The sequence below is a fragment of the Billgrantia sulfidoxydans genome (genome assembly GCF_017868775.1).
GTDB classification, from domain to species: Bacteria; Pseudomonadota; Gammaproteobacteria; order Pseudomonadales; family Halomonadaceae; genus Halomonas; species Halomonas sulfidoxydans.
Genome location: NZ_CP053381.1, coordinates 4,123,559 through 4,178,397 on the forward strand (window position 1 = coordinate 4,123,559; position 54,839 = coordinate 4,178,397).

Here is a 54,839-nt window from a genome sequence, read left to right on the forward strand (position 1 = left end):
TCTCTCAGCCTCGGTGCGTCGCCAAGCATTTCCTCTTCGTTGGCCCAATCCAGGGTGTAGGCGGCATTGAAGTCGGCGACGCTGAGCCGGTCGCCGACGAGGTACTCGCGCTCCTGCATGTGGCGTTCGAGCACCGTCAGCATCCCCCTGCATTCCTGCCTGGCCAGGTCGACATCCTGAGGCAGCCGCTTCTCTTCCGGGTAGAGGAAGGTGTGGCGAGCAATCCTCCATAGTGGCTGCTCGATCTCGGTCACCAGGAAGAAATTCCAGCGATGCATTTGGGCGCGTTCTTCCACAGCGCTGGGAATGAAACCCGCCTGTGGATATTTTTCGGCCAAATAGAGCGGTATCGCGGCCGATTCGGTGATGACCTGGTCGCCGTCGACCAGTACGGGCACCTTGGCGGCGGGGTTGAGCGCGAGGAAATCTGGCTGGTAGTGCTCTCCTTGCATGAGGTCCACTGGGATCAGCTCGTACTCCAGGCCCAGTTCGTTGAGTAACCAGATGACGCGCAGGACTCGGGTCGGCGGCGTTCCGTAGAGTTTCAGCATGTTCGGCTCCATTGATTGGCAGGCATCTGCTGTTTCGCCTGTCTCAGGAACCCATCGAACGGGGGCGCACGCTATCGACATCCCATAACGAGAAGAGCCAGCGCGGTGCGCTGGCTCTTCTCGTCGTGTCTCGCTGCCGGCCGCTCGGCCTCAGCCGTTAGAGGTAGTAGTTGTTGCGCAGGCGGGGCGCATGCTGACGGTAGGCAGCTTCGCTCATCCGCTCGAGCAGACGGTACGCGGCAGCGCCGATGCGCTTGATCAGGGGAGCGCTGGTTTGGGTGGCGACTGCACTGTGGGAAAGCGTCTGGATGGTCATGGCTGGGTATCTCGGTTACTTCGTGAGGATGCTAACAGAATAACCGAGACATAGACTTTGGTCTAATTTATTCGCCTTTAGTCGCATGACCTGCGTCATGCCGATGGCCAAAAAACCGAGAGCCGGCACGTGTGCCGGCTCTCGGTGTCTTGCGGCCCTCGCCGGCCAGATTCGCTGCGTTGATGGCGAATCAGAAATCGAAGAACACCGTCTCACCTTCACCCTGCAGCCTGATGTCGAGGCGGTAGCGCACCTTGCCGTCGGCCTCTTCGCGCTTGGCGATGAGGGTCTGGCGGCGGGTCGGCGATTCGATGCGGGAGAGCACCGGGCAGGCGGCGTTGGCCTCGGCTTCGTCCTCGAAGTAGAGGCGGGTCTGCAGCTGGATGTTGATGCCGCGGGCGAAGATCGCCAGGTTGATGTGCGGCGCCATGAGCTGGCCGCTGGGGTGCGCCACCGGGCCGGGCTTGACGGTCTTGAGCGACCATTCGCTGCCGTGGTCGAAGGTGGTGGCGGTGCGCCCGAAGCTGTTGAACGGCTTCTTCAGGTCGAACTCGGGCTGGTAGACGCCGTTGGCGTCGGCCTGCCAGGCCTCGAGGAAGGCGTCGCGCACCAGGTCGCCGTTGCCGTCGATCACGGTGCCGACGACTTCGATCAGTTCGCCCTCGGCACCGGGCTTGGCCATCTCGTTCCAGATCTCTTCGTCGCGGGTCGGGTTGCCCGCGGCGGCCAGGGCCAGGCCGATGTGCACGTAGGGCCCGGCGGTCTGGGAGGCGGTCTCGCGCAGCATCAGCTCGCTGGTGGGAACGCTGTTTGGCTGTTTCATCTCTGTTCCCTCCTCACTGATTTTCGAAAAAGGTCTGCAGCTCGCCGCGCACCACCAGGTCGAAGCGGTAGGCCAGGCAGTCCATGGGCTTGCTGCGCGCCATGTCGAGGCGTCCGATCATGGTCTCGACCGCGGCCGGGTCCTTGATGGTGTTGACGATGGGGCACAGCGGAATCAGCGGATCGCCCTCGAAGTACATCTGAGTGATCAGGCGGGTGGAGATCGAGGGGCCCATCACCGAGACGTGGATGTGCGAGGGGCGCCAGCTGTTGGGGTCGTTGGGCCAGGGGTACGGGCCGGGCTTGATGGTGCGGAAGCGGTACCAGCCCTGCTCGTCGGTGAGGGTACGGCCCACGCCGCCGAAGCCGGGATCGAGCGGGGCGAGGTAGCGGTCGTTCCTGTGGCGGTAACGCCCGCCGGCGTTGGCCTGCCACATCTCGACCAGGGTGTGCGGCACCGGCTTGCCGAACTGGTCGATCACGCGGCCGAACATGATGATGCGCTCGCCGACCGGCAGGCCGGCCGCGCCCGAAAGCGACGGGTCTTCGCGGAAGTTGAGCAGCAGGTCGTTGTCGTGGGGGCCCATGCGCAGGTGGCGGAAGTCCGGGCCGGTGAGTTCGGAAGCGGTGGCTTGCTGCATGCTGGCCAGCGCCTGCTGCGGCGAGCGGGGCACGCTGGTCTTGTAGCCGGGGGCGTAGGCCGGGGGATGCCAGTTACGGTCGCGCTCCACGAAGCGCTTGTTGTGATCTTGCATGGCGTGTCGTCTCTTGGGGAGAGTGGTCTTATCCCGCCCAGTGTGGCCTCTCGCCAAAGGCCCGCCAATTGACGACTCGGGCACCCCTCATAACCAATGGGTTATGCTGCACCGCAATTATAGCGGCTGCTTTCAGCTACTCCCGGCGCCACGCTCCGCGCTCACTTCGCGCAGCACTTCGCAGAAGGCCTCCAGCGCCAGCGAGGGCTGCATGCTGGCGTTGTAGCACAGCCCGACGGAGCCGCCGCGGGGCTCCAGCTCGATGCCGAGGCGACTCAGCCGCCCCGCCGCCAGGTCTTCGACCACGGCCTCTTCGGGCACGACCCAGATCGCGTCGCTCTCCAAGGTGTAGTGGCGGCTGATGGGCAGCGAGAGCGTCTCCAGCCGCTGGCTCATCAGTGTCAGCGAGTGGCGCACGCAGAAGCTGTCGACCTGCTGGCGCAGGGTGGTCTGCAGGGGCGGCAGCACCCAGGGGAATTCACCCAGCCGGGCGGCGTCGAGCGGTGCGATGCCGGCCAGCGGGTGGCCGCGGCGCACGCACAGCAGCAGCGGCTCGTAGTAGAGGTGCTCGAAGGCCAGGTCGCGGATCTCGCGGGCCTCGGTCATGCGCCCCACCACGAGGTCCAGTTCGCCGCGGCGCAGGCGCGAGAGCAGGAAGGCACTGGCGCCGACTACCACGTTGACGCCCACCGCGTTCTGCCCGCCGGGTGCGGCGTGCCAACGGCGGATGGCCTCTGGCAGCAGCCGGCTCTCCACCGTGGAGAGCGCCCCCACGCGCAGGTCGTGGGCGCCCAAGTGCACGTCGCCCACCGCGGCCACGCCCTCTTCCAGCGCGCGCATGGCCGGCCCGGCATGACGCAGCAGGGTCAGGCCCGCCTGGGTCAGCGCCACGCCCTGGGGCGTGCGTTCGAACAGCGAAGCACCGAGGCTCTCCTCCAGCTCGCGAATGGTCTTGGAGATGCCCGGCTGGGTGATCGCCAGCCGCTCGGCGGCCCGGGCGAAGCTGCGCTGGCGGGCCACCTCGAGGAAGGCCTGCAGATGGCGCAGCTTGATACGGGCATTGAGCATGGGGTTTTCCTACTGGCGTGAGGCGAGCAGCCGCGGGGTGACGGCCATGGCGACCAGGCTGATCAGCAGGGTCGGCAGGAAGGCCAACGCCACGGTTCCCGAGAGATCGTTGAGCCAGCCGCCGACCACGGTGATGCCGAATACCAGAAGGTACCCGAAGAACAGCATGCCGGCCATCAGCCGCGGCAGCGCCTCGAGGCGAACCAGCCAGGCCGGCAGCGCCAGCACGAAGATGAACAGCGCACTGGTGAAGAAGCCGAACACGCCCGCCGCCCACACCACGTGGCCGCCCGGCAGCCACAGCATCAACGGCAGGGCCAGCAGTGCCAGGGCGGTGATGCCGATCAGCGGCCGGGACCGGCCCATCAGCCGGTCGGCGTAGAAGATCAGCAGCGCCGAGGAGAGCATTTGAGCACCGTTGAGGGCGGTGAGGCTGGGCGCCAGCAGGTCGAGGCGCGCACTCGCCTCGAGCAGCGGCGGCAGGAAGACGTTGCCGGTGAAGTAGAGCGCCGCCGCCGCACCGAGCAGTGCCACCAGGCGCCACGTGCGCCCGTCGCGCACGTTGGGCAGGGTCAGGCTGGCGCTACGGGAGCCGTTCGCCATGGCCGGAAGCTGCCGGCAGCCGACGATCAGCGCCAGCATCAGCAGCGGCACCGGCGCCACCCACAGGGCGAACGCCCACTGCCAGTGGGCGCCAAGCCAGGCCGCGGCCAGGGGGCCGGTGGCGCCCGCCGCCAGCAGCTCGCCCACCAGCAGGCCGTTGGTGTACACCGCCGAGGCGCGGCCGATGCGACCGGGCGCCCAGAGCTTGGCGAGTACCGGCATCGCCGTCTGCATGAAGGCGATGCCCACCCCCATCAGCACGGTGGCCAGCATGAAGGCGGTAAAGCCCTCGGGCAGGCTGCGCAGCGCACTGCCCAGCGCCATGACGGCGAGCCCCAGGAGCATGCTGGGCAGCGTACCGACCCGCGCCAGCAGCCAGCCGGCCAGCAGGGCGCCGAAGGCCAGGGTGACCAGCGGCAGGCTGGTGGCGATCGCCACCTCGCTGCTGGTAAAGCCCAGCACCGCCTTGAGCTGGGGAATCAGCGGCGGCACCACCAGCACCGTGAGGCGCAGGTAGAGCCCCAGGCACCACAGCAGGCCGTAGGCCAGCAGGGCCTGGCGCAGCTCGCTCGGCGGCGGGGTGGTGGTGTCCTGGGTCATGCCCTGCTCTCCTGGTCGCGAATGCCCTGCCCATAAAGCCGAAACCGGCCAAAGGCCGGTTCGGATCATGCCATGCGGCACAGCTTATTAGCACTCTAACGAAAGTCTAGGGCGTCTCACGCCGAGTCAATTCAACTCCTCGCCCCAGCCCAGCTCCTTGGCCAACGCAAACGCATGGTTCGCCGCCGGTACGCCGGCGTAGATCGCCACGTGCATCAGTACCTGGCGCAGCTCCGCTTCGGAGAGGCCGATGCGCTTGGCGGTCTTGAGGTGCAGCACCAGTTCCTCGCGGCCCAGGGCGGCGAGAATGCCGGTGGTGATCAGGCTGCGCTCGCGGCGGGTGAGGTCGTCGTTGCTCCACAGCTCGCCCCAGGCCAGCCGGGTGATCATCTGCTGGAAGGGGGCGTCGAGGCTGTTGGCGTTCCGGCTGGCGCGGGCGACGTGCTCCTCGCCGAGCACCTGCTTGCGGGTCTCGAGCCCCTCGGCGTAGCTCACGCCATGCTCGCCGACGTCCTCACGCTCGCTGGCCATCCACAGTAGCAGCCGCTTGGCCATGGCGGCGGGCGCCTCCACCGAGGGCACGTGGGCGATGCCTTCGAGGATCTCCAGCGGCGCCCCGCCACACTCGGCGGCCAGGGCCTGCAGGGTCTCCGGCGGGGTGGCCACGTCGGCGCTACCGCCGAGCAGGTGCACGCCGATGCCCGGATGCTCGCCGAGCGGCCCTTTCAGCTTGCCGCGGAAGTCGGTGCGGCCGAGCATCTCGCATAGGCGGGCGTAGGATTCGTCGTCGCCGCGGCCCATCTGGGTGCACCAGCCGGCCTGGAGTGCCGGTTCGGCCTCGAAGCAGGCCGGCGCGAACCAGCGCGGCACGATCTCCTCGGCCATGGCCGCCAGGCCTTCCTGACGAATGCGGCCGGCTCGGGTGGTCCACAGCTCCTGGTTGCCGATCACCGCGCCGGTGTTGGTCAGGGTGACGGAGTAGAGCCGCTCGGCGTGCTCACTGATCAGCTGCTGGCCGACCACGCCGCCGATGGAGGTGCCGACGAAGTGGAAGCGCGAGGCACCGGCATGCTCGACCAGCGCCAGCGCCTCCCGGGCCAGGGCCGCCGGAGTGATCTCGCCGCCTTCGGCCGGCCAGGCCTGGCTGGCACCGTGGCCGGGCAGGTCCCAGGTCAGCACGCGGTAGCGTGGCAGCAGCGCCGGCAGCAGCTCGTCCCACACCGCCTGGCTCATGCCCAGCGGGTGCGCCAGCACCACCAGCGGCAGCGCCTCGGGGCCGAGCAGGCGATAGGCGACGCTGCGGCCGTCGATCTCGATAAATGCCATGAACACTCTCCCATCCTCAGGCGTCGAATCATGGCTCGGCGCCTGATTGGAAAATAGCGGTAAGACGGAAGACCGGTGCTTCGCACCTGGAAGAGGGAAGAAACCCTGACACTGACCTCTTCTCTCTTCCTTCTTCCCTCTTAGCTCTTATGCCTAAGCCCTTTCGATCAGCGTGGCAATCCCCTGCCCCACTCCGACGCACATGGTGCACAGCGCGTAGCGCTTGCCAGTGCGCTGCAGCTCGTGAGCGGCAGTGAGCAGCAGGCGGGCGCCGGACATGCCCAGCGGGTGGCCCAGGGCAATGGCGCCGCCGTTGGGGTTGACCCTCGGGTCGTCGTCGGCGAGCCCCAGGTCCCGCGTGCAGGCAAGCGCCTGGGCGGCGAAGGCTTCGTTAAACTCGAAGATGTCGATCTCGTCCATGGTCACGCCGGTGCGCTCGAGCAGCTTGCGTACCGCCGGCACCGGGCCGTAGCCCATGATGCGCGGCTCGACGCCGGCCGTGGCCATGCCGATGATGCGGGCCATGGGCTTGAGCCCATGTTGCTCCACCGCAGCCCGGCTTGCCACCAGCATGGCGGCGGCGCCGTCGTTGACGCCGGAGGCGTTGCCGGCGGTGATGCTGCCGCCCTCGCGGAACGGGGTCGGAAGCCCAGCCAGCTTCTCCCGGGTGGTCTCGCGCGGGTGCTCGTCGGTGTCGAACACCAGCGGCTCCTGCTTGCGCCGGGGGATTTCGATGGGCGTGATCTCGATGGCGAAGCGACCCGCCTTCTGCGCGGCGGCGGCCTTCTGCTGGGAGCGCAGGGCGAAGGCGTCCTGGTCCTCGCGGGAGATGTTGAACTGTTCGGCCACGTTCTCGGCGGTCTCCGGCATGGAGTCGATACCGTAGGCCTTCTTCATCAGCGGATTGACGAAGCGCCAGCCGATGGTGGTGTCCTCGATCTTCTGGCCGCGGGAGAAGGCGCTGTCGGCCTTGCCCAGCACGTAGGGAGCGCGGGACATGGACTCCACGCCGCCGGCCAGGGCCAGCTCCATCTCGCCGGCCTTGATGGCGCGGAAGGCGGTGCCCACCGCGTCCATGCCGGAGCCGCACAGGCGGTTCATGGTAGTACCGGGCACCGAGGTGGGTAGGCCCGCCAGCAGGGCGGACATGCGCGCCACGTTGCGGTTGTCCTCGCCGGCCTGGTTGGCGCAGCCCATGAAAACCTCTTCAATCGCGGAAGGGTCCAGGTCGGGCGCTTCCGCCAGCACCGCCTTGAAGATGGTGGCGGCGAAGTCGTCGGGGCGCACGCTGGCCAGGGTACCGCCGAAGCGGCCGATGGCGGTGCGCCGCGGATGGCAAAGGAATACGTCGGTCATACCTTATCTCCTCTAATTCGCCGTCGCGGCGTCACGCACCGGCATGGGCGCGGGCGGTCCTGTCTTTGAGTTCGCGCAGGACCTCAAGCTCGCGGGCCGAGGGCTCCGGGGTGCTCTCCAGCGTGTCGGCAAAGCGGATCTCCCAACCGGTGGCCTCGATCACGTCCTCGCGGCTCACGCCCGGGTGAAGCGAGACCACCACCAGCTCCTTGGTCTCGGGGTCGGGCTTCATCACGCACAGGTCGGTGATGACCCGGGTCGGCCCCTTGCCGATGTTGGGCACACCGTCGCGGCCCTTGCCGTCGCGGCCGAAGCCCAGGGTGGTGACGAAATCGACCCGGTCGACGAAGGCGCGCTTGGAGTGCTTCAGGGTGATGAAGACCTCACCCGCGTTCGTCGCGATTTCCGGCGCACCGCCGCCGCCCGGCAGTCGCACCTTGGGCTCGCGGTAGTCGCCGATCAGGGTAGTGTTGAGGTTGCAGTAGCGGTCGATCTGGGCGGTACCGAGGAAGCCCACGTCGATCTTGCCGCCCTGCAGCCAGTAGCGAAACATCTCCGGCACCGAAACGGTGGTGAGCGCCGTCTCGGCCAGCTCGCCGTCGCCGATGGAGAGCGGCAGCACGTTGGGCTTGGTCTGCAGGGTGCCGGATTCGTAGATCAGCACCACGTCCGGCGCATGCGTCAGGCGCGCCAGGTTGGCCGCCTCGCTGGGCAGGCCGATGCCGACGAAGCAGGTCATGCCGTTCTCCAGCGCGCGGGCCGCGGTGACGGTCATCATCTCCGCCGAGGTGTAGTCCAGGCACTTATCGACGGTACTCATCAGGCGTTCCCCCCTGCGTTCATGACGTTCTCTTCGATCCACCGGGTGAAGGTGTCGCGGTCGCGGGCGATGGCGTCCCACTCCTTGTAGAAGGCGTTGTTGCGCGGGTAGTAGCCGTGGGCATAGGAGGGCAGCGAGCCCTTCTCGGCCACGGCGATGGCGCTGATGGCCCAGCCCGGGATGATGCAGGCGTTGGGGTGGTAGTCGGCCTCGGCGCGCAGGTCGTCGACGATCTCCTCCACCGTGACGATGCTGCGCTTCGCCGCCAGTACGGCCTCCTTCTGCACGCCGACGATACCCTCCACCAGCACGTTGCCGGCGCGGTCGGCCTTCTGCGCATGCACGATGGAAACGTCCGGGCGCACCGAGGGCACCGCGGCCAGGCGCTCGCCGGTGAACGGGCACTCGATGAACTTGATCTGGTCGTTGACGCTGGGCAGCTCGCTGCCCACATAGCCACGCAGCACGGCCAGAGGCAGCCCGGCGGCACCGGCCTCGAAGGCGCAGGCCATGGCGGCGTGGCTGTGCTCGAGGATCTCGACCTTGTGCGGCCAGCCCTTCTCCACCGCGTCGCGCAGGCGATGCAGCGAGCCCACGCCGGGGTTGCCGCCCCAGGAGAAGATTACCTTCCTGGCGCAGCCGGCGCCGATCATCTGGTCGTAGACCAGGTCCGGCGTCATGCGGATCAGGGTCAGGTCACGCTTCTTCTGGCGGATCACCTCGTGACCAGCAGCGAAGGGAATCAGGTGGGTAAAGCCCTCCATGGCCACGGTGGCGCCGTCTTCGACGTAGCGGGCCACCGCGTCACGGAGGCTCAGGAATTCGGCCATGGTGTTCTCCTGGGCGCTCTCGTTAGAAAGTTCGAATAGCGAACTTTGTTTTGTGATGCGAACAAGTTAACGCCAAGCTCATGCCATCGTCAAATACGCTGCCCATGAAAAAGCGAGGGGAGGCCTGGCTTCCCCTCGTTGGGTTCAACGAAACCGATGGATTTTCAGGGCATTATTCGCGCTGCAGCCAGGCCGCCGCGCGGCGTACTTGCGCCTGGCCGCTACCAAGGTATAAGGCAGGATCCGTCGCCCCAGCTTCCAGGGCCAATGCCGCTATCGTCGTGGAAGGCTAGGTGGTAGCCAGGCCGAGGATCTCGCGGGCCTGCTGCCAGGTGGCCACGGGGCGCTCGTACTTCTCGCACAGTTCCACGGCACGCTCGACCAGGGCGGCATTGGACGGTGCCAAGGTGTCGCGGTCGAGTCGCACGTTGTCTTCGAGGCCGGTGCGGGTGTGGCCACCCGCGGCGATGGACCATTCATTCAGCAGGAGCTGGTTGGGGCCGATGCCGGCACCGCACCACTGGGCATCAGGGGCCAGGCGCTTCAGGGTCTCGATATAGAAATCGAAGGTTGGCTTGTCCGCCGGCATGGCGTTCTTGACCCCCATCACGAACTGAACGTAGAGCGGCGCCTTGAGCTTACCCTGTTTTGAAAGATTCACCGCCTGGTGGATGTGCGACAGGTCGAAGGCTTCGATTTCGGGCTTGATGGCGTACCTCAGCATCTCGTCGGCCAGCCACTCCACCAACTGCGGCGGGTTCTCGTAGACGCGGTTGGGAAAGTTGTTGGAGCCCACCGAGAGACTGGCCATATCCGGCCTGAGCGGCAACATGCCGCCCCGCTCCTGGCCGGCACCGGAGCGCCCACCGGTCGAGAGCTGGATGATCATCCCCGGGCAGTGCTTTCTGAGCCCTTCCATCAACTGGGCGAACTTTTCGGGGTCCGATGTCGGGCTCTGGTCGTCGTTGCGCACGTGACAGTGGGCGATGGTGGCCCCGGCTTCAAACGCCGCCTGGGTGCTCTCGACCTGCTCTTCGATGGTAATCGGAACGGCAGGGTTATTCTCCTTGCGCGGCAAGCTGCCGGTGATGGCAACACAGATAATGCAGGGATTGGACATGACGGCCTCTCGGGGAACCGGAGCGCAACCAGGCGTTGATACGAAGGGGCCTGGAAGGCATTCCATTTAGTTCGTATAACGAACATAGATTTGCAATACGAACAATCTAGTCCCATGAACCTCCACCGTCAAATCTGCAAGCGTGTATATAAGCAAAGGGGAGGCCAGGCCTCCCCTTTGCAGGAATACGAAAAGAAATGCTATCTCAAAGCGTTATTCACCCAACCAGGCCATGGCGCGATGCACCTGCGCCTGGCTACTACCAAGGTATAAGGCCGGGTCCGTTGCCTGGCGCAGGGCTTCCGCTTCAATCCGCCCCCTCACTTCGGCGTGCTCTTCAAGCGCCTCGGCATAGGGAATGCCCTGGTGTCGTGCCGTTTCGGCGGCTTCGGCGCTGATCCGCTTGGCTGCATCCTGGCCCAGTACCGGCGCCAGCAGGCGTGACACCGGCTCGGCCATGATGCCGCCGCCGGTGGCCGCCAGGTTGCGCCGCATCGCCTCGGGGTGAACCTCGAGCCCCTCGAGCAGCACGGCGGCCTGCTCCAGTGCCCCCTCCAGCAGCAGCGCACTATCGATCAGCGGCGACCATTCGGCGTGCCACTCGCCCAGCCCGCGCTCCAGCGGCTGGGCAACGGCATGGAGCAGCACCGTGGTGTTGCCGTGCACCTGTCGGGCGGCACCGCGGATCATGGCGCAGCGCACCGGGTTGCGCTTGTGCGGCATGGAGGAGGACTCGCCCATGCCCGGGGCGGATGGCTCGGCCACTTCGCCCACTTCGGTCTGGGTCAGCAGCGCCACGTCGAGCGCCAGCTTCTCGGCCGCCCCCGCCGCGGCGTCCAACGCCGTACCCAGGGCATGGATCGGCAGGCGGTCGGTATGCCAGGGCAGTACCGGCGTCGCCAGGCCGAGCTTCTGAGCGATGGCGTCCATAAAGTCGAGGCCCAGCGTGTCCCAGCCGGAGTGCACCCCCACGGCGCCGCCGAACTGCACCGGCAGCTCGACCTGTGCCAGGCGTCGTCGCGCCTGCTCCAGCCCGATGGCCCAGTGCGCCACCTTGACGCCGAAGGTAGTCGGCAGCGCCTGCTGCATCAGCGTACGCCCCACCATCACCGTCTGCTCATGGGCCTGCATGAGCGCGAGCGCGGCCGTACGGCAGCGCCCGAGCAGCGCATCCAGCGCAGCCAGTCGCGGCTGGAGCAGCAGCATCAGCGCCGAGTCGACCACGTCCTGGCTGGTGGCACCCATGTGCCAGTAGCGCTTGAGCGCATCGGGCAGCGCGGCGCGCCCCTGCTTGACGAAGGGAATCGCCACGTTGCCGCCGCTGGCCACGCCCGCCGCCAGCGCCTCGTGATCGAAGGCATGCGCTTCCAGCACGCGCCGCATGGCCCCGCTCGTCCCTCCGGGCATGGCGCCTCGCACCTCCTGCACCTCGGCCAGGGCCAGCTCGAAGGCCAGCATGGCCTCGACCAGTGCCGAAACGTTGCACTGCATTAATGCCGATTGGCTCATGAAGGGGTGCCGCAGGAGGGTGTCAGGCATATCATGCTCTCCCAAGGAATGGCTGACCCATGGCTTAGGCTTAGCCCATGGTCGTACAGATGTTCGCAATTCGAACATTATGCTAGATTGAAGGGCTCCCAAAGAGCAAACCATTCAAGACGACGGCACAACGACGGAACAAAAATGGCATCAGAGGAAGAGGTTCTCAGCCCGGACGACCGGGACTTCGTCACCGCACTGGCCAGTGGCCTGGAAGTGATCCTGGCCTTCGACGAGACGCACTCGCGCATGACCCTGAGCGAGGTCGCCAGCCGTACCGGCATGAACCGCGCCCGCGCCCGGCGCTTCCTGCTCACGCTGCATGCGTTGGGCTACGTGAGGAAGCAGGGCCGCAACTTCGAGCTAGCCCCGCGGGTGCTGCAGCTCGGCTATGCGTTTCTCTCTGCCAACAACTATCGTAGCGTGATCCAGCAGGTGCTGGAGGACATCACCGCCGAAAGCGGCGAATCCTCCTCCCTCGGCGTGCTCGACGGCGACGAGGTCACCTACGTGGCGCGCTCCTCGGCCCGTCACCGGCTGATGGCCATCACCCTCTCCGTTGGCACCCGGCTGCCCGCCGCCCACACCTCGATGGGACGTGCGCTGCTGGCCCAGCTTCCCGATGCCGAACTGGATGCCTTCCTGGAGCGGGTCACGCTTACGCGCTACACCGACAAGACCGTAACCGACAAGGCCGCACTCAAGAAGCGCATCCTCAAGGTGCGCCAGCAGGGCTACGCCATCGCCGACCAGGAGCTCGACTCGGGGCTGCGCTCGCTGGCCGTGCCGGCCTTCGACGCCAACGGCAAGCTGCTCGGCGCCATCAACATCAGCACCAACGCCGCCCGGGTCGATCTGGATACCCTGATGAAGGAGTACCTGCCGCTACTGCAGCGCAAGGCCCGCGAAATCCGCGCGACCGTCAGCTGAGGCAAGGCAGAGCGTCGTCGAACCCACCTCGTGCCGGGAAGCGTGCATGCTGGAAATTCTCGCCATTACCACGCCGATCTTCCTGCTGATCGGTGCCGGCTATCTGGCCATGGGCATACGGCTGATCAATCGGGAGCAGGTGCAGGGTGTGGCGACCTTCGTGCTCTACTTCGCCCTGCCGGCGCTGGTGATACGCGCCCTGACCCAAAGTCCGCTCGACGAGGTGCTGCAGAAGCCGTACCTGCTGGCCTACGGCCTCGGCTCGGCCCTGGTCTTCGGCTTGGCCCTGCTGCTGACCCTGACGCTGCAGCGCAAGCCGCTCAGCGAAGGCGCCCTGCATGCCCTGGGCGTGTCCGCCTCCAACAGCGGTTTCATCGGCTATCCCGTCGCCGCCATGGTGCTCGGCAGCTCGCCGGCCGCCGTCTTCCTGGCGCTGAACATGATGATCGAGAACCTGCTTATCATCCCGATGGCCCTGATCCTGGCCGAGGCCGGGCGCCAGAGCGGGACCGGCATCGGAGCCATCGCGGGCAAGACCTTCTTGCGGCTGATCCGCAACCCCATCCTGATCGGCCTGGCCCTGGGCCTGCTATTGGCGGTAACGGAAACCTCGCTGCCGCGCCCGCTGGCCCAGGTCGTCGAGATGCTGGCCAATGCCGCCGGGCCGGCGGCGCTGTTCGTGATCGGCGGGACCCTGTTCGGGCTCCAGGTGCGCGGCATGCTGCGTGACGTCGGGCAGATCGTCGTCGGCAAGCTGGTTCTGCATCCTCTCGCCGTGCTCGGCCTGTTTCTGCTGATGCCGGCGGCGGACCCCACCCTGCTGGCCGGCGCACTGCTGTTCGCCTGCGCACCGATGATCAGCGTCTATCCCCTGCTCGGCCAGCGCTACGGCATGGCCGGCGTCAGCGCCGCCGCGCTGATGGTGGGCACACTGGCCGCCTTCTTGAGCCTGAGCCTGGCCATCTGGGCGATCCAGGCTGCCGGGCTACTGCCCATCGGCTAGCGCTTCAGGCTCCATTCACTCCCACCCCTCGACGCCGGCCATGTCGGGCAGCTCGTGGGCGATGCCCTTGTGGCAGGTAATGCAGGTATCGTCGCCCTGGATCAGCCCTCGCCGATGTGCCGCGGCCGCCCGGTTGCTCTGCCGAGTGAAATCCATGGCGTCCTCGTCGTGGCAGTTGCGGCACTCCAGCGAGTCGTTGGCCTCGAAGCGGCGCCACTCGCGGGAGGCCATCTCCAGGCGGTGGTCGAGGAACTTCTCGCGGGTATTGATGGTGCCGAAGATCTTGCCCCATACCTCCTTCGAGGCCTGCATCTTGCGCGCGATCTTGTCGGTCCAGTCGTGCGGCACGTGGCAGTCCGAGCACACCGCCCGCACACCCGAGCGGTTGGTGAAGTGAATGGTGGGCTGGATCTCTTCGTAGACGTTGGCCCGCATCTCGTGGCAGCCGATGCAGAACCGCTCGGTATTGGTCGCCTCCATGGCGGTATTGAAGCCGCCCCAGAACAACACCCCGCCGATGAAGCCCCCCACGGTGAGAAACCCCAGGCTGAAGTAGCCGCTGGGCGAATTGAAGACGCGCCAGAAGACCGCGAGCAGGCTCTTGATACGTTGGATCATGCAGCACCCCTCACTCTTCCGTCTCGCGTGGCTGGCGGAGGATTTCGGCGATGTCGACGAAGCGGTTCTCGACTGCCAGCGGCGCGTCCGTCTGCGGCACGTGGCACTGGTTGCAGAAGTAGCGGCGCGGCGAGAGTTCGGCGAGGAAGTTGCCGTCGCGGTCCATGTAGTGGGTCACGCTGATCATCGGGGCCTGGGTGTCGCCGACCCGCTGCCGGCTGTGGCAGCTCATGCAGCGGTTGGCGTTGAGGTCGACCTGGTAGTTGTCGATCTTGTGCGGGATGGTCGGCGGCTGCATCGGGTAGGCCCGGACTCGCCGCTGGTCGTCGTTCACGACGTCGTAGAGCGGTTCCGGGGTGCGCTCCTCGAGCAGCGGTACGTGGCCGCGCAGGGCATCGAGTTCGCCCTCCTGGGCGAGCACGCCCAGGCTGATCGCCAACACTGCGACGGCGATGGCGGGGGTGATCGTTCGCATCGTGCTTCCCTCCCTAGACCGGTTCGATCCGGCAGGCGCACTTCTTGAAGTCCGTCTGCTTGGAGATGGGGTCGGTGGCGTCCAGCGTGACCTTGTTGATCAGCTGGCTGGCATCGAACCAGGGCACGAACACCAGCCCCCTGGGCATGCGGTTGCGCCCGCGCGTCTCGACGCGGGAGTTCATCTCGCCGCGCGGGCTGACGATACGCACCTCGCTGCCGCGACGCACGCCGAGCTGACGCGCGTCCTCGGGGTGCAGGTAGACCACTGCCTGGGGAAAGGCGCGGTGCAGCTCGGGCACGCGCCGGGTCATCGAGCCGGAGTGCCAGTGCTCGAGCACCCGGCCGGTGACCAGCCACATCGGGTACTCCTCGTCGGGCGACTCGGCGGGCGGCTCGTAGGGCAGGGCGTAGATGACGGCGCGCCCGTCCTTGTGGCCGTAGAACTGGAAATCGCGCCCCTCCTCCACGTAGGGATCGTACTCGCCGTTGTAGCGCCAGCGCGTCTCCTCGCCGTCGACCACCGGCCAGCGCAAGCCGCGCTCCTGGTGGTAACGCTCGAACGGGGCTAGGTCGTGGGCCTTGCCGCGGGTGAACTTGGCATACTCCTCGAACAGCCCCTTCTGTACGTAGAAGCCGAAGTGGTGAGCCTCGTCGTTGGCGTACTCCTCGTCGAGCTCGTCGAGGCCGTAGGCATCCACCTGGCCGTTGCGGAACAGCACCTCGAACATCGACTTGCCGCGGTAGTCCGGGTTGGCCTCGAGCAGTTCCTCCGGCCACACCTCCTCGATCTGGAATCTGGAAGCGCTTGGAGAACTCCACCATCTGCCACAGGTCGGAGCGCGCTTCGCCGGGCGCCCTGACCAGCTGATGCCAGAACTGGGTGCGCCGCTCGGCGTTACCGTAGGCGCCCTCCTTCTCGACCCACATCGCCGCGGGCAGGATCAGGTCGGCCAGCTCGGCGGTCACGGTGGGGTAGGCATCGGAGACGACGATAAAGTTGTCGGGGTTGCGGTAGCCGGGGTAGGTCTCCTCGACCAGGTTGGCCGCCGCCTGGACATTGTTGTTGCACTGCACCCAGTAGACGTTGATCTCGCCGTCCTTGAGCATGCGGTTCTGCAGTACGGCATGGGCGCCGGGCTTCTCCTGGATGGTACCTTCCGGCACCTTCCAGGCGTTCTCGGCGAAGCGGCGGTGGTCCGGGTTGGTCACCACCATGTCGGCCGGCAGCCGGTGCGAGAAGGTGCCGACCTCGCGCGCGGTGCCGCAGGCCGAGGGCTGGCCGGTCAGCGAGAAGGGACTGTTGCCCGGGGTGGAGATCTTGCCCGTCAGCAGATGGATGTTGTAGATCATGTTGTTCGCCCAGACCCCGCGGGTGTGCTGGTTGAAGCCCATGGTCCAGAACGACATCACCTTGGTGTCGGGGTCGGCGTAGAGCTCGGCCAGGGCATCGAGCTGACGCTGGGGCACGCCCGAAAGCTCGCTGACCGTCTCGGCGTCGTACTGCTGCAGGAACTCGCGGTAGCGCTCGAAGTCGATGTCGCGGGCACCGCCGCTTTCGGCGGCGTTGGCCGCCGCCAGCTCCAGGCGATGCTCGGGGCGCAGGCCGTAGCCGATATCGACGTTGCCCTCCATGAAGCGCACGTGCTCGTTGACGAAGTCCCAGTTCACCCGGTCGTTCTCGATGATGTAGCGCTGTATATAGTTGAGGATCGCCAGATCGGCCTGGGGCGTGAAGATGATCGGCTGGTCGGCCAGCTCGAAGGAGCGGTGCTCGAAGGTGGAGAGCACCGCCACCTTGACGTGGGGAGCCGACAACCGGCGGTCGGTGACCCGGGTCCACAGGATGGGGTGCATCTCGGCCATGTTGGAGCCCCACAGCACGAAGGCATCCGCCGCCTCGATGTCGTCGTAGCAGCCCATCGGCTCGTCCATGCCGAAGGTGCGCATGAAGCCGAATACCGCCGAGGCCATGCAGTGGCGCGCATTGGGGTCGATGTGGTTGGAGCGGAAGCCGGCTTTCATCAGCTTGTTGGCGGCATAGCCCTCCCACACCGTCCACTGGCCGGAGCCGAACATGCCGATACCCTGGGGGCCCTTCTCGCGCAGCACCGCCTTGTACTTTTCAGCCATCACGTCGAAGGCCTCGTCCCAGCTCACCGGAGTGAACTCGCCGTTCTTGTCGTACTGGCCGTTGGTCTTGCGCAGCAGCGGCTGGGTGAGTCGGTCCTCGCCGTACATGATCTTGGACAGGAAATAGCCCTTGATGCAGTTGACGCCGCGATTGACCGGGGCGTTGATGTCGGCGTGGGTGGCGACCACCTGATTGTCGCGTGTCGCCACATTGACCCCGCAGCCCACGCCGCAGAAGCGGCACGGTGCCTTCGACCACTTCAACTGGGACTGGCTGGCGTCGGTGACCACGTTCTGCGCCTGGCCGGTAGTTCTGATCCCTGCCGCCGCGGTGGCTGTGGTCGCCGCCGTGGCCTTGATGAAGTCACGTCGCGTCAGCGTCATCGCTCATCTCCTCCATCTCCCTGTTCAGTTCCTCGGCGATCTCCGCATGGTGGTAGACCAGGCTCACCGACAGCACGCCCGGGGCTCGCTGAAGCGCCTCGATGAATGCCACAATCTCGCGCTGTCCCGCCGTCTCCAGCACCAGCACCATCTTGCCGCACGGGTCCGTGGCGTGGACTTCGACGCCCGGATGGGCCTGGCACTGCTGTCGGACGTCGGCGATGTGCGCCGGCTGCAGTTGCACGACCAGGCTCGAGATATGTAACTCTGCGTTCATGTCTCCCCCTGAAGGTCGGTGGAGGGAAGCCGGGCCGAATGGCCCGAGCCCGGTACCCCGACCGTGACCGCCCCGGTGGGACACACCGAGACGCAGGCGCCGCAGCCGTTGCAGACCTCGCTGTCGATCGAGGGCACCGGTACGCGCCGGGCATTGAACGAGAAATGGATCGCGCCGGCCTCACAGCTCTCGCCGCAGCTGCGGCAGTAGACGCCCTGCGGCCCCAGGCATGCCGGCCCGATGGCCGCGACGTGCCGCCACGGCGGCTCATGCACCGGGTCGAGAAAGACCTCTTCCTCGCAGGCCTCGACGCAGGCACGGCAGAAGATGCACTCGCCACGTTGGAAGTCGACCTGCGGAAAACCGGCCGCATCGCGCACGATAATGTCGGTTTCGCAGGCCTGGAAGCAGTCGCCGCACTGGCTGCAATTTTCCAGGAATTGTGGCTCATCACGGGCCCAGGGTGGACGCAGCGCAGGGGAATATTCGAGGCGCCCCTTGAGCAACGCCCGCCGCGAGGGTTCCACGGCCATTTCGTTTCTCCACGGTCTTTATTATTTCAATTCAGTTTTGCAATTTTTCTTATTTGCTTTTTCTTATGTGCCTCTCGACCCGCTAGCCGGGCGGACCGGGAGGTCCGGCAAAGATCTGGAAGATCCATACAGCGAAGCCGTAGCCCGATACCACAAGAACGGCAAGAATCGGAAACAGGATGCCGGCGAGGAACAGAAATACCAGAAGCTCCCGCTTCTTCTCCTGCTGCTCTTCGGGCGTTTGCGGCTTGCGCTTGCGGCTTGGTTTGTCGATCGTTCTTTGCATGAATCGGCACCAGAGCGAGACGTCTTGTACTACCGTAGGAAGCAAAGAGGTCTTGCGCAAACCGAATTCGAGCTCGCTCATCATTCAGGCAACAAGCGGGAGCAACGGAATGAAAATCTTTCTCTCAAAGGACTCGATCATCCTGGGGGTGGTGCTGGCCTGCCTGCTGGCCGGGCCGGCATTGGCGCGGGAGAGCGAGGATCGCGAAGCGATCCAGGCCAGCCTACGGGCCCTGCACCAGCATCAGGCTGACCTGGCGGAGCTGGCCGAGAAGCGTGCCGAAGATGACGAGGTCGTCCAATTGGCCAACACCCTGCGGCGCGACCACGCCATTCTCGACGAGTGGCTGGCCGAGGCCAGCGGGAACAGCGACACCCCGCACGACGAGCACACTCTGCATGATCGGGATGCCTTTGAAGCATTACGCGAATTGGAGGGAGAAGCGTTCGACGAGACCTTTCTGTCCTACCAGATGGAACTGCATGTGGCCGCGATCGAGTACCTGGAGCAGAACCGCCCCCAGGGCGACGGGCAGCTCGACGAGTTCAACAACCACCTGCTCGTCACTCACGAGACGCTACTCGTCAATCGCGAGCTGATCGACTCGTTACTCTAAGGGGTTGTCGTGCAAGGCCCGCTGCCGTGGGGCACGACAGCGGGCGGCAGGCTCAGGCACGCTCGGCGGCGCGGATCACGGCGTCCAGCGCGGCCAGGTAGCCCTGGCTGCCGAGCCCGGCGATGACGCCGTCGGCGCGCAGCGAGACGTAGGAGTGGTGGCGGAAGCTCTCGCGCTTGTGCACGTTGGAGAGGTGTACCTCGATCACCTTGCCCTCGAAGGCGTTGAGCGCATCGAGGATCGCCACCGAGGTATGCGTATAGGCGGCGGGGTTGATGACGATCGCCGCGGTGCCATCCTCGCGCGCGGCATGGATGGCGTCGATCAGCACGCCCTCGTGGTTGCTCTGCAGCGCCTTGATGTCCCAGCCGTTGACGGCAGCCTTCTCGTACAGCGCATTGTTGATGTCGTTAAGGGTCTCGCTGCCGTAGATCTCCGGCTGGCGGGTGCCCAGCAGGTTGAGGTTGGGGCCGTGCAGGATCAGTACCTTGTTCATCGCGGTCTCTCTGGTGGAAACGGAATCACACGAGCGGGCTTCATGCCGCAGGCTCCAGCAGGCGCTGCCAGGCCTCGATCACCGCCTGGCGGTGGGCGTGGAAGTCGGCGTCGCGGCCGCGGGCGGCCTCGCGGGTCAGCGAGGCGCGGTGGGCGGCGCTACGCAGGGCCAGGTAGGCCTCGCGCAGGCGCCGGCACTCCTCGGCGGGCAGGCGGCCGCTGCTCTCCAGCGTCTCGAGGATGCGCATGTTGTCGCTCCACTGCAGCAGTTCGGGTGTATCGTGCCCCATGGAGAGCACCGCGAACTGGCACAGGAACTCGATGTCGACCATGCCGCCGGGGTCGTGCTTGAGGTCGAACTCGCCCTCCCCGGCCTTGCCGCCCAGGTGGTCGCGCATCTTGCGGCGCATCTTGACCACCTCTTCGCCCAGGGCCCGGCAATCGCGCTCGCGCCCGAGGATCTCGCGGCGCACCGCGTCGAAGCCCTCGGCCAGGCGGGGGTGGCCGGCCACCACACGGGCGCGCACCAGCGCCTGGTGCTCCCAGGTCCAGGCTTCGCGGCGCTGGTACTCGCCGAAAGCGTCTAGCGTGGTGGCCAGCAGCCCGGCATTGCCCGAGGGACGCAGGCGCATGTCCACTTCGTAGAGCGTGCCGGCCGGGGTCACCGCGGTGAGCAGGTGGATGATGCGCTGGCCCAAGCGGGTGAAGAACACCGGCGTGTCGATGGGCCGCGCACCGTCGGTCTCGCCGTGGGAATCGGCATCGTGAATGAACACCAGGTCGAGATCCGACCCGTAACCCAGTTCGATGCCGCCCAGCTTGCCATAGCCGACGATCAGAAATTCGGGGTCGCTACCGGCCCGGCTGCCATCGCGCCGCAGCGGGTAGCCATGCTTGCGCACCAGGTGGCGCCAGGCCATGGCCAGCACCTTCTCCAGCAGCACCTCGGCGATGTAGGTGAGATAGTCGCTGACCTTCATCAGGTGGCGGGTCCCGGCGATGTCCGAGGCGGCCACCCGTAGCACGTGGGCGTGCTTGAACACGCGCAGCGCCTCGAGCTGCGCCTCTTCGTCGTCCTCGGGAATGCGCCCCAGGGTCTGACGCAGCTCGTCGGCCAGGCGCGCCTTGTCGGCGGGTGTGTAGAGCGTATCCGGTGTCAGCAGCTCGTCGAGCAGGATCGGATAGCGGGCCATCTGCTCGGCGATCCAGGGGCTGGCGCCGCACAGCTCCATCAAATGACTGAGCGCCTCGGGATTCTCGCGCAGCAGCGCCAGGTAGGCGGTGCGCCGCAGCACCGACTCGACCAGCGGCAGCACGCGTTCGAGCGCGGTATCGGAGGCGTCGCTTGCCGCCACGGCATCCAGCAGCAGCGGCAGCAGGGCTTCGAGGCGGTCGTAGCCGATGCGCTGCATGGACTGGACCTGGCGCGACTGGCGCAGGGTCACCAGGCGGCGCAGCGCGGTCTCGGGCTGAGCGAAGCCCGCCTCGGCGAGCATCGCCTGCGCCTCCGACTCCTCCAGCTCGCCGCACCACAGCGCGCGCCAGTCGTCGAGCGAGACGCCTCCCTCCTCGGGGGTCGCACTTGCCTCCTCGTGCTCCTCCTCGGGGTCGGCCACCACCGCATCGAAGTGGTGGCGGACCCGCCCGCGCACCTCCTCGAGCCGCGCCACGACCGCCGGCCAGTCCTCCATGTTGAGCGCCTGGGCCACACGCTCGCGATCGAGGTCGTCGTCGGGCAGGTTCTGGGTCTGGCGATCCTCCAGTGCCTGCAGCACGTGCTCGAGATCGCGCAGGAAGACATAGTCGGGCTCGAGTTCTTCGACCACCTGCTGCGGCAGCAGGCCCAGCGCCGGCAGGCGCGTGAGCGCGGTCCGCAGCGAGGTGACCTGCAGCTCGGTATCGCGGCCGCCGCGGATCAACTGGAAGGCCTGCACCACGAACTCCACCTCGCGAATGCCGCCGGGGCCGAGCTTGATGTTGGCCTGCATGCCGCGGCGCTTCACCTCGCGGTTGATCAGCGCCTTCATCTCGCGCAGCGACTCGATGGCGCCGAAGTCGAGGTACTTGCGATAGACGAAGGGGCGCAGGTTACCGAGCAGCTCCCCCCCGGCCCCCAGGTCGCCGGCCACTGGCCGCGCCTTGAGCATGGCATAGCGCTCCCACTCGCGGCCCTGGTCCTGGTAATAGGCGGCCAGCGACGAGAAGCTGCCGACCAGCGGACCGCCGTCGCCCAGCGGGCGCAGGCGCATGTCGACGCGAAAGACGAAGCCGTCGGCGGTCACCGCATCCAGCGCGGCGATCAGCTTCTGCCCCAGCTTGGTGAAGTACTCCTGGTGAGTGAGCGACTTGCGCCCGCCCTCGGTCTCACCCTGCTCGGGATAGGCGAAGATCAGGTCGATGTCCGAGGAGAGGTTGAGCTCGCCGGCGCCGAGCTTGCCCATGCCCAGCACCACCAGGCGCTGCTCGCTGCCGTCGGCGCGCGGCGCCGGGCGCCCCCAGCGCGGCTCGAGATGGGTCTCGAGCCAGCCCAGCGCGCCCTCGAGACACACCTCGGCCAGCCGCGACACCGCGGCGGCGGTCGACCACATGTCGATGCCCGCCGGCCGCGTCAGGTCGCGCCACACGATGCCCAGCATGCGCGCCCGGCGGAAGCGGCGCAGCGCCGCGTGCAGGGCCGCCTCGTCCTCGACGCTCTCGAGCCGCTCGGCCAGCCAGGCGGCGAGCGTTTCGGCGCCCGGGGCCTCATCCAGCTCGCCGCTGGCATCCAGGTGCTGAAGCCAGTCGGGATAGCGCGCCAGCGTATCGGCCGCGAAGTCGGAAATGGCGATCACGCGTGCCAGCTGGCGCCGACGCTCGGGATCGAGGCCCAGCCAGTTCTCCGACGGTGGTTCCTGGCCGGTCATCTCGGCGACGCTGTCGCCCTGCGCCAGGCTTTCGCCGAGACGCTGCCACGCCTTCTCCAGGGCTGGCACGAGCGCGGGGGAGAGGTCGTCGGCGGGCAGGAAGTCGTCGGGAATGGGCATGGCGCGCGCCTTATCGCAGCTGAGGTCCCCTCAGCATATCGAAGGCATCGGCGCGGGGGCACCCCTGGGGGGTGACACGGCGGCATTCAGCCGAAGAATTTCTGCCAGATGAGCAGCCCCCAGGTCAGGCCGGCGGCCAGCAGGGCCAGCAGCACCGCCGCCGAGCCGATGTCCTTGGCCCGCCCCGACAGCTCGTGGTGCTCGGTGCCGATGCGGTCCACCACGCTCTCGATGGCGCTGTTGATCAGCTCCACGGTGAGCACCAGCAGGCAGCTGCCCACCAGCAGGATCCACTCCACCGGCCCGGAGCCGATCCACCAGGCCAGCGGCAGCATCACCACGCACAGGGCCAGCTCCTGGCGAAACGCCGTCTCATGACGAAAGGCAAACCTGAGCCCCTTGAGGGAGTAGCCCGTGGCATCGATGATGTGCCGCCATCCGGTACGCGCTGGTTTCATCGTCTCGCAATCCTTACGTGCAGGTGGAACTCAGTGCGCCTCGATCATGCGCTCCAGGTCCTGGGCCAGGGGGTCCAGCACCTGGGCCCAGTTGAGCCAGGGCGTGGAGGCGGTGCCATTGACCAGTACCGTGAACACGCCCCAGCGTCCCGAGCGCGCACGGAAGTAGCCGCTGACGGCGCGTACCGCATAGGGCTGGTTGAGGGTGCCGGTCTTGAGCATGAGACGATCCTGGACCAGCGGCGAGCCGCGGCGAATGAAGCGGGATACGCCGTTGGCCGGCGACTGGAAGCTGGCAACGAAGCTGGGAAACAGCGAGGTGCGGTGGAACATGCTCTCCAGCAGCGTGTTGGCGCCGCTGGCCGAGGTGCGGTTCTCGGTGGTCAGGCCGCTGCCGCTGAGCATCACCACCGGACCGTGATCGGGCAACCCGGCCACGTAATCCTGGATCGCCTCCCCCGCTTGCAGCAGGGTCGCCCGTGGCGCGTCGACCAGGTTGAGCGCCAGCACGTCGGCCATGAAGTTGTTGGAATAGTTCATCACCTGCAGCAGCAGTTCCTGCAGCGGCCTGCCCTCCACCGTCGCCAGGGCATGGGCGGACGCGGGCGGCGGTTCGGTGGTGGTGGCATAGCCGGCGCCAATGGCGATGCCGGCCTGCTCGAGCATGGCCGCCAGGGTGCGCGCGGTCTGGCGCGCGGGGTCGCCGCTGGCACGGTAGACGTCGCGCGGCGCGGCGTTGAGCGCGATATGACCGCGCAGCAGCATCACCTCGTCCTCTTCGCGGGTGATGCGCTCGGCGCTGAACTCGGTGGCAGTTCCGGCCGCGCGCGTCTCCATCCGGTTGTCGATCTCCACGATCAGCGACTGGCTGTCGCAGCTGGTCACCCGTGCCGGCTCGCCCGCGGATGCGCCCGGCGCCACGTTGACGCACCAGTTGCCGTGGTTGACCCCCGCCGAGGAGAGCAGCGCGCTGTAGCTGTTGGCGGCGCGCGACTCGGCCGCGCAGCGGTCGGTGGTGATGCACGCCACCGGGCCGAAGCGCCACTGGCTGACCACCAGACGCCCTTCGACCTCGCGTACGCCGGCCTGGTGCAGCCGCTGGGCCAGGCGCCACAAATCCTCGGTGGTCAGCGCCGGGTCGCCGCCACCATCGAGGATCAGGTCGCCGCGCAGCACGCCGTCGGCGTCGAGCTCGGCGCTGCTGACCAGGCGCGTGGTGAAGCGATGCTGCGGCCCCCAACGGTCGAGCGCCGCCGCCGCCAGGTAGGCCTTGGACACCGAGGCCGGCGACAGCTGGCGCCCCGGCTCGATGGCGCCGAGCACTTCGCCGGGGCGGCCGGCATCCCCAAGCAGCCGGGCCTCGGCGCTAATCAGAAAGCCTCGCTCGGTCATTTTCTCCAGCGCCGCGAAGCCCGCCGCCGACGCGACCAGGGGCAGCAGCGAGAGGCCGAAGAGGAGCAGGTAGCGAAGCCTGACAGCAGCACGAATCAACATTGCAACAGGATCCATCCAGAACTCATGAAGCCGAATCAGTGGGCGGAAATGCGTGAGAAAAGCTGGATCACCACCACACCGGTGACGATCAGGCCGATACCCAGTACGGCCGGCAGATCGGGCCGCTGGCCGTACACCACGATCCCCACCAGGGCCACCAGCACGATACCCAGACCGGCCCAGATGGCATAGGCAATACCGACCGGGATGGTGCGCAGCACCAGCGACAGCATGAAGAAGGCGATCGCATAGCCGACCACCACCAGCAAACTGGGGCCGGGGCGGGTGAAGCCGTCGGTGGCCTTGAGCGCACTGGTGGCGACGACTTCCGCCACGATGGCCAGCGCCAGGTAGACGAACGCCATCAGTTCACCTCCTGCGATACGCCGGGTACGAGCTGCGGGGCGTGGGGCAGATCGGCCGCCAGGCGCCAGAGAGACTGACCGCTGAGGTGGTACTTTCGTTCAAAGGGCGTCAGGTAGCGCTCGCCGGGGACGAAGGGCTCCACGGGTGCCGCCACGCCGGTGACCTGATGCAGCGCCAGGGCGAATTCCTCCACGTAGAGCCGCCAGTTGGAGCGCAGCTCCAGCCGCCCGCCCAGCGCCAGGATCACCGGCAGCACCGGATGGCCGTGCCAGCGCTGCTTGAGGTGTGCCGACTTGGGATAGGGGTTGGGATAGAGCAGGTAGTGCCGCGCCGGCTGCCAGCCGCTGGCCAGCGCCAGGCGCCAGAAATCCACCAGGTCGGCACGCACCAGCAGCGCGTTGCCGCCCACTTCGCCATGCGCCCGCGAGAGACGGTCGGCGCTGCGGTCGACGCCGATGACCAGATGATCGTCGAAGCGGGCGGCCAGCTGCCGCGTCGACAGCCCCACGCCGCAGCCGGCATCGAGGATCAGCGGCCGGCGGCCGCCGCCCTGCTGCTCGTACCAGGCCCGGGCCCGCTCGAACGCCTCTCGCGTGTGAGCGGCCACCGGCTTGCGCAGGGGGTGGTCGAGCGCACGCGCGACGCGCCGGGCGACGTCCTTGTGCGGGCCGAGCTGGTTGGTGGCGATGACGCGGGAAGTGGCATGCATTGCGTGAGCGGTTCGGTGGCTGACGAACTGGCCATTCTAGCAGCCATGGCGCCCCAGGCGAGGGGCAAAAAAAAGGCGCACCCCAAGGACAGGGAGCGCCCACATACCCACTCGTATGACTCAAACAGCCCCGTCAGCTTAGCGCTTCCACCGCCTTATTTCAAACGTTTGTTCAATCGCCGGCGGCCGAAACATGGGCCGCACGCCCATGACGGCGTCCCGAGGCGGGTGCTATGATCGTCACCCTCATATTGACGTTATCGACTCGCACGAACAGCACAACGAGGAAAGCGGCTTGTCACACTTACCGGTGATCGTCGGCATGGGCGGCGTCAACGCCGCCGGTCGTACCTCAGGCCATCAAGCATTTCGTCGCACCGTGATCGACGCCCTTCCCGAAGCCGAACAGCAGGCGCTGCTGCTCGGCCTGGCCGCCCTGATGGGCCTGGGCAGCTGTCGGGAAGGCGCCTGGTACGACGCCGCCGGAGATACCATCGACGCCGACCGGCTGGCCGAGAACTGCCGCGCCCAGGTGCTCGACCACACCTTGATCCGGCGCATCGAAGACCCCCGCTTCAATGACGATGGCCTGCCGGCCAATCGCCGCGCCGGCCTGGGCCTGGGCGCCGAGCTGACCTTCAGCATTCGCCGCCGCCAGCTGCCCGAGCGGCTGCCCCCCACCTGGCAGGTGCGCGAGCTGGATCGCCACACCCTGGAGGTCACGGTCCCCCCCGGCGAACTCGACGTGCTGCTGCCGGAGACCCGGCCGGCCCAGGTGCGGGCCGCCGGCCAGCTGCCCAGCGGCTTCGACCCCAGCCGCTACTACCGCAGCGTGCACCATCCCCGCGGCCTGTCGATGTCGATCTTCGCCGCCAGCGACTGCCTGGCCAGCAGCGGCCTCGATTGGGAAGTCCTGCGCGACCGCCTCGACCCCGACGAGATCGCCGTCTATGCCGGCAACTCCATCGGCCAGCTCGACGACGAGGGCTGGGGCGGGCTGCTCAAGAGCTTCGTCTCGGGCAACCGTGCCACCTCCAAGCAGATGCCGCTGGGCTACGGGCAGATGCCGGCCGACTTCCTCAACGCCTATGTGCTGGGCAGCGTCGGCGGTACCGGCGCCGTGCTCGGCGCCTGCGCCAGCTTCCTCTACAACCTGCGCCTGGGGGTCGAGGACATCCGCAGCGGCCAGCGCCGCGCGGTGATGGTGGGCACCTCCGACGCGCCGGTGACCCCCGAGATCATCGAGGGCTTCCGCGCCATGGGCGCGCTGGCCGACGACGAGAGCCTCAAGGCGCTGGACGCCCTGGAGCTGCTCACCGACGCCGACTACCAGCGCGCCTGCCGCCCCTTCGCGCGCAACTGCGGCTTCACCATCGCCGAGGCCAGCCAGTTCGTGCTGCTCCTCGACGACGCGCTGGCGCTGGAAATCGGCGCCGAGATACTGGGCAGCGTGCCGGGTGTATTCGTCAACGCCGACGGCTGGAAGCGCTCCATCTCCGCGCCCGGCATCGGCAACTACATCACCCTGGGCAAGGCGGCCGCGCTGGTACGCGCCATGCTGGGCGACGAGGCACTGCGGGAGCGCACCTTCGTGCATGCCCACGGCACCAGCACGCCGAAGAACCGCGTGACCGAATCCCACGTCTTCGACCTGGTCGCCCGGGCCAACGGCATCGATCACTGGCCCGTGGTGGCGGTGAAGGCCTTCGTCGGCCACTCCCAGGGCAGCGCCGCCGGCGACCAGTTGACCAGCGCCCTGGGCAGCTTCGCCCACGGCCTGCTGCCGGGCATCCCTACTCTCGACGCGGTCGCCGACGATGTCCATGCCGAGCGGCTGCGCTTCTCGCGAGAACCGGTGCCCTTCGCGGCCGATGCCGCCTTCATCAACGCCAAGGGCTTCGGCGGCAACAACGCCACCGGGGTGGTGCTGTCGCCCGCCGTGACCGAGCGCCTGCTGCTGAAACGCCATGGCGAAGCCGCCGTCGCGGCCTGGCGCGAACGACGCGACGCCACCCGCCAGGCCAGCCAGGCCTATCTAGCCCAGGCCGATGGCGGTCACTACCAGGCGCGCTATCGCTTCGGCGAGGGCGTGCTGGAAGGACCGGAGCTCGAAGTCAGTGCCACCGACATCACCATCCCCGGCTACACGCGCCCGGTGTCGCTCGCGGTGGACAACCCCTTCGGCACGCTGGACGACTGATTCGCCGGACCCGGTTCGGCGTTGTCGCCCCGGCCACGGACGGTTACCCTGAGCTCTCTTCAGCCGTGCAATGAGCGGAGCGCCATGAAAATCGCGGTCTATCCCGGCACCTTCGACCCCATCACCCACGGCCACTTCGACCTCATCGAACGCGCCTCCTTGCTGTTCGACAAGGTAGTGGTGGCGATCTCGGCCAGTCCCGGCAAGAACCCGGCGCTGGATCTCGATACCCGCATCGCCCTGGCCCGCGAGGTGTCGGCGCAGCTCGACAACGTCGAGGTGGTCGGCTTTTCGGGCCTGCTCACCGACCTCATGGCCGACCAGGGCGCCCGCATCATCCTGCGCGGCCTGCGTGCGGTGTCCGACTTCGAGTACGAGCTGCAGCTCGCCAACATGTACCGCGCCCAGGCGCCGGAGCTCGAGAGTGTTTTCCTCACCCCGGCGGTGGAGAACTCCTACATCTCCTCCACTATCGTGCGCGAGATCGCCAAGCTCGGGGGCGATGTATCGCGCCTGGTGCATCCCAGGGTCGCCGAAACGCTGCGCAAGCATTACAATACCTGACCGTATTACTCGGCAATTCCCGAGCCGCTTCATCTTGGGCACGGCCGGACGCGGCCTGCCCGATCGCGAGGTAGCCCCATGGCCCTGATGATCACCGACGAGTGCATCAACTGCGACGTCTGCGAGCCCGAATGTCCCAACGACGCCATCTCGGCGGGCGAGGAGATCTACGTCATCGACCCCAGCTGCTGCACCGAGTGCGTCGGTCACTACGACGAACCGCAGTGCCAGCAGGTGTGCCCGGTCGACTGCATCCCCCTCGACCCCGAACGCCGCGAGACCCAGGACGAACTGATGGCCAAGTACCGGCTGATCACCGCCGCCTGAGTCTATTTCCGCTGTCGCGCTGCCTCGACAGCCACCCTTCTCGGCCCGCTGCGGCGGGGCTGTTGCATTACACCCACCTGCCCGCCATGCTGCTCGATTCGTCCAACACCGGGGGCTAGATGTGGTGACCGCCGAGACGCTTGCCGCCGCCCGGCGGCGCATCTGGACACTGGCCTGGCCGATCATACTTTCCAACGTCACCGTGCCGCTGCTAGGGCTGGTGGATACGGCGGTGGTCGGCCACCTGCCGGATTCGCGCTACCTGGCCGGGGTAACGCTGGGCGCGACCCTGTTCAGCTTTCTCTACTGGGGCTTCGGCTTCCTGCGCATGGGCACCACCGGGCTAACCTCCCAGGCCGTGGGCCGCGAGAGCGACAGCGAGGTGCGCAACCTGCTGGGCCAGTCGCTGCTGCTGGCCATGGCCATCGGTGCGCTGCTGATCCTGTTCTCCAGGCCGCTGATCGCCCTCGGGTTGTGGCTGCTCGACGGCAGCGCGGTCGCCACCGGGCTTGCCGAGGAATATGCCCGGATCCGCATTCTCTCGGCGCCGGCGGTGCTGGCCAACTACGCCATCCTCGGCTGGTTCCTGGGGCAGCAGAATTCGCGGGTGACGCTGGCCATCCTGGTGCTGACCAACAGCGTCAACATCGCGCTGGACCTGCTGTTCGTGGTCGGGCTCGGCATGACCAGCGACGGCGTGGCCTGGGCCACGGTGATCGCCGATTACACGGCGCTGGCCTTCGGCGGCTGGCTGGTGCTGCGACAACTGAAACTGCTGCAGGGCCGCTTCCTGCGTGAACGGCTGTTTCGGCTCGCCGCCTACGGCGAGCTGTTCCAAGTCAACGCCAACCTCTTCCTGCGCACCCTGGGGCTGCTGTTCGCCATGGCCTTCTTCACCTCGCGCGGGGCGGCGCAGGGCGACACCGTGCTGGCCGCCAATGCCGTGCTGATGCAGTTCATCATGCTCACCAGCTACGCCCTGGACGGCTTCGCCCATGCCGCCGAGGCCACGACGGGACACGCCGTGGGGCGTCGGCGCTGGGACGAGTTCGGCCTGGCCGTGCGCGCCGCCGCCCGCTTCTCGCTGCTGACGGCCACCGCCGCGGCGCTCGCCTTCGCCCTGGGCGGCCACCAGCTCATCGCCCTGCTGACCGGCCTGCCCGAGGTGCGGCAGACCGCCGGCGAGTACCTGCCCTGGATGGTGGCCATGCCGCTGATCGCCGTCTGGAGCTACCTGCTCGACGGGGTCTTCATCGGCGCCACGGCGATCCGCGAGATGCGCAACAGCATTTTCATCGCGCTGGCGGCCTACCTGCCCTGCTGGTGGCTGGGCCAGGCGATTGCCGCGCCGGGTTACGAGAACCATGCCTTATGGCTGGCCTTTCTGATCTTCGCCACGGTACGCTCGCTGGTACTGGCCGGCTACTATTGGCATCATCGGCGCAGCCGCTGGTGCCAGCGCCCGAACCTGGTACCCGCAGCGCGGATGCCCGATCGCCCGCTCTGAGCCGGAGACCTTTTTATTAGGGCAAGCCGATGACCTTGCGCTATTTTTCTCAGACGCACCCAAGACAACCAGAAGAAGCGACGCCGCCATGCTAAGAATGCTGTCGAGACCTGCCGTCAAGCTGGTCGAACGCTATCTGCCGGACCCCTTCATCTTCGTGCTGCTGCTGACCATCATCGCTGCCGCCGCTGCCATCGGTGTGGAGCGCCAGACGCCGCTGGCGGTGATGCGCTACTGGGGCGACGGCTTCTGGAACCTGCTGACCTTCTCCATGCAGATGCTGTTGATCCTGGTGACCGGCTTCATGCTGGCCAGCTCGCCTCCGGTCAAGCGCCTGCTGCAGCGGCTCGCCGGCCTGGCCAGGAACGCCGGCCACGCCATCCTGCTGGTGACGCTGGTCTCGCTGCTGGCCAGCTGGATCAACTGGGGCTTCGGCCTGGTGGTGGGGGCGCTGTTCGCCAAGGAGCTGGCCCGCCTGGTGCGGGTCGACTATCGCCTGCTGGTGGCCAGCGCCTACTCCGGCTTCGTGGTCTGGCACGGGGGCCTGGCCGGCTCCATCCCGCTGACCATCGCCACCGAAGGCCACTTCACCGCCGAGCAGATCGGCGTCATCGGCACCGGCTCGACCATCTTCGCGTTCTTCAACCTGGCGCTGGTGGTGTGCCTGTTCGTCGCCATCCCGCTGGTCAACCGCGCGATGCTCCCCGACGACAAGGAGAGCGTCTACGTCGACCCCAAGCTGCTCGACGACGCCCCAGCCACACGGGTGCGCCTCACGCGCCCCGCCGAACGCCTGGAGAACAGCGTCACCCTCGCCTGGCTGGTCGGCATTCCCGGGGTGATCTTCCTGCTCGACCACTTCGTGCTGCGCGACGGCGGCCTGAACCTCAACATCGTCAACTTCATGTTCCTGTTCCTGGCCATCGTGCTGCACCGCACGCCGCGCAGCCTGCTGGAGAGCCTCAACGAGGCGATCAAGGGCGGTGCCGGCATCGTCATCCAATTCCCCTTCTACGCGGGGATCATGGCGATCATGGTGCAGTCGGGGCTGGCCGAATCCATGTCCGAAGGGCTGATCGCCTTCGCCACCGAGACCTCGCTGCCGTTCTGGTCCTTCATCAGCGCCGGCATCGTCAACCTGTTCGTGCCCTCCGGCGGTGGCCAATGGGCGGTTCAGGCCCCGGTCATGCTGCCGGCGGCCGAAGCGCTCGGCGTGGACATCCCGCGCGTGGCCATGGCCGTAGCCTGGGGCGACGCCTGGACCAACCTGCTGCAGCCGTTCTGGGCCCTGCCGGTGCTCGCCATCGCCGGGCTGAAGGCCAAGGACATCATGGGCTACTGCCTGATCCAGCTGATCATCACCGGGGTGATCATCTCGATTGGCCTGACCTGGTTCTGAGCACTCCACCACCGAGAGCGGCCCCGGGCATGCCGGGGCGCCTCGGCGCTTGCGTCGCACCCGATCGCCCGCCAACCACCGGTTCCGGCGTCGAGACGAGCCGACACCGGTTGGGTTGCGTGGCCTCGATGCCTTCGCGCCGGGGAAAACGTTATGCTGTGGGAAACCCGACGACGAGAGCCTCCCGATGGACGAACACGCCCTGCCCGGCCAGCACGAACTGACCATGACCGTGCTGATGACCCCCGACATGGCCAACTTCAGCGGCAAGGTGCACGGCGGCGCCATCCTCAAGAAGCTCGACGAGGTGGCCTACGCCTGCGCCAGCCGCTATTCCGGCCACTACGTGGTCACGCTGTCGGTCGACCAGGTGCTGTTCAAGCAGCCGATCCACGTCGGCGAGCTGGTCACCTTCCTGGCCTGCGTCAACCATGTCGGCCGCTCCTCGATGGAGATCGGGATCAAGGTGGTCGCCGAGGACATCCAGCGCAAGCTGATCCGCCACACCAACAGCTGCTACCTGACCATGGTGGCGGTGGATGCCGACGGCAAGCCGGCGCGGGTACCGCCGCTGACGCTGGCGACGCCGCTGCAGCGGTTGCGCTTCGAGAAGGCGGCCCTGCGCAAGAAGCTGCGCAAGCAGGCCGAGGAGGCCGAGCGCCAGACCCAGGCGGAGCACGGGCAGAGCCGGCGGGGCGCTGACGCATAGGGACGACCAACGGCAAGCATGAACCGCCCGTCTGCCGAGGCCGTTGGAACGTCTCCGTCAGCCGCAGCCGATGTCGGTGATGGTGTCGCCGTCGTCGATATGGACGTTGATGCGATCGCCCCGGTATTCCAGGGTGTAGGCCTGCCCCGGGCGGATGACCCGCAGCGTGGCGGCGCCGCTTTCCCGGCGTATCGATTCACCCAGCGCTTCGTCGTAGCGGCGGCCGAGCCGATCCTGCACGCGCTGCGCGCCGCAGGCGTCCTCACTGCCGCTAACACGAGGCGGCTTGGGGGCGGGGTCGTGCGCTGCATTACCGGAATTCGACATGGAGGTACAACCTGTCAGGAACGTCAGGCCGACGGTGACCAGACACAACCGCAGTGGGCTTACCATGGGCAAGATCTCGCTACGATGGGAAGGGGGGCGAAGCGGTTGCGTTCAGGCAGCACACGGGAGACTGCCAGGTCACCCGTGCGCTGCCAGGCCGGACCGCAGGTGTTTACTCGGCGGCGTCCTGCACGGCCTGACCGCCGCGCTCGACGTCCTCGCCGGCACCTTCCATGGTGTTGCACCCCGCCAGGGCACCGGCGGTCATCAGCAGGGCAAAACTCAGGGCAATTGCTTTCTTCATGGTCGTATCTCCTTGAAACGATTTAGGGAAATCCATTCCTTTCCGTGAAGCAATGGCCACTTAAGCGTAACAGCCCTTTGCCGCTTTGCATAACCGCTAATATGACGACGACTGCCGCTGGATCGCCTCGCCACCTTGTTCGATGTCCTCGCCCATGCCACGCATGGTATTGCAGCCGCTGAGCAGCGACAGTCCCAAGAGAGCCGCCAGCAGCACCGCCACCGTCCGCTTCATGTTGCTTACCTCCTCTCCGTCAGGGCTCGTTCCTTCACTCTAGCCGCTGTCGTCCCGCTTCGCTTGCTTGCTTGCGTGTCAGGCGCTTCGCGCCCGGCTGTGTCATGATGACCTCTATCGTCACCGTCGCGGAGGGGAGAGATGCCGTCAGTAGCATTGGATGAGCGCCTGGTCAGGGACAGCTACCCGGTCACGGAACTGCCGCTGTGCCAGCTGCGCCTGATGGACGATTCCCGCTTCCCCTGGCTGATTCTGATTCCCCGGCGTGAAGGTGTCAGCGAAGTGTTCGACCTGGACGAGGCGGACCAGCAGCAGCTATGGCGCGAGGCCGGCGAGGTGGGGCGCATGCTCAAGGCCCTGACCCGGGCCGACAAGATCAACGTGGCCAACCTGGGCAACGTGGTCGCTCAGCTGCACGTGCACGTCGTCGCCCGCCTGCGCGACGACGACGCCTGGCCGGGGCCCATATGGGGTCAGGGCCAGCCGCAGCCCTACGACCTGAACGGCCTGGCCAGCATGCGCGACCACCTGCTGGCGCAGCTGGATGGGCTGAAGCAGCGGCTCTGAATACGCTCAGCCGCCCAGGGGATGCCCGCCGGGCGGTGACGAGCCCTCCGGCGGATTGCTGCGGGCCGGCGGCTCCCCGAGCAGGGGCGCCGAGGCGGGTTGCGTCACGCCGGTGACGGAGAGCGAGATGCCCAGCGCCATGATGACGAGCCCGCCACCCAGGGCTGCCCAGCTCAGCAGACGTCCCACCCGTGGCATGCCATTCTGCTTCAGCAACTGCCGTTCGGCCCAGCCGCGCGCCACGACGCTGGCCAGCGCCAGGCCGGAGACGGTCAGCGCCGTGCCCAGCGCCATCACCATGACCGCCGCCACCCCGACCGCGAACTGGCCCAGCAGGGTGGCCGCGCCCAGCAACAGCACGCCGCCGCTGCAGGGACGAATGCCGATGGCCACCACCGTGGCCAGCGCGGTGCGCCAGTCGGCCGCCCGGCGCGGGTCGACGTGGTGCTGGCCGCCGCAGCAGGTGTGATCGTGGTCGTGGTCATGCGCGTGGTCATGGGCGAGAGACGCGTGGCTCCCGGCCGGCCGTCGCAGCTGACGAATCGCTCTCAGGCACAGCCAGCCGCCAAGCAAAGCCACCATCAAAAAGCTGGCCTGTTCGACCCAGGCGACGCTGCCCATGGCCTGGCGGGTCACCCAGCCCAGGCCGTGAACCAGCACCACGACCAAGCCGATGGCCACCAACCCCTGCAACAGCGAGGCGGCGAAGGAGAGCGCGAGCGCCCGGCGCACCGCGCCGCCCTGCGAGAGCAGGTAAGTCGTCAGCACCGCCTTGCCATGTCCGGGGCCGGCGGCATGGAAGACACCATAGCCGAAGCTGACACCGAGCAGCGCCCCCCACGCCCCCGTCGAGGGCGCGCCGGAAAATTCGCTGATCGCCAAGGTCAGGGCACGATGGAAGTCGCGCTGCCAGGCCACCAGCTGCAGGCTCAATGACTGCAGCCCGCCCTGGCCGAGAAACAGCAGCAGCCCGGCGATGGCCAGCAGCACCAGTCCGATCCACCAGGTCCTGGCCGGCGCCCTCGCGATCGCCCTGGCCATCACTCGCATGTCACCACCCCGGTTTCGGCGAAATGCCGCCCCAGGCCGGGCTCGGCCTCATCGTCCATGTCGAGCTGGGCCGCTTCCATCACCCGCTCGGGATCGGGGTCGGCAGGCAGGATGTTCGTGGTGCAGCTCAGCTCGCCGCCGACCGTCAGCGCCTCTTCCCGTGGCGTGTCGTCCTCCGCCTCGTGGACCACCTCCAGGTAGTAGGTGGGGTCGAATACCTGGTACTGCAGCGTCTGCTCGCTCAGCGCCCTGGGCGCCGCCAGCGGCAGCAGGAAGACGAACTCGACCCGGCCGTCGCGCTCCATCACGGTGTACTCGGTCACCTCGCCGAGGCTCAGCTTGTCGTCTCCCACGCGCACCTCGGTAAAGTAGTCGAACGGCGCCAGGTTGCCGCGGATCTCGCCTCCCAGCCGGTCGAGCCCCGCCTCCAGCCCGCCTTCGGTCTGGCTCAGCTCCTCGATGAGGACCAGGCTGTAGAATGGGTCCATGCGCCAGGCCTGATGCAGCGCTTCGAGTCGCCCCGCCTCGTCGACCACCAGGCGCACGCGGATGTCGATCCAGCCATGCGGATGGGCCAGGGCCAGGCCGGGCAACAGCAGGACGAGCAGGCCCGCCAGCCAGGCGCGTCTCGCGCTGGCATGGCAGAGTTGGCGCAATCGGTTCATGTGGCAAATGAGCTCATGCAAAGGGGTTGTCGGTTATCGCGGCGCCAGCCCCAGCCGACGCTGCAGCTCGGCCAGCAGCGGGTCGAGCAGGTGCGGCGGCAGCGGCCTGCCGCCTCGGGTCGCCGTCAGCGAAGCTCGAGCGCCCTGGCCGGCGGAAGCGACCTCCGCCCGGACCCGATAGCCCGGCCAGCGCGCCAGCACCGCCTCGACGCGCCCCAGTTCGGCATCGGCATGGCGGATCACATAGCCCTCTTCCATCAGCAGGCCGACGATCTCCTGCAGCGTCGCCTCGGGCGCTGCCGCGAGCGTCAGTTCACGCGGCTCCGGTGGCGGCATGGTGGTGGCACAGCCCGCCAGCGCGACGAGCAGCAGCGCCATGGCAAGTCCCCGCATCAGGGCTCCTCCCTCACTCGGGCGGCCTGCATGGCCTGGCGCAGCGAACCGCAGAAGGCGGCATCGCTGCCGCTTCGCGTCTCGCGCAGCTCGCCGCGCCAGTCGATCACCTGAATGTCGCGGCTGACCCGCACCCAGCCCTCGTCGGCGACCACCGAGACGCGTTCGAGCTGAGTGGCGTCTTGGGTGATGCTGCCGCCGGCACCGCCGAAGCCGATCATCACTCCGGTGGAGACGCCGCGACCGCGGCCCAGGCCGAAGCCACCGAAGAAACCGGTACGCTCCCAGTCGTCGTAGCGGTCGCCGTAGCCCGGAATGGTACGGGTGCGCTCGGCGCTGACCACTCCCAGCGCCAGCTCGGTGTCCCGCACCACGAAGTCCTCCGCCTCCAGCGCGTCGAGGCCGCGGCGGACCCACTCGCGAGACTCGACACCTTCGGTCTCCCAACGGCACTCCACGGCGGGCCGCGGCTCCGCGGAAGGCAGTACCGACGGCGTCGTCTCGCAGCCGGCCAGCAAGGCCAGGCCGGGCATCATCCACCACAGACGCATGGAGGTTCTCCTGTTCGTCATTGGCCGCAGTCTACGCAGCCCGGCCCACCTTGCAAGGTCGTCTGACGCCTTGAGAGTCCCGCAGAGCCCAAGGGTTCCCGAGCGACGGCGCCGACGGCCGCGATACGGGCACGCAGCGTCTGGCCGGCGGCGACCGCGATTGGCCTTTCATGCATGTAGTCTATCGCAACCATGGGCAGATATTGCTTAAGCATCGCGTCACTGCGCTCTAGACTTGGCAGCCACACATTCGCACGCGAAAGGAGTACGCCATGAGCGACACCAATGCCATCGGCCTGCATCAGGACAGCGCCCACCAGCTCGCCGAAAAGCTCAACGTCCTGCTGGCCAACTACCAGGTCTTCTACATGAACGTGCGCGGCTATCACTGGAACGTGAAGGGACCCCAGTTCTTCGAACTGCACGCCAAGTTCGAGGAGTTCTACACCGATTTGCTGACCAAGGTCGACGAAGTGGCCGAGCGCATCCTGACCCTGGGGCACAAGCCGGTACACGCCTACAGCGACTACGTCTCGATGGCGCGGATCCGCGAGGACAAGGACGTGCACGACGGCGAGGCCTGCGTACGTGGCGTGCTCGAGGGCTACCAGACCCTGATCGAACTGCAGCGCGACCTGCTGTCGACGGCCGCGGACGCCGACGATGAAGGCACCGCCGCACAGGCCGGCGACTACATCCGCGAGCAGGAGAAGACCGTGTGGATGCTCAACGCCTACCTGGGCTGAGCGTCGTCCTGGCGAGGGCCGGGGCACGCCCCGGCTCCCGCGCTCCATGAGCGGCGCCGACGAGTCGCTTGACGATTCGCAACATTCTTCCCCTTGCCGTCGGCGTCGTCCGCCACAACGCTATCAAGTGCATGCAAATGCGACTCGCCAACCACGCTGGCGGAGCCAGTGACCACAGCTTGCAAGGAGGTAGCTCATGAGCGAGAAGCTGAACGGCAAGACCGTCGCCATCCTGGCCACCGATGGCTTCGAGGAATCGGAACTCAGCGAACCCAAGGCCGCACTCGAGCGCGAGGGCGCCACGGTGCACGTGATCGCGCCGGACAAGGACAGCATCCGCGCCTGGGCGAAGACCGACTGGGGCCCTTCCTATGACGTCGATCGTCGCCTGGAGCAGGCCAATGCCGACGACTACGACGCGCTGGAGCTGCCCGGCGGCCTGTTCAACCCCGACGCCCTGCGCCAGAACGAGCAGGCGCTGGCCTTTACCCGGCGCTTCTTCGAGGCCCACAAGCCGGTCGGTGCGATCTGTCACGGCCCGTGGGTGCTGATCAACGCAGGCGTCGCCAAGGGCCGCCGCATGACCTCCTACCCCTCGGTGGCGCAGGACCTGCGCAATGCCGGGGCCGAGTGGGTCGACCAGGAGGTCGTGGTCGACAGCGGCCTGGTCACCAGCCGCAAGCCCGACGATCTCGCGGCGTTCTGCAGCAAGCTCGTCGAGGAGATCGCCGAGGGCAAGCACAGCCGCCAGCACGCCTGAGACGGCCCAGCTCTCCCGCCGCTCGCATCCGGCGAGCGGCGTTCCTGCGCGGCTCAGCCGCCCCGCGCCGCTGCGTCGTCGGCCAGGTCTTCGACCAGCGCCCGCAGCAGTACCCAGAACTCTTCCACCGAACTCAGCTCGACCCGCTCGTCGGGCGAGTGGGCGCCGCGGATCGAAGGGCCGAACGAGATCATCTCGAGACCGGGATACTTGCCGGCGAGGATGCCGCACTCCAGCCCCGCGTGGATCACCTTGACCGCCGGCTCGCTGTCCAGGAGTTGCCGGTGCAGGCGCTGGAAGCGTGCCAGCAGAGCACTGTCAGGCGACGGCGTCCAGCCGGGGTAGGCGTTCTCGACCCGAGTGCGCGCACCGATCAGGTCGAATAGCCCGCGGAAGCGGTCGGCCAGGTCGTCCAGCGCGCTGTCGCGCAGCGAACGCACCAGGGCGCAGAGGTAAAAGCGCCCCTCGTCGAGGCTCACCACCCCCAGGTTGTTCGAGGTCTCGACCACGCCGGGCACCGCACTGCTCATGCGCTCCACGCCGTGGGGCGCCACGTTGAGCGCCGCCAGCAGCATGCGGCTGGCATGGGCATGCAGCGCCTGGAGGGGGCGGGCCTCGAGCGGCGTGATGGTCAGCATCATCTCCTCTTCGACCCCGGCCAGCTCGGCGCGCAGCTCCTGCTCCAGCGCCGCCACGCGGCGCGCGGCGGCCTCGGCCTCGTCGGCGGGCAGCACCAGGGTGGCAAAGGCCTCGCGCGGAATGGCGTTGCGCAGGGTCCCGCCGCGATAGCCGGCCAGGCGGACATCGTAGGCTTCCAGCGCTCTCAGCACCCGGACCAGCAGGCGGTTGGCGTTGCCGCGGCCGCGGTGGATGTCGATACCGGAATGGCCGCCTTTCAGGCCGGTCAGGGCCAGCTGCACGGCGACCTCGTCGGGCCCTGGCTCGGCGGTGGGAAGCTGGGCCTCCACCACGATGTCGGCACCGCCGGCACAGCCGATGAAGACCTCGCCGCGATCCTCCGAATCCAGGTTGAGCAGCACATCCCCCTCGAGCCAGTGTTCCGCTAGCTGCAGGGCGCCACCCATGGAGGTCTCCTCCTCGAGGGTGAACAGCGCCTCCAGCGGGCCGTGCACCAGCCCGTCATCCTCCAGGATCGCCAGCGCCGCAGCCACGCCGAGGCCGTTGTCGGCCCCCAGCGTGGTATGCCGGGCTCGCAGCCAGCCGCCTTCCACATAGGTCTCGATCGGGTCGCGGGTAAAGTCGTGGGGGTGATCGGCGTTGGCCTGGGCCACCATGTCGAGATGCCCCTGCAGGATGACACCGGGGGCGCCCTCCCTGCCGGGCGAGGCCGGCTTGCGAATGCGCAGGTTGCCGAAGTCGTCACGGTCATGCGCCAGCCCCTGCCGCTCGGCCCAGCGCTCGAGAGTGGCCACCAGCTCGGCCTCGTGTCCCGAGGGCCGCGGCGTGTTGCACAGGGTGCGGAAGTGGCGCCACAGCGGCTGCGGCGCGAGTTGTTCGAGATGTTCGTTCATGATCCGTCTGCTCGGGAGTAACCGGGCTACCTTACCGGGCCGCTGGCGCCGGGGAAAGCCCGCCCGGGGCATGCCGAATCTCCCTCCTGCAGGCGGGCCACGACCCCGCGCAGCCGCTCCATGGCCTGGCGCCGCCCTCCGGCGCCGCAGCGCGCCGCCAGCCAGGCGATATCGCGCCCCTGGAAGGCCCAGGCGGCAAGCCAGGCCAGGTCGGGCTCGCGACAGCCCGCCGTTGCCGCCCGTCGCACCAGCCCCTGCAGGGCCGGGCGCGCCAGTGCCGGCTCACGGCGGCCATGGGCCACGTCGGCGATATCGCAGCGTTCGACTGCGTCGGGTGCCGGCCGCGGCCCTTCGGCCAGCAGCGCCAGCGCCACCTGAGGGTCCAGGTCGGCAAGCTCGAAGGCCAGCAGGGCAGGCAGCAGGCGCTGGAAGCGTGCCGACAGCGTCTCGGCCAGCGCCTCTCCTGCGGGACCGAGCGGGGCGACGACCATCACGGCGTGCTCGCCCGTCGACGTCTCCCGCGACAGCCCCAGCCGCACCGTACGAAAGCCCAGCGCCTGCCAGAACGCCAGCAGTCCCGGCTCGGCGCCGAAGCTGGCTCCCAGCAGGTCGACGCCGGCCCTGCGCGCGGCCTCTCGTTCCTGCTCCAGCAGGCGCCGGCCCAGCCCCTCGCGCCGCCGCTGGGGGTGCACCGCAATGCGCTGCACACGGCGCAGGCGAGCCGTCAGCGCCTCCCGGGAGCCGGCATGGGCGGCCAGCGACTGGGCCAGCAGATGGCCGGGCAGACGCCGCTCGCCGCGCGCCACCCGCTCGGCCAGCTCGGGCGTAAAGCCGCCTTCGTCGGCGCACACCGCCACGGCCTGAACATGCCCCCCTGCCGCCAGCGTGGTGATGCCGAGCCCCGGCGCGTCGAGCAGGCGCTGCAGGTCGGCCGGCGTGGTGCGGTAGTGCGCCTGTACCAGCAGACCGAAGATCTCGCGCAAGGCGCCTTCGTCGGCGACAAGGGCCGGGCGCTCCCACGACACGGTCTCGAGCGCCGACGCGACCATGGGCGGTGGCGGCTCGGCATCGAGCAGCAGCAGCTCGTCGACCAGTCGCTCGAGCGGGTCGCCCTCGGCCCAGCGCACCGGCGTGACGAGGTGGAATTCGCGCCAGTCAGGAGCCTGCCGCTCGAGCCGCTGGCGAAAGCGCAGGGCGAAACCGCGCCCGGAGCCTTCGTAACCGTGCACGGTGGTGGCGAAGGCGATACGCGGGAAGGCCTCGAGCCAGTGGCCGAGCAGGGCGGCGGGAATGGCGGCGGCTTCGTCGACTAGCAGCCAGGTGCCCGCCCCGCCGGCCTCGCCGCGTTCGACCCGGGCGCTCAGCTCGTCGGGCGCGAGGAACTCCACGCCCCCGCCCTGCGCGTCGACGAAGCGGTTGCCTTCACGCCGGCCCAGTGGGCGCAGCGCCTCCAGGCGCGCGAAGAGGGCCGCTACCGCTTCGGGGCGCGGCGCCGTCACGCCAATCTGCTGCTGGCTCGCCTCCAGCAGCCGCGCACAGGCAATGCCGAGCGCCGCGCTCTTGCCGCGCCCGCGGTCGGCGGTGAGCACCAGCGGGCGCCGCCGCCGCAGGCCGACCAGGCGCCTCACCGCCTCGGCCTGATCAGGGGTCAGGCAGTCGGGGTCGCCATCGGGGGCCTCGCGCCGCGGCGGCTCGGCGGGCAGTTCGGGCAGTTGCGGAGGGCTGCCGGGCGTCCACCGCGCGATACCGGTCGCCTGCGATAGCCGTTCCAGCAGGCGGGCCATGTAGCGGCCGGCGCCGGCCCCGACGGAGGGCGGAGTCAACAGCACCAGCAGACCGCCGGCGCACAGGGTCCCGCTCAGGGCGCCGAAGGCATCCGCATCGAGACCGTCCGTCGCGGATACGCCATCGAAGACGATCAGGTCGTGCTCTCGCCCCAGGCGGGTCCTGGCCTTGGCAGGCGGCAGCCACGCCCCGCGCAGCGGTGCCTCGGGCGGCGCCGGCGATACCCAGCAAGGGGAATGCCAGACCCGCGCCTGCCACAGGGCCCAGGCCTGGCGCCGGGCCGGCTCGGCAGCTGCGGCCGACCACACCAGCCCGCGCCAGCCATATCGACCCATTTGGTCAGACCAATTCAATATCGACGAGACACCCCGCTCGCTCACTTGCCCCCTCCTTCCCGTTTGCGGACCCCTCGGCCTCAGCAATTGGTCGCACATCACGCGCCCGCCCAATCGATGAGCCTGCTAAACTTTCATATTGAAAAGCCAACGTTTTCCGACACGTTCCTCGACAATCGCGACAAAACCTCGCTCCCCGAAGTGGCCACCGACATTCGCAAGTTCGCCAAGCGAACTTGCGATATTGGTCTTACCAATTTTCCACAGTTGCTTTGCCAGTACCCTCGCGGCTAATTTCGGCGCTGGAATAGGCCTTTCCTAGAACAATACCCGTCACAACAAGTGGAGTCGCGTCTATGCAAGCCTCAACTGGCCCTCGTCTGGCCGCACGCCTCAAACTGACCGCCACGACAGCCGCCGTGGTCCTGGCTGGTGCTGCCCTGCCCGGTACCGCCACCGCCCAGGAAAGCGTGCGCTGGCAGGTGCCCATCGCCTTCCCCTCGCACCTGGTCGGCCTGAGCACACCGGTGGTGCACCTCTCCGAGACGCTGGGAGCGATCTCCGGAGGCAACATCCAACTGCGCTACTACGAGCCGGGCGAGCTGATACCGCCATTCGAGATCCTCGACGCCGTCTCGGAGGGGCGTTACCCGGCGGGCTTCACCTGGATCGGCTACGACCAAGGCAGCATCCCGGTGCTGCCGCTGCTGTCGGGCCCGCCCTTCGGCATGGAGCCGCCCGCCTTCATGGCATGGCACTACTTCGGCGACGGCGATGCCCTGCTGCAGGAAGTGTACGAACCCTACGGCGTGAAGGCGCTGCTGTGCGGCGTCATCGGGCCGGAAGCCGCCGGCTGGTTCGCCGAGCCGCTGGACTCCCTCGATCAGATCGATGGCCTGCGCATTCGCTTCGCCGGCATCGGCGGTCGGGTGATGGAAGAGCTGGGCGCCTCGGTCACCATGCTGCCCGGTGGCGAACTCTATCAGGCCATGGAGCGCGGCACGATCGATGCCACCGAGTTCTCGGCCCCGGCAGTGGACCGCATCCTGGGCATGCAGGAGATCGTGCAGCACTACGTCATGCCGGGCTGGCACCAGACCTATACCACCTCGCACCTGCTGGTGAACCGGGAGATGTGGGACGACCTCTCCGACCTGAGCCGCGCCCAGATCGAGACCGGCTGCCGCTCCGCCACGCTGTTCGGCTTCTCCGAGAGCGAATGGGAGAACCCCCAGGCGCTGGCCGGCTTCGAGGCCGAGGGCGTGAACGCCCAGACCCTGTCGCCCGAGATCCTGGCCGAACTGGAAACCGTCACCATGCAGGTGCTGGACCAGATGGCGGGCGAGGACGAACTCTTCGCCCGTGTGCTGGAGAGCCAGCGCGAGTGGATGCAGGTCCACGGCAACTGGCACGACAAGGGTTATCTGCCGCGCGCCTACTACGCGCCGAAATCCAACTGATCGTCACTGACGGCCGCCGGAGACTTGCCTCCGGCGACCTTGCCGGCTTGCGGCAACGAGAGGCTGCTCGATGTCTACACCCCACGCTTCCGACTCCCCCCACGCCCTCCCTCCGGAGCTGCCCACGAACCGCGTCAGCCACGCGCTCGATACGGCCATCGCGGTGCTCGGCAAGGGGCTCTCCTGGCTCTGGCTGGCCACGCTCGCCGTGGTGCTGGCCAACGTCTTCAGCCGCTTCATCCTGGGGCGCGGCTCGATCGCCCTGGAGGAGCTCTCCTGGCACTTCTTCGGCGCCACCATGATCCTCACCCTGGCCTACGCCGTGGTCACCGACGATCACGTTCGTGTCGACGTCCTGCGCGAGCGCTTCTCGCTGCGCTTCCAGGCCTGGGTCGAGCTGCTGGGCATCGTCGTGCTGGTGCTGCCGGTACTCGCGTTCATGGTCGACGGCCTGGCCGAGTACGCCTACCGCTCCTTCGAGCGCGGCGAGCACTCCCAGGCACCCAGCGGGCTGCCCTACCGCTTCATCATCAAGAGCACGCTGCCGCTGGGCATGGCGCTGATCGCCCTCGCCCTGTCGTCACGGGCGCTGCGCTGCTGCACCTATCTCTTCGATTTTCCCCGGAAGCTGCCGCTGCGCCGCCCGGCGGACCATCGCTAACGCGCCTCCGCGAGGATCGACATGGGTCTTGAAGAAATTCTCGTCAGCGGCATGTTCGCCGCTTTCATGGGGCTTTTGCTGCTGGGCTTCCCCGTGGCCTGGGCACTGGCCGGCATCGGCTTCCTGTTTGCCGTCATCGGCCACCTGCTGGTCGAAACCTTCCACGCCGACCTCTGGTTCAGTTGGGGCGGCACCATCGGCGTCCTCGACAGACGACTCTACGGCATCGTCGCCAACGAGCTGATGGTGGCGCTGCCGCTGTTCATCTTCATGGGCATCATGCTCGACCGTTCGGGTATCGCCGAGCGGCTGATGAATTCGCTGGTGCGGGTGCTCGGCGGACTCCGCGGTGGCTATGCCGTCACCGTGGTCATCGTCGGGGTGTTGCTGGCCGCCTCCACCGGGATCGTCGGCGCCTCGGTGGTGCTGCTCGGCATGCTGTCGATCGGGCCCATGCTGCAGGCCAAGTACGACAAGTCGCTGGCGGTGGGTACCGCCTGCTCGGTCGGCACGCTGGGCATCCTGGTGCCGCCGAGCATCATGCTGGTACTGATGGCCGATCGCCTCGGCACCTCCGAAGCCTCGGTCGGCCGGCTGTTCATGGGCGCCCTGATCCCGGGCGTCATGCTTGGTGTGATGTACATCGGCTATATCGTGATCGCGGCGTACCTCAAGAAGGATCTGGCACCGGCGCCGCAGGACCGCACCCCGCTCACGGCGAGAGCCCTGTTCGACGTGCTGCTGGCGGTGCTGCCCCCCATGGCGCTGATCGTGGCGGTGCTCGGCTCCATTTTCCTGGGGATCGCCACCACCACCGAAGCGTCGGCGGTGGGCGCGCTGGGGGCCATGCTGCTCGCGCTGTTCAGCCGCCGGCTGAGCCTCGAGGTGGTGACCAAGGCGCTGTACCAGACCACCCGTACCACGGCGTTCATTTTCGGTATCTTCGTCGGCGCCACCATCTTCGCGGTGGTACTGCGGGGGCTCGGCGGCGACGACGTCATCCGCGCCGCGATCTCCGGCCTGCCCTTCGGCCCCGCCGGCGTGGTGCTGTCGGTCATGCTGGTGGTGTTCCTGCTCGGCTTCTTCCTCGACTGGGTGGAGATCACGCTGATCATCCTGCCGCTGGTGGCCCCGGTGGTCTTCAGCCTCGGGGTCGACCCGGTATGGTTCGCCATTCTCTTCGCCATCTGCCTGCAGACCTCGTTCCTGACGCCGCCGGTGGGATTCGCCCTCTTCTATATCAAGGGTGTCTGTCCACCCGGCATCACCACGCTCGACATCTACAAGGGCGTGGCCCCCTTCGTGGCGCTGCAGCTGCTCGGGCTGTTCCTGGTGTTCTTCTTCGAACCGCTGGCCACCTGGCTGCCGGCCCATGTCTACAGCGGGCGCTGAGCCTCCGGCACCAAGGCGCGCGGCAAGCCGGCGGGGGCCCGTCGGCTTGCCGCACCCAATCAGACTTTGGTCTATCGCCCCCCTGCGCGCTTTCCCCTCCCGGCTTGCCAAGTTGGCGTCGCTTTGCCTTGCAATACAGACACCTCTATTTGGCGCTTATCTTAATTAAACGTAACTGATGGCCCGCCCGGGCGCGCTCGCGTCGAGGCCCCGACCCAAGCAAGCTATCGATTCCTGTCATGCCAGCATGCTAGCTTGTCGTTGTTTGCCGAGCGGCCGTACCGGTGATCCCGGGCGGCCTCGGGCGCCTCTCGGCGCCCGTCGGCATGGCTCGTCTACTACGGCATACAACAAGACCCAAAAGGGAGCATGACATGAAGAATCTGAAGACGACATTCGGCCTCACCGGCCTGGCGGCGGGCATCGCCCTGGCGGCCTTCGCCTCCACCGCCCAGGCCCAGGAACGCTGGACCATGACCACGACCTGGCCGGACAACCTGGACCTGATCGAGATCGACCGCCACTGGGCAGAGCTGGTCAACCAGCTCGCCGGCGACGAGCTGCAGATCGAGTTTCGCGCCGGCGGTACGCTGATGCCCGGCACCGAGGTGTTCGACGCCACCGAGACCGGCAGCATCGAGGCCTCGGGTGACTGGCCCGGCTACTGGGCGGGGCGCAGCTCGGCGTTCTCCCCCCTGGCCGCCACGCCCAGCCTATTCAACGGCGTCGACTACCTGAACTGGATTCAGCAGTGGGGTGGCTTCGAGCTCTACCAGGAGGTCTACGGCCAGTACAACATGGTCTACCTGCCCTACGGCATCACCAACAACGAATCCGGCTTCATGGGCCGCACCCCGATCGAGAGCCTGGCCGACCTGGACGGCAAGCGCCTGCGCCTCTCGGGCCGTGACCAGGGTCGGGTCCTTGAGCGCCTGGGCGGCTCCCAGGTCACTCTCTCGGGCGGCGAGATCTACCAGGCGGTGGAACGCGGCGTCGTCGACGGTGCCGAGTTCTCCACCCCGGGGGTGGACTACAATGCCGGCTTTGCCGAGGTCGTCGAATACTGGGCGACGCCCGGCTGGCACCAGTCCGCCAGCGTGTTCGGCGTGATGATCAACAAGGACGCCTGGGACGCGCTCTCCGAGGAGACCCAAGAGAAGCTGAAGATCGCCGCCGACGCCACCCTGGCCTGGTCGCTGGCCTGGTCCGAGCGCCAGTCGACCGAAGGCACCGTCAAGTTCCAGGAGGCCGGCGTGGAGATCTCCACTTATGGCGAAGAGGACATGGCGCGCATCCAGGAAGTGACCAACGAGGTGATCGTGGAGGGCGCCTGCGAGGACCCGCTGCACGCCAAGGTCTACCACTCCATGATCAGCTACCTGCAGCACTACGCCAACTGGCGCGACGTCTCCGTGCCTTACAACATGAGCCGCAGCTTCGATAACCTGCCGTCTCTGGAAGAGATCGAAGCCTGCCTGTAAGGCGGCCCTACCCGCCCCGGCCGCTGGCGCCGGGGCGGCATTCGTTCCGACCTCGGAGACTTGATCCATGAATGCGATTGCCAAGGCGATCGACACGCTCAACGAAGTGTTCGGGCGGGTCATTGCGCCGCTGATCGCCGTCATCACCGTGGTGGTGCTCTACGATATCGCCCTGCGCCTGTTCACCGGGCGCCCCAGCGATTGGGCCTTCGACATCACCAAGATGCTGTTCGGCGCCCATTTCATGCTGATGGCCGCCTACGGCCTGCGCCATCACGCCCACGTCGAGGTCGACGTGCTCAAGCGGCTGCTGTCGCGGCGCAAGCAGGCCGCGCTCGAGCTGCTCGGCTACCTGATCTTCTTCATTCCGTTCATCTGGATGCTGTTGACGCTGGGCTGGAGTTTCTTCGAGCGCTCCTTCAGCCGCGGCGAGACCACCTACGGCATCGTCTCGATCCCCGTCTATCCGGTGAAGGGCGTGATCGTGCTGGCGGCGGTGCTGATCCTGCTCCAGGCCGTCGCCATCGTGATTCGCGCCATCCAGCAGCTGCGGGAGGAAGCCGCATGAACCTGAGCCCGGAAATGCTGACCCTGGTGATGTTCGGCGGCCTGCTGGTCGGCCTGTTCATGGGCCACCCGCTGGCCTTCGTGCTGGGCGGCGTGGCCGTGATCGGCGCCTATCTCGGCCCCGGCCCCCGCGTGCTCGGCACGATCATCAACAACATCTACGGCAACGCCATGGACAACTACGTCCTGGTGGCCATCCCGCTGTTCGTGCTGATGGCGCGCTTCCTCAACGACTCCGGGGTCACCGAGAGAATGTTCGAAGCGATGCGTCTGCTGCTGGCCAACCTGCGCGGCGGCCTGGCGCTGACCGTGGTCATCGTCTCGGTGCTGCTCGCCGCCACCACCGGCATCGTCGGCGCCTCGATCGCGGTGATGGGCATGATCGCCCTGGCACCGATGCTCAAGTACGGCTACAACAAGGAGCTCAGCACCGGCGTGATCATGGCCAGCGGCTGCCTGGGCATCCTGATCCCGCCCAGCATCATGCTGATCCTGATGGCCAGCTATTCGCCGGTGTCGGTGGGGGCGCTGTTCGCCGGCGCGCTGGTACCGGGGCTGCTGCTGGGCGCCATGTACGCCCTCTACGTGCTGCTGATCTGCCTGGTGAAACCGAGCTACGGGCCACCGGTGCCCGCCGAGGAGCGGGCCGAGACCTCGACCGGCCAGTTGCTGATCATGCTGGCGAAGTACGTGCTGCCGCCGATGGCGCTGATCCTCGGCGTGCTCGGTGCGCTGTTCACCGGTATCGCCACCGCCACCGAGGCCTCGGCCATCGGCGTGGGTATCGCCTTCCTGCTGTTCCTGATCTTCGGCGACCGCAAGCTCACCACCTGCTTCAGGACACTGATCGATGCCAGCAAGACCACTACCATGGTTATGCTGGTGCTGGTCGGCGCCACCGCCTTCACCGGGGTGTTCTCGCGCGGCGGCGGCATGACGGTGATCAGCGAGCTGGTCATGGCCATGCCCGGTGGTACCACCGGCGCACTGATCCTGATGCTGTTCCTGGTCTTCATCCTGGGAATGTTCCTCGACTGGACCGGCATCGTGCTGCTCAGCTTCCCGATCATGCTGCCGATCGTGTCCGACATGGGCGTCGACATGCTGTGGTTCGTGGTGATGGTGGCGGTGGTGCTGCAGACCTCCTTCCTCACTCCACCGTTCGGCTATGCGCTGTTCTACCTGAAGGGCGTGGCGCCCAAGGGGGTCGAGATCATCGACCTCTACAAGGCGGTGATCCCGTTCTGCGCGCTGATCGTGCTGGCCTGCCTGCTGATGGCCTTCTTCCCGGTGCTGGTGACGGGTCTGCCGTCGCTGATGCTCGGCTACTAGCGCTTCTTCCGGCCTCAGGACCCGGCGCCCGTATCGCAGGATACGGGCGTTTTTCGTGATGCCGGTCAGGTGGCACGAGCTGCAGCCGTACGCGGCAACTGGTATCATTTCCGGCCGTTACCGCCTCGCATTGCTGCGCCGCCGTGCGGCCAGTGAAGGAGTTCCTGCTTGTTCCGATCCGCGACCACCGGCCTTTCCTCCCTGTCTCGGCGCCTGAGCCCGTGGACGCTGCTGATCCTGAGCGTCGCCCTCGTCGTCGCCCTGCCGGTCATCGTGGTGCTGGCGCATATCGTGATGCCGACACAGGGCGTCTGGCAGCATCTGGCCAGCACGGTGCTGGGTCGTTACCTGGGGAATACCTTCTATCTCACCGTCACGGTGGGAATCGGCAGCATGGTGATCGGCACCGGTACCGCCTGGCTGGTGGTGATGTGCCGCTTTCCGGGCCGGCGCCTCTTCGAGTGGGCCCTGCTGCTGCCGCTGGCCGTGCCCACCTACGTGATCGCCTACGCCTATACCGATTTCCTGCAGTACGCGGGCCCCGTGCAGAGCTGGCTGCGCGCGGTCTTCGACTGGGGACGCGGCGACTACTTCTTCCCCGACATCCGCTCGCTGGGCGGCGCCGCCACGCTGATCACCCTGGTGCTCTACCCCTACGTCTACCTGCTGGCCCGGGCGGCCTTCCTGGAACAGTCGGTGTGCGTGCTCGACGTCGGTCGCACGCTGGGGCGCGGCCCATGGAACCTGTTCGCCACCGTGGCCGTGCCGCTGGCACGGCCGGCGATCGTCGGCGGCGTCTCGCTGGTGCTGATGGAGACCCTCAATGAGTTCGGTGCCGTGCAGTTCTTCGGCGTCGACACCTTCACCACCGGCATCTATCGCACCTGGTTCGGCCTGGGCGAGCAGGTTGCCGCGGCCCAGCTCGCCGCTTGTCTGCTGCTGTTCGTCATCGTGCTGGTGCTGCTGGAGCGCTGGTCGCGAGGCAAGCGCCAGTATTTCCATACCACCAATCGCTACCAGCAGCTGCCCGAGTACCGGCTGCCCGGCTGGCGCGGGGTGGCGGCCTTCATGGCCTGCGCCACGCCGGTGCTGATCGGCTTCCTGGTGCCCAGCGGCCTGCTGCTGCAGATGGCCATCGCCAAGGGCGATACGCTGCTCGGCACGCGCTTTCTCGATTTCGCCTGGAACAGCCTGATGCTGGCCGTCGTCGCCTCATTGATCGCGGTGGGCCTGGCGGTCGTACTCAGCTACGGCGTGCGCCTCCACGACAGCCCGCTGACGCGCATCGCCACGCGGGTCGCCTCGATGGGCTATGCCATTCCCGGCTCGGTGATCGCGGTGGGCATCCTGATTCCCTTCGCCTGGCTCGACAACACGCTCAATACCTGGCTGCACGCCCACTACGGCAAGATCGTCGGGCTGGTCTTCAGCGGCTCGGCCTTCATCCTGGTGTACGCCTACGTGGTGCGCTTCCTGGCGGTGTCGTTCAATACCGTGGAGGCCAGCCTGGGCAAGGTGACGCCGAGCATGGATGCCGCCTCGCGCACCCTGGGCCAGACGCCGGCCGGTACGCTCAAGCGGGTCCACACGCCGATCATGCGCGGCAGCCTGATCGCCGCCGGCATCCTGGTGTTCGTCGATGTCATGAAGGAGCTGCCGGCCACCATCATCCTGCGCCCCTTCAACTTCGATACCCTGGCGGTCAGGGCCTACGGCCTGGCCTCGGACGAGCGCCTTGCCGAGGCCTCGACGGCGTCGCTGGCCATCGTGGCCGTCGGCATCCTGCCGGTGGTCCTGCTGAGCATGGCCATGCGCCGTTCGCGCCCCGGCTCAGGCCGCCGCTGAGGGGAAGACGAAGACCTGCGACAGGTCGAGGTGAATGTCCACCCGCTGCCCCTCGGCAGGCAGGAACACGCCGGGCACCCTGGCGTGCAGGTGGGCTTCGCTGCCGTCCTCACCGTGAGCGCAGATGTGCAACAGGCTGCTGCGCCCCAGCAGCTTGGCCATGACCACGTGGCTGTGGCGATGCTCCGGCGCCGGCTCGAAGTGCTCGGTGATGCGCAGCGCCTCGGGGCGGATCATCACCAGCGCCTGGCTCCCTTCGGGCAACCAGCCGGCCTCCACCGGCCCCACCGGGGTCTGCACGCGACCGCCCCGCACCTCGCCCGAGAGTTCGTTGACCTCGCCGAAGAAGGCGACGACGAAGGGGTCGCAGGGGGCGCAGTAGAGCTCCCGGGGGGTGCCCACCTGGACGATGCGCCCATCGCGCATCAGGGCGATGCGATCGGCCATGAACATGGCCTCCTCGGGATCGTGGGTCACCAGCAGGGTGGCGGCGCCGACCTTCTTTAGCACGTGCAGGGTATCGTCACGGATGCGATCGCGCAGCCGCGCGTCGAGGCTGGAGAAGGGTTCGTCGAGCAGCATCAGCTGGGGCGCCGGCGCCAGGGCGCGGGCCAGCGCCACACGCTGCTGCTGTCCGCCGGAGAGCATGTGCGGGTAGCTGTCGGCATAGCTGGCCATGCCCAGCTGCTCGAGCAGGGTCAGGGCCCGCTCGCGGCGCTGCCGGGGGGGCTCGCCCTTCAGCCCGAAGGTGACGTTCTCGATCACCGTGAGGTGAGGAAACAGCGCGGAATCCTGGAAGGCCAGGCCGACGTTGCGCTTCTCCGGCGGCACGTGGCGACCCTTGGGCACGGCGATCTCGCCGCCGTTGAGGCTCACGCGCCCCCGCTGCAGTACCTCTAGCCCCGCCGCGATGCGCAGCAGCGTGGTCTTGCCGCAGCCCGAGGGGCCCAGCAGACAAACGACCTCGCCAGGCGCCACATCGAGGTCGACGCCACGCACGGCCGTCTGGCTGCCGAAAGCATGTTGCACTCCCTCCATGGTCAATGCGGTGGACCGGGGATAGGGAGCGTGTCCGACTTCCATTGGCTTCGATTGGCTAGTCATAGAACAGCGAACATGATCCAGGGGAGAAATGGGCAAACTTCATCCTACCCGAAATGTCCAGCAAATACGTTTGGAATTTCCTCGCATTTGCCAATTTTTTCGCCTTCCCTTGCTCTCGGTCAGCTTCCCGGCGCCGCGTGGTCAAGGGTCTCTGACGGCAGGCTTGACGACTTCTTCACAAAACGCTTCAATAGCGTTCAACGTAATGCAACGTATTATCATTACTTGAACAAAACACCTGTCACATCAGGCTCTCGAGGTGAAACCATCATGATCCATCGTCAGCGTCTCGTCGCTCCCCTTGCCGCCATCCTGGCGGGCTCCGCTCTGGCCAGCACGGCAGGCGCCGATGAGCTCAACCTCTACTCGGCCCGCCACTACGACTCCGACGAGAAGCTCTACCAGGCCTTCACCGAGCAGACCGGGATCGAGGTCAACCTGCTGGAGGGCGACTCCGACCAGCTGATCGAGCGCATCCAGCGCGAGGGCGTGGCCAGCCCCGCCGATGTCATGATCACCGTCGATGCCGGTCGCCTGTGGCGCGCCGAGCAGGACGGGGTCTTCCAGAGCGTCGAATCCGACGTGCTCAACGAGCGTCTGCCGGAAGCCATGCGCCACCCCGAAGGCAAGTGGTTCGGCTTCAGCCAGCGCGTGCGGGCGATCGTCTACAACCCCGAGAACGTCGACCCCAGCGAGATCACCTCCTACGAGGACCTGACCGACCCGCGCTGGGAGGGCGAGATCTGCATCCGCTCCTCCAACAATATCTACAACCAGTCGCTGCTGGCCTCGATGATCGAGCATCACGGTGCGGAGGGTGCCGAGGAGTGGGCCCAGGGCGTGGTCGGCAACATGGCGCGCGACCCCGAAGGCGGCGACACCGACCAGATCAAGGCCGTGGCTGCCGGTGAGTGCGATCTGGCCGTGGCCAACCACTACTACTACGTGCGCCTGCTCGAGTCCGAGGAGGCCGCCGATCGCGAAGTGGCCGAGAAGGTGGGCATCCTGTTCCCCAACCAGGATGACCGCGGCACCCACGTCAACGTCGGCGGTGCCGGCGTGGTGAGCACCGCGCCGAACCGCGAGAATGCCGTTCGCTTCCTCGAGTTCCTGGCCTCCGACGAGGCCCAGGAGATCTTCGCCGCCGGCAACTATGAGTTTCCCGTGGTCGAAGGCGTGAAGATGAGCGAGACGCTCGAGTCCTGGGGCGAATTCAAGAAGGACGACCTCAACGTCAGCATCCTGGGCGAGAACAACCCGGAAGCGGTTCGCATCTTCGATCGCGTCGGCTGGCGCTGAACCTTATCCGACATGAGACAACGCCCGCGGCCATGGCCGCGGGCGTTTTCGTTTACGCTCTCCTCGACGCCCCCGGGGCCATGCCGTCTCCCCCGGGCTCGATGCCCAGCAGCGCCTCGCTCAACTCCTCGGCCAGTACCGCCACCGCCATCGGCAGAGCGCGCTCGGCCGCACTGCACAGCACCAGCCGGGCCTTGGCGATGTTGCGATCCTGCAGCGGCTTGAATACCAGCTCCCCATGCTCCAGTTCGCGAGCGACGTCGAGCTTGTTGAGATAGGCGACTCCCAAACCGGCCCGCGCCAGCGACTTGATCGTCAGGATTCGGTTGCAGCCGGCCAGGGGGGTGAGGTCGATGTCCGAATGGGCAAGCGTGCGCTCCAGGGTCGAGCCGTGAAACATCTCGGCGCTGGGCAGAATCGCCGGGTAGGGACGGCAGTCACGCAGGCGTACCGTTTCCTTCTCGGCCAGCGGGTGCGTGGGGGCCACTACCGCGCCGAAACCCAGCTCGACCGCCTGCTCGAAGCGAATCCGACGCGTCACCGGCGGGTTCATGCAGATGCCGATATCGGCCTCTCCGGTGGCGACTTGCTCCAGAATCGTGTCGGTCAGGCCGGTGGTCAGCACGAAACGCACCCGCGGGAAGCGCTCCCTGAAGCCGCGCAGGAGGGAGGGCAGTAGCTGGTCGGTCAACGACTCGATGGTGGCGATGCGAACCTCGGCGCAGCCGGTGCCACGGATGTCGCCCAGGGTCTCCAGCATCTGGCGCTCGTCGCGCTGCCATTGGCGAATCTGGTAGAGCATCAACTCACCCGCCGGCGACAGCCGCAGCCCCCGCGGTAGCCGCTCGAACAGCGGCACACCGAGCTCATCCTCGAGCTTGAGAATCTGTCGATTGATGGCCGAGGCGGCGACGTGCAGCCGTTCTGACGCCTTGCGCAGCGATCCCTGGCGGGCGACTTCCTCGAAATAGCGCAGAGAGGTCAGCAGTAGCTGCATGAGACACCATCCCGGCAAAGCTTACCGTTGCCTTTTCGGCAACGAAATGAGCGAAACATTATTATGGACCAGCACGGTTGGGCGAGGCTAGCTTGCGTAGAGCAACGACAACAATGACAGAGGAAGCTAGCCATGAGAACGACGCATGATCCCACCGAGACGAGGCCGGTCGAGCCCGTAGACGAGAAGCTGCCGTGGCACTCGATGATGCTCTACGGCTTCCAGCACGTACTGGTGATGGCCGCCGCGCCGATCACCGCCGTGTTCCTGGTGGGCCAGGCAATGGGCTTCGGCAGCGACGTCACGGTGGCCTTGATGAGTGCCACCTTCCTCGCCTGCGGCCTGGGCACGCTGCTGCAGTCCTTCGGCCCCTTCGGCATCGGCGCGCGGCTGCCCTTCGTTCAGGTGCCGGGCGGCGCACCGATCGTGATTTTCCTGGCCATCGCCCAGGCCACCGACATCCAGACCGCGACCGGCGCGGTGATCCTCACGGGGCTGTTCTATTTCCTGGCCCTGCCGTTCTTCACCAAGGTACTGAAATTCTTTCCTCCGATCGTGATCGGCACCATGCTGCTGCTGGTCGCAGTCAACCTGGTGCGCATCTTCGGCGGGCTGATCACCGGCAAGCCGGACTCGCCGGATTTCGCCAACCTGACCAGCATCGCCCTGGCACTACTCACCATGGGCTGCATCGTGCTCTTCGCCCGAATCTTCACCGGCGTGCTGCAGCGCATTGCCGTCATGCTGGGTTTGGTCGCCGGCGCGGCCGTGGCCACGCTGCTTGGCGTGATGAGCTTCGACAACGTGCTGGCCGGCCCGGTGGTGGCCTTCCCATCGCTGTTCCCCTTCGGCATGCCGAAGTTCGATCTCTTCGCCTCGCTGCCGTTGATCATCTTCAGCGTGGTCTCCATGACCGAGGCCACCGGCCAGACCATGGCCACCGCCGAGATCGTCGAGAAGCAAGGTGACTCACGCGCCCTGGTGCCGCGCAACATCCGCGCCGATGCGCTGGGCTCGTTGATCGGTGGTTGCTTCGGTACTTCGCTGATCATCACCAGCGGCGAGAACATCGGTATCGTGCGCGCCACCGGTGTGCGTTCGCGCTACGTGACCGTGGCGGCCGGCATCATTCTCGTGGCCTTGGCACTGCTCGCCCCTCTCGGACGGGTGGCCGCCACCCTGCCCACCGCCGTGGTCGCCGGCACCGCGGTGATCGTATTCGCCATCATCGGCGTGATGGG

The 54,839-nt window shown here is 67.3% G+C and carries 56 protein-coding genes and 1 pseudogene (2 of these 57 running past the window's edge); 21 read left to right on the plus strand and 36 right to left on the minus strand.

Annotated features, from left to right (window positions below; translation table 11 throughout):
• From HNO51_RS19120 to HNO51_RS19175, 12 genes are all read right to left on the minus strand, one after another.
• On the minus strand, window positions 1–551 hold the 5' portion of the coding sequence (locus tag HNO51_RS19120; RefSeq protein WP_197448734.1) for a glutathione S-transferase family protein. 76 nt of this gene lie to the left of the window's left edge; the window shows 551 of its 627 coding nt (coding positions 1–551); it begins with the start codon at window positions 549–551; its stop codon lies beyond the left edge, outside the window.
• A 157-nt stretch (window positions 552–708) separates the two neighbouring features.
• Entirely contained in the window at window positions 709–867 is a 159-nt protein-coding gene (locus HNO51_RS19125) for a hypothetical protein (RefSeq protein WP_209538110.1), read from the minus strand.
• Window positions 868–1,057: 190 nt separating this feature from the next.
• On the minus strand, window positions 1,058–1,690 hold the full coding sequence (pcaG, locus tag HNO51_RS19130) for a protocatechuate 3,4-dioxygenase subunit alpha (RefSeq protein WP_197448736.1): 633 nt from the start codon (window positions 1,688–1,690) through the stop codon (window positions 1,058–1,060).
• A gap of 13 nt (window positions 1,691–1,703) precedes the next feature.
• Window positions 1,704–2,444, minus strand: coding sequence for a protocatechuate 3,4-dioxygenase subunit beta (gene pcaH / locus HNO51_RS19135; protein ID WP_209538111.1), 741 nt, complete (start codon window positions 2,442–2,444; stop codon window positions 1,704–1,706).
• Between the two features lie 132 nt (window positions 2,445–2,576).
• Entirely contained in the window at window positions 2,577–3,512 is a 936-nt protein-coding gene (gene pcaQ / locus HNO51_RS19140; protein ID WP_209538112.1) for a pca operon transcription factor PcaQ, read from the minus strand.
• Between the two features lie 9 nt (window positions 3,513–3,521).
• On the minus strand, window positions 3,522–4,715 hold the full coding sequence (locus HNO51_RS19145) for an MFS transporter (protein ID WP_209538113.1): 1,194 nt from the start codon (window positions 4,713–4,715) through the stop codon (window positions 3,522–3,524).
• Window positions 4,716–4,841: 126 nt separating this feature from the next.
• Entirely contained in the window at window positions 4,842–6,041 is a 1,200-nt protein-coding gene (locus HNO51_RS19150) for an alpha/beta fold hydrolase (protein WP_209538114.1), read from the minus strand.
• A 153-nt stretch (window positions 6,042–6,194) separates the two neighbouring features.
• A complete protein-coding gene (pcaF, locus tag HNO51_RS19155; RefSeq protein WP_209538115.1) occupies window positions 6,195–7,397 on the minus strand; it encodes a 3-oxoadipyl-CoA thiolase in 1,203 nt (400 codons plus the stop codon).
• Window positions 7,398–7,428: 31 nt separating this feature from the next.
• Complete coding sequence (locus tag HNO51_RS19160) at window positions 7,429–8,217, minus strand: CoA-transferase subunit beta (protein ID WP_197448742.1); 789 nt, start codon at window positions 8,215–8,217, stop codon at window positions 7,429–7,431.
• A complete protein-coding gene (locus tag HNO51_RS19165; RefSeq protein ID WP_197448743.1) occupies window positions 8,217–9,047 on the minus strand; it encodes a CoA transferase subunit A in 831 nt (276 codons plus the stop codon). Before HNO51_RS19165 ends, HNO51_RS19160 begins: the two co-directional genes overlap by 1 nt.
• 289 nt (window positions 9,048–9,336) lie before the next feature.
• The gene (locus HNO51_RS19170; protein WP_209538116.1) at window positions 9,337–10,167 is read right to left on the minus strand and encodes a 3-oxoadipate:acetyl-CoA acetyltransferase; all 831 of its coding nucleotides are present in this window, start codon (window positions 10,165–10,167) and stop codon (window positions 9,337–9,339) included.
• Between the two features lie 213 nt (window positions 10,168–10,380).
• A complete protein-coding gene (locus HNO51_RS19175) occupies window positions 10,381–11,706 on the minus strand; it encodes a class-II fumarase/aspartase family protein (protein WP_197448745.1) in 1,326 nt (441 codons plus the stop codon).
• A gap of 144 nt (window positions 11,707–11,850) precedes the next feature.
• Here HNO51_RS19175 and HNO51_RS19180 point away from each other — a divergent pair, with 144 nt between their 5' ends.
• Window positions 11,851–12,636, plus strand: a complete 786-nt coding sequence (locus tag HNO51_RS19180) for an IclR family transcriptional regulator domain-containing protein (RefSeq protein WP_209538117.1) — start codon at window positions 11,851–11,853, stop codon at window positions 12,634–12,636.
• A 46-nt stretch (window positions 12,637–12,682) separates the two neighbouring features.
• Window positions 12,683–13,639 carry an AEC family transporter gene (locus HNO51_RS19185; RefSeq protein ID WP_197448747.1) on the plus strand — a complete coding sequence of 319 codons (957 nt, stop codon included), beginning with the start codon at window positions 12,683–12,685 and terminating at the stop codon, window positions 13,637–13,639.
• 15 nt (window positions 13,640–13,654) lie between these two features.
• Here HNO51_RS19185 and HNO51_RS19190 read toward each other — a convergent pair whose 3' ends face one another.
• From HNO51_RS19190 to napE, 7 genes and pseudogenes are all read right to left on the minus strand, one after another.
• Window positions 13,655–14,257, minus strand: a complete 603-nt coding sequence (locus HNO51_RS19190) for a NapC/NirT family cytochrome c (RefSeq protein WP_197448748.1) — start codon at window positions 14,255–14,257, stop codon at window positions 13,655–13,657.
• A gap of 10 nt (window positions 14,258–14,267) precedes the next feature.
• Window positions 14,268–14,732: a nitrate reductase cytochrome c-type subunit gene (locus HNO51_RS19195; protein ID WP_197448749.1), complete on the minus strand. Its 465-nt coding sequence runs from the start codon at window positions 14,730–14,732 to the stop codon at window positions 14,268–14,270.
• 13 nt (window positions 14,733–14,745) lie between these two features.
• Complete coding sequence (locus HNO51_RS21105) at window positions 14,746–15,513, minus strand: molybdopterin dinucleotide binding domain-containing protein (protein WP_242597158.1); 768 nt, start codon at window positions 15,511–15,513, stop codon at window positions 14,746–14,748.
• A gap of 70 nt (window positions 15,514–15,583) precedes the next feature.
• A pseudogene (gene napA / locus HNO51_RS19200) lies at window positions 15,584–17,248 on the minus strand (nitrate reductase catalytic subunit NapA); the annotation flags it as partial.
• A complete protein-coding gene (locus tag HNO51_RS19205; protein ID WP_209538118.1) occupies window positions 17,229–17,525 on the minus strand; it encodes a chaperone NapD in 297 nt (98 codons plus the stop codon). The pseudogene napA and the gene HNO51_RS19205, both read right to left, overlap by 20 nt.
• Complete coding sequence (gene napF / locus HNO51_RS19210; protein ID WP_209538119.1) at window positions 17,522–18,058, minus strand: ferredoxin-type protein NapF; 537 nt, start codon at window positions 18,056–18,058, stop codon at window positions 17,522–17,524. Before napF ends, HNO51_RS19205 begins: the two co-directional genes overlap by 4 nt.
• Window positions 18,059–18,140: 82 nt before the next feature.
• The gene (gene napE / locus HNO51_RS19215) at window positions 18,141–18,344 is read right to left on the minus strand and encodes a periplasmic nitrate reductase, NapE protein (protein WP_197448753.1); all 204 of its coding nucleotides are present in this window, start codon (window positions 18,342–18,344) and stop codon (window positions 18,141–18,143) included.
• Window positions 18,345–18,453: 109 nt separating this feature from the next.
• Here napE and HNO51_RS19220 point away from each other — a divergent pair, with 109 nt between their 5' ends.
• Window positions 18,454–18,960: a DUF4142 domain-containing protein gene (locus HNO51_RS19220; protein WP_209538120.1), complete on the plus strand. Its 507-nt coding sequence runs from the start codon at window positions 18,454–18,456 to the stop codon at window positions 18,958–18,960.
• 52 nt (window positions 18,961–19,012) lie between these two features.
• Here the strand turns inward: HNO51_RS19220 and aroQ are convergent, their stop codons facing one another.
• The 6 genes from aroQ to trmB form a co-directional block, all read right to left on the minus strand.
• Window positions 19,013–19,456 carry a type II 3-dehydroquinate dehydratase gene (gene aroQ / locus HNO51_RS19225; RefSeq protein ID WP_209538121.1) on the minus strand — a complete coding sequence of 148 codons (444 nt, stop codon included), beginning with the start codon at window positions 19,454–19,456 and terminating at the stop codon, window positions 19,013–19,015.
• A gap of 40 nt (window positions 19,457–19,496) precedes the next feature.
• Window positions 19,497–22,478 carry a bifunctional [glutamate--ammonia ligase]-adenylyl-L-tyrosine phosphorylase/[glutamate--ammonia-ligase] adenylyltransferase gene (gene glnE / locus HNO51_RS19230; protein ID WP_209538122.1) on the minus strand — a complete coding sequence of 994 codons (2,982 nt, stop codon included), beginning with the start codon at window positions 22,476–22,478 and terminating at the stop codon, window positions 19,497–19,499.
• Between the two features lie 86 nt (window positions 22,479–22,564).
• The gene (locus HNO51_RS19235) at window positions 22,565–22,936 is read right to left on the minus strand and encodes a diacylglycerol kinase (protein WP_197448757.1); all 372 of its coding nucleotides are present in this window, start codon (window positions 22,934–22,936) and stop codon (window positions 22,565–22,567) included.
• A 30-nt stretch (window positions 22,937–22,966) separates the two neighbouring features.
• A complete protein-coding gene (dacB, locus tag HNO51_RS19240) occupies window positions 22,967–24,445 on the minus strand; it encodes a D-alanyl-D-alanine carboxypeptidase/D-alanyl-D-alanine endopeptidase (protein ID WP_242597159.1) in 1,479 nt (492 codons plus the stop codon).
• Between the two features lie 20 nt (window positions 24,446–24,465).
• Window positions 24,466–24,798, minus strand: coding sequence for a DMT family transporter (locus HNO51_RS19245; RefSeq protein WP_209539270.1), 333 nt, complete (start codon window positions 24,796–24,798; stop codon window positions 24,466–24,468).
• Window positions 24,795–25,505, minus strand: coding sequence for a tRNA (guanine(46)-N(7))-methyltransferase TrmB (trmB, locus tag HNO51_RS19250; protein WP_209538123.1), 711 nt, complete (start codon window positions 25,503–25,505; stop codon window positions 24,795–24,797). Before trmB ends, HNO51_RS19245 begins: the two co-directional genes overlap by 4 nt.
• A 322-nt stretch (window positions 25,506–25,827) precedes the next feature.
• Here trmB and HNO51_RS19255 point away from each other — a divergent pair, with 322 nt between their 5' ends.
• From HNO51_RS19255 to HNO51_RS19280, 6 genes are all read left to right on the plus strand, one after another.
• Complete coding sequence (locus HNO51_RS19255; protein WP_197451120.1) at window positions 25,828–27,705, plus strand: beta-ketoacyl synthase; 1,878 nt, start codon at window positions 25,828–25,830, stop codon at window positions 27,703–27,705.
• A gap of 84 nt (window positions 27,706–27,789) precedes the next feature.
• Window positions 27,790–28,269, plus strand: a complete 480-nt coding sequence (gene coaD, locus HNO51_RS19260) for a pantetheine-phosphate adenylyltransferase (protein ID WP_197448760.1) — start codon at window positions 27,790–27,792, stop codon at window positions 28,267–28,269.
• Window positions 28,270–28,347: 78 nt separating this feature from the next.
• The gene (locus HNO51_RS19265) at window positions 28,348–28,596 is read left to right on the plus strand and encodes a YfhL family 4Fe-4S dicluster ferredoxin (protein ID WP_209538124.1); all 249 of its coding nucleotides are present in this window, start codon (window positions 28,348–28,350) and stop codon (window positions 28,594–28,596) included.
• A gap of 124 nt (window positions 28,597–28,720) precedes the next feature.
• A complete protein-coding gene (locus tag HNO51_RS19270) occupies window positions 28,721–30,103 on the plus strand; it encodes an MATE family efflux transporter (protein ID WP_209538125.1) in 1,383 nt (460 codons plus the stop codon).
• A gap of 88 nt (window positions 30,104–30,191) precedes the next feature.
• The gene (locus HNO51_RS19275; RefSeq protein WP_197448763.1) at window positions 30,192–31,502 is read left to right on the plus strand and encodes a short-chain fatty acid transporter; all 1,311 of its coding nucleotides are present in this window, start codon (window positions 30,192–30,194) and stop codon (window positions 31,500–31,502) included.
• 187 nt (window positions 31,503–31,689) lie between these two features.
• On the plus strand, window positions 31,690–32,211 hold the full coding sequence (locus HNO51_RS19280; RefSeq protein WP_197448764.1) for an acyl-CoA thioesterase: 522 nt from the start codon (window positions 31,690–31,692) through the stop codon (window positions 32,209–32,211).
• Window positions 32,212–32,268: 57 nt separating this feature from the next.
• Here HNO51_RS19280 and HNO51_RS19285 read toward each other — a convergent pair whose 3' ends face one another.
• From HNO51_RS19285 to HNO51_RS19295, 3 genes are all read right to left on the minus strand, one after another.
• Window positions 32,269–32,538, minus strand: coding sequence for an I78 family peptidase inhibitor (locus HNO51_RS19285; protein ID WP_197451121.1), 270 nt, complete (start codon window positions 32,536–32,538; stop codon window positions 32,269–32,271).
• A gap of 172 nt (window positions 32,539–32,710) precedes the next feature.
• Window positions 32,711–32,842, minus strand: coding sequence for an entericidin A/B family lipoprotein (locus HNO51_RS19290; protein WP_104204325.1), 132 nt, complete (start codon window positions 32,840–32,842; stop codon window positions 32,711–32,713).
• A 96-nt stretch (window positions 32,843–32,938) separates the two neighbouring features.
• Entirely contained in the window at window positions 32,939–33,076 is a 138-nt protein-coding gene (locus HNO51_RS19295; protein WP_197448765.1) for an entericidin A/B family lipoprotein, read from the minus strand.
• Between the two features lie 141 nt (window positions 33,077–33,217).
• On the opposite strand from HNO51_RS19295, the gene HNO51_RS19300 reads away from it, so the two are divergent.
• Window positions 33,218–33,643 carry an HIT domain-containing protein gene (locus tag HNO51_RS19300; protein WP_197448766.1) on the plus strand — a complete coding sequence of 142 codons (426 nt, stop codon included), beginning with the start codon at window positions 33,218–33,220 and terminating at the stop codon, window positions 33,641–33,643.
• Window positions 33,644–33,649: 6 nt separating this feature from the next.
• On the opposite strand, the gene HNO51_RS19305 is transcribed toward HNO51_RS19300, so the two are convergent.
• The 4 genes from HNO51_RS19305 to HNO51_RS19320 are packed head-to-tail and all read right to left on the minus strand — an operon-like array spanning window position 33,650 to window position 36,302.
• Window positions 33,650–34,693 (minus strand): nickel/cobalt transporter, encoded by a 1,044-nt coding sequence (locus tag HNO51_RS19305; protein WP_234283750.1) that lies wholly within the window; start codon window positions 34,691–34,693, stop codon window positions 33,650–33,652.
• The gene (locus tag HNO51_RS19310) at window positions 34,684–35,358 is read right to left on the minus strand and encodes a DUF1007 family protein (RefSeq protein ID WP_209538126.1); all 675 of its coding nucleotides are present in this window, start codon (window positions 35,356–35,358) and stop codon (window positions 34,684–34,686) included. The genes HNO51_RS19305 and HNO51_RS19310 overlap by 10 nt, the downstream gene beginning before the upstream one ends.
• Before the next feature lie 33 nt (window positions 35,359–35,391).
• Window positions 35,392–35,751: a hypothetical protein gene (locus HNO51_RS19315; protein WP_197448768.1), complete on the minus strand. Its 360-nt coding sequence runs from the start codon at window positions 35,749–35,751 to the stop codon at window positions 35,392–35,394.
• Window positions 35,751–36,302 carry a hypothetical protein gene (locus HNO51_RS19320; protein ID WP_209538127.1) on the minus strand — a complete coding sequence of 184 codons (552 nt, stop codon included), beginning with the start codon at window positions 36,300–36,302 and terminating at the stop codon, window positions 35,751–35,753. Before HNO51_RS19320 ends, HNO51_RS19315 begins: the two co-directional genes overlap by 1 nt.
• Before the next feature lie 272 nt (window positions 36,303–36,574).
• Between HNO51_RS19320 and HNO51_RS19325 the strand changes: the two genes are divergently transcribed.
• Complete coding sequence (locus HNO51_RS19325; RefSeq protein ID WP_197448770.1) at window positions 36,575–37,048, plus strand: Dps family protein; 474 nt, start codon at window positions 36,575–36,577, stop codon at window positions 37,046–37,048.
• A 196-nt stretch (window positions 37,049–37,244) separates the two neighbouring features.
• Entirely contained in the window at window positions 37,245–37,808 is a 564-nt protein-coding gene (locus HNO51_RS19330) for a type 1 glutamine amidotransferase domain-containing protein (RefSeq protein WP_209538128.1), read from the plus strand.
• A gap of 53 nt (window positions 37,809–37,861) precedes the next feature.
• Here the strand turns inward: HNO51_RS19330 and HNO51_RS19335 are convergent, their stop codons facing one another.
• Window positions 37,862–39,340: an aminoacyl-histidine dipeptidase gene (locus HNO51_RS19335; protein ID WP_197448772.1), complete on the minus strand. Its 1,479-nt coding sequence runs from the start codon at window positions 39,338–39,340 to the stop codon at window positions 37,862–37,864.
• A gap of 26 nt (window positions 39,341–39,366) precedes the next feature.
• Complete coding sequence (locus HNO51_RS19340; RefSeq protein ID WP_479688689.1) at window positions 39,367–41,559, minus strand: tRNA(Met) cytidine acetyltransferase TmcA; 2,193 nt, start codon at window positions 41,557–41,559, stop codon at window positions 39,367–39,369.
• 257 nt (window positions 41,560–41,816) lie between these two features.
• Between HNO51_RS19340 and HNO51_RS19345 the strand changes: the two genes are divergently transcribed.
• The 7 genes from HNO51_RS19345 to HNO51_RS19375 all read left to right on the plus strand — a co-directional run bounded on the left by HNO51_RS19345 (window position 41,817) and on the right by HNO51_RS19375 (window position 50,198).
• Window positions 41,817–42,920, plus strand: a complete 1,104-nt coding sequence (locus HNO51_RS19345; RefSeq protein ID WP_209538130.1) for a TRAP transporter substrate-binding protein — start codon at window positions 41,817–41,819, stop codon at window positions 42,918–42,920.
• Window positions 42,921–42,990: 70 nt separating this feature from the next.
• On the plus strand, window positions 42,991–43,581 hold the full coding sequence (locus HNO51_RS19350) for a TRAP transporter small permease subunit (protein WP_197448775.1): 591 nt from the start codon (window positions 42,991–42,993) through the stop codon (window positions 43,579–43,581).
• A 21-nt stretch (window positions 43,582–43,602) separates the two neighbouring features.
• Window positions 43,603–44,973 carry a TRAP transporter large permease gene (locus HNO51_RS19355; RefSeq protein ID WP_209538131.1) on the plus strand — a complete coding sequence of 457 codons (1,371 nt, stop codon included), beginning with the start codon at window positions 43,603–43,605 and terminating at the stop codon, window positions 44,971–44,973.
• Between the two features lie 374 nt (window positions 44,974–45,347).
• On the plus strand, window positions 45,348–46,454 hold the full coding sequence (gene dctP, locus HNO51_RS19360) for a TRAP transporter substrate-binding protein DctP (protein WP_197448777.1): 1,107 nt from the start codon (window positions 45,348–45,350) through the stop codon (window positions 46,452–46,454).
• 67 nt (window positions 46,455–46,521) lie between these two features.
• Entirely contained in the window at window positions 46,522–47,022 is a 501-nt protein-coding gene (locus HNO51_RS19365) for a TRAP transporter small permease subunit (protein WP_197448778.1), read from the plus strand.
• Complete coding sequence (locus HNO51_RS19370) at window positions 47,019–48,353, plus strand: TRAP transporter large permease (protein WP_197448779.1); 1,335 nt, start codon at window positions 47,019–47,021, stop codon at window positions 48,351–48,353. Before HNO51_RS19365 ends, HNO51_RS19370 begins: the two co-directional genes overlap by 4 nt.
• Before the next feature lie 168 nt (window positions 48,354–48,521).
• Window positions 48,522–50,198, plus strand: a complete 1,677-nt coding sequence (locus HNO51_RS19375) for an ABC transporter permease (RefSeq protein WP_197448780.1) — start codon at window positions 48,522–48,524, stop codon at window positions 50,196–50,198.
• Here the strand turns inward: HNO51_RS19375 and HNO51_RS19380 are convergent.
• Window positions 50,184–51,236: an ABC transporter ATP-binding protein gene (locus tag HNO51_RS19380; protein WP_242597160.1), complete on the minus strand. Its 1,053-nt coding sequence runs from the start codon at window positions 51,234–51,236 to the stop codon at window positions 50,184–50,186. The genes HNO51_RS19375 and HNO51_RS19380 overlap by 15 nt on opposite strands.
• A 336-nt stretch (window positions 51,237–51,572) precedes the next feature.
• Here HNO51_RS19380 and HNO51_RS19385 point away from each other — a divergent pair, with 336 nt between their 5' ends.
• Window positions 51,573–52,601 carry a Fe(3+) ABC transporter substrate-binding protein gene (locus tag HNO51_RS19385; protein WP_197448782.1) on the plus strand — a complete coding sequence of 343 codons (1,029 nt, stop codon included), beginning with the start codon at window positions 51,573–51,575 and terminating at the stop codon, window positions 52,599–52,601.
• Window positions 52,602–52,653: 52 nt separating this feature from the next.
• Here HNO51_RS19385 and HNO51_RS19390 read toward each other — a convergent pair whose 3' ends face one another.
• A complete protein-coding gene (locus HNO51_RS19390) occupies window positions 52,654–53,598 on the minus strand; it encodes a LysR family transcriptional regulator (RefSeq protein ID WP_209538133.1) in 945 nt (314 codons plus the stop codon).
• 132 nt (window positions 53,599–53,730) lie between these two features.
• On the opposite strand from HNO51_RS19390, the gene HNO51_RS19395 reads away from it, so the two are divergent.
• Window positions 53,731–54,839, plus strand: partial view of a uracil-xanthine permease family protein gene (locus HNO51_RS19395; protein ID WP_197448784.1) — the 5' portion only. 274 nt of this gene lie beyond the right edge of the window; 1,109 of the gene's 1,383 nt are visible here — the first part of the coding sequence; its start codon is at window positions 53,731–53,733; its stop codon lies off the right edge, out of view.

Excerpts from the sequence above, each read along its gene's own strand:
- HNO51_RS19290 (WP_104204325.1), bottom strand. The coding sequence starts at position 32,842 with ATGAAGAAAGCAATTGCCCTGAGTTTTGCCCTGCTGATGACCGCCGGT.
- HNO51_RS19280 (WP_197448764.1), top strand. The coding sequence starts at position 31,690 with ATGGACGAACACGCCCTGCCCGGCCAGCACGAACTGACCATGACCGTG.
- HNO51_RS19340 (WP_479688689.1), bottom strand. The coding sequence starts at position 41,559 with ATGTGCGACCAATTGCTGAGGCCGAGGGGTCCGCAAACGGGAAGGAGG.
- HNO51_RS19160 (WP_197448742.1), bottom strand. The coding sequence starts at position 8,217 with ATGAGTACCGTCGATAAGTGCCTGGACTACACCTCGGCGGAGATGATG.
- HNO51_RS19390 (WP_209538133.1), bottom strand. The coding sequence starts at position 53,598 with ATGCAGCTACTGCTGACCTCTCTGCGCTATTTCGAGGAAGTCGCCCGC.
- coaD (WP_197448760.1), top strand. The coding sequence starts at position 27,790 with ATGAAAATCGCGGTCTATCCCGGCACCTTCGACCCCATCACCCACGGC.
- HNO51_RS19345 (WP_209538130.1), top strand. The coding sequence starts at position 41,817 with ATGCAAGCCTCAACTGGCCCTCGTCTGGCCGCACGCCTCAAACTGACC.
- HNO51_RS19310 (WP_209538126.1), bottom strand. The coding sequence starts at position 35,358 with ATGAACCGATTGCGCCAACTCTGCCATGCCAGCGCGAGACGCGCCTGG.
- HNO51_RS19335 (WP_197448772.1), bottom strand. The coding sequence starts at position 39,340 with ATGAACGAACATCTCGAACAACTCGCGCCGCAGCCGCTGTGGCGCCAC.
- HNO51_RS19220 (WP_209538120.1), top strand. The coding sequence starts at position 18,454 with ATGAAAATCTTTCTCTCAAAGGACTCGATCATCCTGGGGGTGGTGCTG.
- HNO51_RS19165 (WP_197448743.1), bottom strand. The coding sequence starts at position 9,047 with ATGGCCGAATTCCTGAGCCTCCGTGACGCGGTGGCCCGCTACGTCGAA.
- HNO51_RS19380 (WP_242597160.1), bottom strand. The coding sequence starts at position 51,236 with ATGGAGGGAGTGCAACATGCTTTCGGCAGCCAGACGGCCGTGCGTGGC.
- HNO51_RS19255 (WP_197451120.1), top strand. The coding sequence starts at position 25,828 with ATGGGCGGCGTCAACGCCGCCGGTCGTACCTCAGGCCATCAAGCATTT.
- HNO51_RS19365 (WP_197448778.1), top strand. The coding sequence starts at position 46,522 with ATGAATGCGATTGCCAAGGCGATCGACACGCTCAACGAAGTGTTCGGG.
- HNO51_RS19175 (WP_197448745.1), bottom strand. The coding sequence starts at position 11,706 with ATGCCTGACACCCTCCTGCGGCACCCCTTCATGAGCCAATCGGCATTA.
- HNO51_RS19300 (WP_197448766.1), top strand. The coding sequence starts at position 33,218 with ATGCCGTCAGTAGCATTGGATGAGCGCCTGGTCAGGGACAGCTACCCG.
- trmB (WP_209538123.1), bottom strand. The coding sequence starts at position 25,505 with ATGCATGCCACTTCCCGCGTCATCGCCACCAACCAGCTCGGCCCGCAC.
- HNO51_RS19320 (WP_209538127.1), bottom strand. The coding sequence starts at position 36,302 with ATGCGTCTGTGGTGGATGATGCCCGGCCTGGCCTTGCTGGCCGGCTGC.
- napF (WP_209538119.1), bottom strand. The coding sequence starts at position 18,058 with ATGGCCGTGGAACCCTCGCGGCGGGCGTTGCTCAAGGGGCGCCTCGAA.
- pcaH (WP_209538111.1), bottom strand. The coding sequence starts at position 2,444 with ATGCAAGATCACAACAAGCGCTTCGTGGAGCGCGACCGTAACTGGCAT.
- HNO51_RS19205 (WP_209538118.1), bottom strand. The coding sequence starts at position 17,525 with ATGAACGCAGAGTTACATATCTCGAGCCTGGTCGTGCAACTGCAGCCG.
- HNO51_RS19235 (WP_197448757.1), bottom strand. The coding sequence starts at position 22,936 with ATGAAACCAGCGCGTACCGGATGGCGGCACATCATCGATGCCACGGGC.
- HNO51_RS19370 (WP_197448779.1), top strand. The coding sequence starts at position 47,019 with ATGAACCTGAGCCCGGAAATGCTGACCCTGGTGATGTTCGGCGGCCTG.
- HNO51_RS19285 (WP_197451121.1), bottom strand. The coding sequence starts at position 32,538 with ATGTCGAATTCCGGTAATGCAGCGCACGACCCCGCCCCCAAGCCGCCT.
- HNO51_RS19265 (WP_209538124.1), top strand. The coding sequence starts at position 28,348 with ATGGCCCTGATGATCACCGACGAGTGCATCAACTGCGACGTCTGCGAG.
- napE (WP_197448753.1), bottom strand. The coding sequence starts at position 18,344 with ATGCAAAGAACGATCGACAAACCAAGCCGCAAGCGCAAGCCGCAAACG.
- HNO51_RS19385 (WP_197448782.1), top strand. The coding sequence starts at position 51,573 with ATGATCCATCGTCAGCGTCTCGTCGCTCCCCTTGCCGCCATCCTGGCG.
- HNO51_RS19295 (WP_197448765.1), bottom strand. The coding sequence starts at position 33,076 with ATGAAGCGGACGGTGGCGGTGCTGCTGGCGGCTCTCTTGGGACTGTCG.
- HNO51_RS19355 (WP_209538131.1), top strand. The coding sequence starts at position 43,603 with ATGGGTCTTGAAGAAATTCTCGTCAGCGGCATGTTCGCCGCTTTCATG.
- dctP (WP_197448777.1), top strand. The coding sequence starts at position 45,348 with ATGAAGAATCTGAAGACGACATTCGGCCTCACCGGCCTGGCGGCGGGC.
- pcaQ (WP_209538112.1), bottom strand. The coding sequence starts at position 3,512 with ATGCTCAATGCCCGTATCAAGCTGCGCCATCTGCAGGCCTTCCTCGAG.
- HNO51_RS19125 (WP_209538110.1), bottom strand. The coding sequence starts at position 867 with ATGACCATCCAGACGCTTTCCCACAGTGCAGTCGCCACCCAAACCAGC.
- HNO51_RS19180 (WP_209538117.1), top strand. The coding sequence starts at position 11,851 with ATGGCATCAGAGGAAGAGGTTCTCAGCCCGGACGACCGGGACTTCGTC.
- pcaG (WP_197448736.1), bottom strand. The coding sequence starts at position 1,690 with ATGAAACAGCCAAACAGCGTTCCCACCAGCGAGCTGATGCTGCGCGAG.
- HNO51_RS19325 (WP_197448770.1), top strand. The coding sequence starts at position 36,575 with ATGAGCGACACCAATGCCATCGGCCTGCATCAGGACAGCGCCCACCAG.
- HNO51_RS19305 (WP_234283750.1), bottom strand. The coding sequence starts at position 34,693 with ATGCGAGTGATGGCCAGGGCGATCGCGAGGGCGCCGGCCAGGACCTGG.
- HNO51_RS19185 (WP_197448747.1), top strand. The coding sequence starts at position 12,683 with ATGCTGGAAATTCTCGCCATTACCACGCCGATCTTCCTGCTGATCGGT.
- HNO51_RS19145 (WP_209538113.1), bottom strand. The coding sequence starts at position 4,715 with ATGACCCAGGACACCACCACCCCGCCGCCGAGCGAGCTGCGCCAGGCC.
- pcaF (WP_209538115.1), bottom strand. The coding sequence starts at position 7,397 with ATGACCGACGTATTCCTTTGCCATCCGCGGCGCACCGCCATCGGCCGC.
- HNO51_RS19275 (WP_197448763.1), top strand. The coding sequence starts at position 30,192 with ATGCTAAGAATGCTGTCGAGACCTGCCGTCAAGCTGGTCGAACGCTAT.
- HNO51_RS19350 (WP_197448775.1), top strand. The coding sequence starts at position 42,991 with ATGTCTACACCCCACGCTTCCGACTCCCCCCACGCCCTCCCTCCGGAG.
- HNO51_RS19170 (WP_209538116.1), bottom strand. The coding sequence starts at position 10,167 with ATGTCCAATCCCTGCATTATCTGTGTTGCCATCACCGGCAGCTTGCCG.
- glnE (WP_209538122.1), bottom strand. The coding sequence starts at position 22,478 with ATGCCCATTCCCGACGACTTCCTGCCCGCCGACGACCTCTCCCCCGCG.
- HNO51_RS19150 (WP_209538114.1), bottom strand. The coding sequence starts at position 6,041 with ATGGCATTTATCGAGATCGACGGCCGCAGCGTCGCCTATCGCCTGCTC.
- HNO51_RS19195 (WP_197448749.1), bottom strand. The coding sequence starts at position 14,732 with ATGCGAACGATCACCCCCGCCATCGCCGTCGCAGTGTTGGCGATCAGC.
- HNO51_RS19330 (WP_209538128.1), top strand. The coding sequence starts at position 37,245 with ATGAGCGAGAAGCTGAACGGCAAGACCGTCGCCATCCTGGCCACCGAT.
- HNO51_RS19315 (WP_197448768.1), bottom strand. The coding sequence starts at position 35,751 with ATGCGGGGACTTGCCATGGCGCTGCTGCTCGTCGCGCTGGCGGGCTGT.
- aroQ (WP_209538121.1), bottom strand. The coding sequence starts at position 19,456 with ATGAACAAGGTACTGATCCTGCACGGCCCCAACCTCAACCTGCTGGGC.
- dacB (WP_242597159.1), bottom strand. The coding sequence starts at position 24,445 with ATGGATCCTGTTGCAATGTTGATTCGTGCTGCTGTCAGGCTTCGCTAC.
- HNO51_RS19190 (WP_197448748.1), bottom strand. The coding sequence starts at position 14,257 with ATGATCCAACGTATCAAGAGCCTGCTCGCGGTCTTCTGGCGCGTCTTC.